Raw genomic sequence first — 57,671 nt, forward strand, 5'->3', positions numbered from 1 at the left:
TATAATTTCCAGGAGGTAATAGTTCACGATTTGGAATAGAAACATCATAAGTACCGTTACCAGTGAAATTCACCGGAATTCTTCTTTGCTCGTTATTTGTACTATGTGTAGCAGCTGAAAAGCGAATAAGACTAAACTGTGTAATTCCTGTACTTGCAATAACAGTAATATTTGAATTGTAATTTGCAGTCTGCGGTGCATTTGAAATAATTGGTCTTGTTGCTAAATTACCAGAAGAATTAAATAAATATGGTGGACTGTAAATTTCAGCACTAAAGTGATTATTGCATCCATTTAAAAGATTATCACAAAGTCCACCCCCACCAACAAAAACACGCCCATCGGTCATTAAAATAGCAACACTATGGTAAGTTCTGGCCTCTTGCATTTGCGCAACAGTTTCCCATGTTCCAGCGCCTCCATCAGTAGCAGGAGTATACAATTCCGCTACATGACGTGCGCCAACATCTGTAAATACCGCACCGCGGTCGAGTCCGCCAGTAACAAGCACTTGACCATTAGGGAGTACCGTACTATTATGCATTGTTCTACTCTCTGATAAATGACCTGCACTAACAACTGTTGGCGAATTAGGATAATCTACATTAATATCAATAACAAAAGCATTATTTTTAGCTGGTGTGGTACTATTAAAACTTTCTCCATAAGAGGTAGCGCCACTTACTTTTAAAATTTTACCAATATCAAACATTACCGTGGTACCTTTCATTGAATAGGTATCATTAGATCTAAATCCTGCCGAAGTTATAGAACCACCAGGCTCATCTAAATTAATCCAATGCATTTCTTCACTAGGTCCAGCATGAAAAAGTTTTCCGTTTGGTGCAGGCCATAACCAGACATGATTATCAACCCTATATAAGGGATTTTGTTGACTTTCAAGATTAAGATCATTCGCTGTATAAATGTCCTCACCTGTTATACCTGGCAAGTTCACCCATCCAGATTCAGGGGTCCATAATTCTGCTGCTTTTCCGCCATTATTACCTGCACCACCACTCCAAGACCCACCAACTGTAAAAACGGCACCACTAGAAAGGGTGACATTACCTTGATAGCCACGAGGAATGTTCATATCCGAAGCACGAGTCCAAACATTAGTTACTGGGTCATAAATACTGGTTCGTTCGCTCGTAGTTCCACCAGCTGAAAGTATACGACCATCTGCAAGGTTGTTAATACCAGGGCAAAACATATCATGATCAGTATCTGTTAAGGTCATACCTAAAGCAGACCCCAATCCTCCATTACCTGATGGATCAAAAAGTTCTGTATACGTGTACCCATCACCTATTTCGTTAAATGTATTTGGAAATTGAGATGACCAGGTCAACAATCGACCATCGGGTAGGTTAGCAACGGCTACTGGCACGATACCAAAAGGTATTGGAAGCCCCCATTCACCATCTTGATGTAAAGCTTGTGAAAAACTTGAAGAAGAAATAAATAAAAAGATGGAGGTAATAAAAAATAGTCCCCAATTTGAATTGAATTTATACATATTGATCTTTTATAATCGGGGAATTACAAAAGAAAGCATAGTATTTAACTAAAGTATTTTTTTAGTATAAAATATCGATGAACTACAACATTACCCGATAAACATAAAAATCCCCGTAGTACAACTACGAGGATTTTATAAATTATAAAATAAAGCTTAATTATAGATTAAATAATCATATTAAACCTAAAACTTCCACCACTTTTTAACTGATTTACCATAGCCATAGCCATATTTACCACCATAACCAAGATTAGATTCTTTAACATCGTTAACAACAAATGCCAACCCTTTCAATTTTCCTTGATCCCAAAGATTAATTGGATATTCTAAAACTTTTGTTTCGGTAACTCCTGCTCTTGTTACATATATAATGTGATCTGCAAGTTCTGTTATTAGCATTGTATCCGTTACTACCATAATAGGCGCCGTATCTACAATAACATAATCATAAATTTCAGATACTTCAGATAACAACGTTTCCATTCTATCACTCATCAATAACTCCGCAGGGTTAGGCGGTATCTTACCAGAGTAAATAACATCAAATGTAGTAGAGTGTACTAACATGGAATTAATAATGTCTTTTGATTGTACTTTAGGATCATGTAGATATTCAGACAGTCCCAAGTCGACATTACCTCTTGAACGACTCCCTATTTTATCTACATCTTTTTGTGCAAAATACGTATACAATTTAGGGTTTCTAACATCACCACCTATTAATAAAACTTTCTTATTTGTATTGGCAAAAATCATGGAAAGGTTAGATGAAATGAATGTTTTTCCTTCGCCCGGCACACTAGAGGTAACAAAAATTATGTTATTCTTTTTATCACTCTTTGATTTTATCAAATAATCTAGATTCGTTCTTAAAATTCTAAGTGATTCGCTTAAAACCGAACGGTCATCAGTTTTAATTAGCATTTCCTCTTTACGACCCATTTTAGGAAGTTCAGCTAAAATAGGCACCTCATTAATTAATTTCTCAAGAGAAACTTTGTTATAAATCTTATTATCCATCAATTGATTTGCATAAATAACCGAAAACGGCAAAAGCAATCCAATAAGTACAAATGCCAAATAAACTTTAGGTCTCTGCGGTGTCACTGGAGAATCCCCTACTTGGTAGGCACTATCAATAATTTTAGACTTAGGCGTACTAGACGCAAATGTAATTTGTGACTCTTCCCTCTTTTGTAATAAATACAAGTAAAGAGATTCGGTAGTTTGTTGCTGCCTAGTTATATCACGAAATTCTCTTTCATTTTTAGGAGCTGAATATATTTTAGAATTTATTCTTGACATTTGACTAGATAAACTATTTACCTGCAGCCCTAAATTCCGCTCCATACCGTTCAAACTAGACTTCATGCTTTGCTTTAAACCATCAAGTTGCTGGTCTAAATTAACAATCATAGGGTTTTGTTCATCAGCACTTTTAAGTAATCTGTTTCTTTCTGAAACCAACTCATTATACTTTGCTGTTGTATTTGCTATTGTAGGATCAGAAAGACCAACATTTGAAGGTAGCACTTCATAGCCTGTTTCAGAATTTACATAATCTTTCATGCCACTAGCAATATTCAGCTGAGTCTTTGCATTCTCCAACTCTTGCCTATTAGCAGCTCCTACATTTAAAGCTATGTTTGCTTCTCCTTGTATATCAGTAACTCCTTTAGAAGTTTTAAAATCTTGTGCTGTTTGATCAACCGATGTTAAATTGGTAGAAATCTCTTTAATTCTGTCATTGATAAACGTCGAAGTTTTATCTGCAATAGCCTTTTTATCAATTATAGCATTTGTGTTATACGTGTAAATTAAATTATTTAAAATATCCTTGGCTTTTTCTTGATTTGCATCTTCCAGAGATATGTTGAGAATATTAGAAAATTCCGTTGCCGGATTCATAACAATCTTTTCTTGATACCCTTCTGCAACAATAAATAATGGATTTACCGATACTTTTATCTGACTGCCTTTGTAGTTTTGAAAATAAGGCAAATTAGGAGTGATTACAATATCACCTAATTCAGTTGGTATGTTTTTACCAAAAGAATATATTTTAGAAGGTGTATCTCTATCCAAACTAAAACCAAATGTGGTTTCATTAGATATTTCAACAAAAAACTCCAACTTAGAATTATTTACAATAGAATCATTTTCTAAAAAATTAACTTTGAAAGGCTTGTTAGAATACACTTCTGTACTCTTTACATTACCTATCTCTGTCAAAACAACATTTAAATCTAAATTATCAACAACCTCAACTAAATTTGACCGAGATCCTAAAATCTCTAATTCGTCTTCAACATTATTTTGACCTTTACCTAAAAAGTCCAAATCAGAGAAAACCGATAATTCAGATGAAGAAGATTTATCTTCTAAAATTTGAATTTTAGCAGCTGCTTTATATTTAGGTGTAGCATAACGTAAATATAAAACCCCAAGCATTAGAAAGAAAATGGCTGATAATAAAAACCATTTCCAATGTTTAGAATATCCTTTAACTAGATCCGATAAATCAGAGCTATCCCCTAGAGAAATTCTTTTTTTATTTTCCATAAAATTAAATAGTAATATTATTATCTAGTAAGTATCAAAACTGTAGATGTAATCAGTACAGATGCTATAGAAACCCAAATTGTTGCACGATTATCTAAGGCTGATGAAGTTATAGCAGATTTATTTGGCTCAACGTAAACAACATCATTTTGTGTTAAATAATAAACAGGTGAGTTTAAAGACTCTTTTTGGGTTAAATCAATTCTTGTATATACCTTGGTTCCATTAAAATCTCTAATTACCATAACGTTTTGGCGTATACCCTTAATGGTCAAATCTCCTGCCAAACCAATGGCTTCAAGTACCGTAATTTGCTCTCCATTTACAGGGTATGTACCTGGTCTTGCAACTTCACCTAACACAGACACCGTAAAGTTTTTTAATCTAATATTAATAATTGGATCCTTTAAAAAATTACTAAGTTTTTCTTTTAATAATTCTTTCGTTTCTTCTGGAGAAAGACCTACAACTTTTATCGTACCTAGAACAGGAAAATCAATATCTCCATTCTTATCAATAATATAATCTAATTGTTCTGGACGAAAACCACCTTCTTCTGCTCCTTTAAAAAGATTAAAAGGCATACTAGCTTGAGGATCCAAAGTAGAAACGTTAATGCTAACAACATCATCAATCTTAAACTTGTTGGTATGAGAATTATCTGAAACTATAGTTTCATAATCGCCTGCATTTTGAAAATATACTACATCTGTTTTTGATGCGCAAGAAACTAAAAGTAACGAACTAATAATAAATAAACTGCAAAGCTTAACTACTGATTTTCTGATCATATCTAAAATTTAAAATAATAAGGTTGATTAACTATTTAGGATTTAACGATTTTTAAGGCCGGAGCAAGTTCTTCATTTGATTTTTTTGCGTCATCATGCTTACATAATTCTGAATTATTGGACACAAATTCCGGTACTATTTTTTTCATAAGAATTACTGGATCACCTGCAAAGAACATATTGGTAATACATAATTCATCTATTCTTGTTCTAATTAGTGGATAATCCAAAGGTCTTACCTTACTAATTTTTATCTTTTTATGATACGTCGGCATAGTACTCTCTCCGTTTGCCAAAAGCTCTTCATATAACTTTTCACCAGGTCTTAAGCCCGTAATTTTAATATCAATATCATCAGGATAATTTAGTCCAGAAAGTTTAATCATGTTTTTAGCCAAATCAAAAATCTTAACTGATTCACCCATATCAAAGATAAAAATCTCTCCACCTTGCCCCATTGATCCTGCTTCCAAAACCAATTGAGAAGCTTCTGGTATCGTCATAAAATACCTAGTAACATCTTTATGAGTCAAAGTAATTGGACCACCTTTTTCAATTTGTTTTCTAAAAAGAGGAATAACAGATCCATTAGAACCTAAAACATTACCAAATCTAGTTGTTATAAATTTAGTTTTACCTTCTTGCTGCATACAGCTAATGTACATTTCGGCTATCCTTTTACTAGCCCCCATTACATTCGTTGGGTTAACTGCCTTATCAGTTGAGACAAAAACAAATTTCTCTACCCCATGCATTATAGATAAGTCAGAAATATTTTTAGTACCTGCAATGTTTATTTTAATTGCTTCATACGAATTATATTCCATTAATGGAACATGCTTATAAGCTGCTGCATGAAACACCATATCAGGCTTATGCTCTTCGAAAATTGAATTTAATCTATTTTTATCCCTTACATCACCAACAATAGGAACAAAATTATGAAAACCATTCTGCTTAAGTTCTTGTTGCAAATCATACAAGGCAGATTCTGCTTGATCAATTACTATTAATGATTTATAATTATATGTACAAATCTGTCTTACCAACTCGCTACCGATAGATCCAGCACCACCTGTCACAAGAACAGTTTTACCATTAAGTTCGTTAGCAATTTTACTATTATCAATATTAATCTGCGCTCTGTCTAATAAATCTTCAATTTGAACTTGCTTAATTTGTGACACTTTAAGTTCACCATTTATCCAATCTTCAACAGGAGGTACTATTTTAACTTCAACAGGATAATCTACCAATCTTTCTACCAAAATTCTTAATTTCTTTGGAGAGATTCCTTTATTGATTGAGAAAATGATTTCAGTAATGTTATTTTTTAGAATGAATTCCTCGGTAAGAATCCTTCTACTAAAAACGTCTATACCATTAATTTGCTTACCAACTTTTTTATTATCATTATCAATATAACCTAACACTCTAACCTTATTTACGGTATTCTGAGTTAAGGCATTGTGCGTTAAAATACCAGATTCGCCTGCACCATATATAATAACATTCTTGTGTGATTTTATATCCTTCGTCAGTATTGCACTATAAATAGATTTAAATACAAAACGCGAAGCTGTCAATCCAATAAAAGAAAGTAAACTGTAAATAATTATAATTGAAAGTGGTATCGTAAAGTTTTCAAAAATATTTAATTCTTTATTAATTAAAACCATGGTTATCAGCAAAATACTTGACAAACAAATAGAATTAAATATATTATACACATCACGAACTCCCGTGTGCCTGATTACTCCTTTATAAGAGCCGATTATCAAAAATGAAATTGCCGTAATCAAACAAACTACTGGTAATTGAACCAATAATTGATTAACATCAAAATTAAAAGTCAAATTAAATCTTATACAATAAGATAATATGAAGCAAATACCAACCATAAATACATCGATAGCCAAAACTATCCATTTAGATGCAAAGCGGTTTATATTATTAGGTAAGTTAAAGTAGGTCATTTTGTTTTGTTTTGGACATTACGAATCACGAATATAAAATGGGTTTATTTCTAAATAAAATTATCCAATTTATATTCGTTCATTTCGCAAATATCATCGTCTAAAAGGTTTTAAATTAGAAAATAACATTTCATTTCCATTAATAACTTTGCTTTATTTACTGACAATCAGGCAAATTTACTAAATCCATTCTATAAACGAATATTCTACAACTATATTTCACTAAAAGCCAAAGCAAGTTTTTTCTATACAATTAGACTAAAAAAAGCCTGACGTATTTAATCGACAATTTAATGGATTTCAGCGTTTTGTTCATTCATTTCGCATATACAAAAGTATCTTTGTTATAAGAAAAGTGTCCCCGGAATGTAACTATTTAGATTCTAACAAAAAATGAAGCGCATACAATTTAACAATTTATATATTTTCCTTTTTGTTTTGCTTTGCTATAATACAATGCAATCACAAACACCAGCACAAGATGGTGAATGGGGAGACCCTATTCCATTTGGCATTGTTCCTGTTGCCGTAGCAAACTTACCAGATGGCCGACTAATTACTTGGTCATCGCAATTCCGCAATACTTTTATAGAAATTGGTGATGGCATGACCTACACTGAAATTTTCGACCCTACTTTAAATGGCGGTCTTGGTCAAGCATTGGGGGAGACTGTTACACAAACAGATCATGACATGTTCTGCCCCGGCATTAATAACTTGGCGGATGGCCGTATACTTTCCGCAGGTGGCTCAACCAGTGAACGTACTAGTATTTATGATCCTATTACAGGTGTTTGGTCTCGTGCTTCAGACATGAATATACCAAGAGGCTATCAAGGAAATACCACTCTTTCAAATGGAGCTGTTTTTACAGTTGGTGGATCTTGGAGTGGTGGTGCAGGAAATAATGGTGGTAAAGCTGCCGAATTATGGACTCCTGAATCAGGGTGGGTAAATTTATCTAATATTACTGGAAATGCCATTTATACATCAAACGATCTTTCGAAAGAAGACCAAGGCGACTACAGGGTAGATAATCATGTTTGGCTTTGGCCGGCACCAAATGGAAAGCTTTTTCATGCTGGTCCAAGTGAAATGATGCACTGGATCGACCCAGATGTTTCTGGAGGAGCGATAGAGGATGCTGGAATTAGAGGAGATGACACCTACTCTATGAAAGGTACAACTGTCATGTTTGATATTGGTAAAATATTAAAAGTTGGAGGAGCAGAATCATATGGGGCTAGCTCAATGACCACTACCCCTGCAAAAGACAATTCTTATGTAATCGATATAAATGTGCCTTATGGGGATACCCCAAGTGTCATCAGTGCCGGCAATTTAGCTTTTAGTAGAACAATGCATAATAGTACGGTACTACCAAATGGTCAAGTATTGGTTACTGGCGGTCTAGATCATGGAGCAGTATTTAGTGATGTAGGTGCTCGTTATGAAGCAGAATTGTACACTCCTTCCCCAGGTAGTGGTCCTGGAACCTGGGAAACCGTTGCAACAATGGAAAAGGCTAGAACTTATCATAGTGTAGCAATATTATTAACCGACGGTCGTGTTTTTGTCGGTGGCGGAGGTCTTTGTGATGGCACTTTAGATTGTGTAAATCATTTCAATGCCGAAATTTATAGTCCTCCATATTTATTTAATCCCTCAGGAGATTTAGCAGTGAGACCTGATATTTTTAATGCTCCCGATACCGCAGATTATGATACCGATATTACCGTTAATGCTACGGCAGGTATTACAGAATTTAGTTTAATTCGCTTTTCAGCAGCTACACATAGCACAAACAATGAGCAAAGAAGAATACCTGTTAATTTTACTGGAAATGGGACTTATAATATTTCCATTCCTAACCGTGAACTTCTACCTCCCGGATATTACATGCTTTTTGCATTAGATACAGATGGAGTACCTAGTGAAGCGGCAACAATAAAAATAGGTAGTGCGCTTCCCTTGCAAATAGAAAATGAAAATTTAATTGTAGATATGAGGTTCGAAGATGGCAGTGGTAACACGGCCTCGGACAGTAGCACATATAATAACGACGGTTTTATCGTAGAACATGACGATAACGGAAACACGATAACCGGCGGAGGGAATTATAATTGGACCACTGGAATCATTGGGGGTGCCATAGAATTTGACGGACTGGAACATAACAGTAATGCGCTTATAGACATGCAGAGCTCTGAATCGCTGCAGACACTTGATAACGAAATCACGGTGATGTCCTGGGCATACAGGAACTCCAATGGGAGCACCATACCGGATACCGGCAAAGTGGCCAACGTAGGTCTACTAAGCCACGATTATACGAGCACCCTTTTCTTCGGCTTTCACAACACCCTGTACAAATGGGCCTTCGTGACCGATAACGGACCTGTGGACCTTTACGCGGGCTTTGCCCCTATGGATACCTGGGTGCATATGGCAGCCACCTACGACGGGGTTACCGCAAAACTCTATGCCAACGGAGAACTGATTTCATGGAAGGCATTGAGCGGAACTATACCGTTCAAGGACGATAGCAGCTTGAGGTCTCATTTCACAACTTCGGGATTTTTCGACGACAGATCGGCGACCAATTTACCGAGCTATGCCAACGGTAGCGGTATTACAGACGAGATCAACGGAAAGATAGACGAGCTAAAAATATTCAACAAAGTATTGGGAGAATCCGAGATATACGAATATTATAAACAGGGTATAGATACAGGAAATACGGAAGTAGTGAATTGTGCACCTGGCACTATAGAAGTAGAATATCGAATAGGAACTGGCGGAACATGGTTATCCGGAAATTCTCTAACTATACAGGAAGGCGGCGACATATACATTAGAGCGGTAACAACGGGAAATCAATATTACGTGACCACTCCTCAAGAAAACGGAACTACCTTCGATTCCGGTGCAAATGCAAATTATGCTTATCAGATAGATACCGATGTGTTTCCATTTGATAACCCTGAAAGAAACAATGGTCTTGTTGACGCATCGAACGCGGGACAGTTCGTACTAACTACTCCAGAAGGTTGTGCAGTGGTATTTGACCTTAAGGTAACTGTAATTGACGAAACTGATGGTTGTCCGAATCAATTGATAAATGAAGATAATGCAATAACATTACCAAAAGGAACATCTAACCAAGTTGAAATAGCGGTTGGCTCACCAGATAATACAAATGGTTCGGACTGCGCGCTTAGATTGGTCAACGCTGATGATAATGAACTTTATGCCAGACATGAAATTGAGCTAGATTTGACCACTTTGGGAATAAATGTAGGAGATGAAATTTTGATTTCTTTAGATGCAGATGGCACAGACGGTGTACCTAGAATTGAGGTAAATCAAGACAACCAAGCGAATAGCGCACTTATCGATTATACCTATGGTACTGGCTGGACAAATTTCGAGGACACATTTATTGTTCCTAGCGGTATTTCTTCATTGAATATTTGGCTTTATACCAATTATGCATCCAATAATGCTGGTACTGTATTTTATGACAACCTGACTATTGTAAATTTATCTCAAAATGGAGGAAACACCCCACCGGTTGCAGCTATTACTGCTGTTCCAACCAACGGAAGCGCTCCATTAGAAGTAAATTTTGATGGTTCTGATTCAACTGATGATTCAGACATTGCCTCATACAGTTGGGACTTTGGAGATGGAACAACTGCCACAGGCATAAATGTTGACAAAACATTCATCTATTCTGGAACTTATAATGTTGTTTTAACCGTTACAGCTAATGACGGTGGCACTGATACCGAGGCAATTGAAATCACTTCTAGTGGCGCTCCTATTGCTAATATTGTTGCGACACCTCAAATAGGAGATACACCATTAGATGTATCATTCGACGCATCTGGTTCCTCTGGAGACAATGCTATCGTCTCTTATGCCTGGGATTATGGAGATGGAACAATGGGTTCTGGAATAACTTCTACCCATACTTATACATTGGTTGGTAATTTTACTGCAAAACTGACTATAACAGATTCCGCTGATTTAACGAATACAGAAAATATTTTAATTACAGTGAGTGCTCCAGACAATACTGCACCAACTGCAGTTGCTGCTGCAACCCCATTAAGTGGTGAAACTCCGTTGTTAATAGATTTTGATGCTTCTGCATCAACAGATGATAACGGAATCTTTTCTTATTCATGGGATTTTGGTGATGGTACTGCAAATGAAACAGGTTCACTTATATCACACACCTATACCGATGAAGGTACTTATAATGCAATATTAACGGTTACAGACGCTGAGGGATTAATGGATACTGAAACAATAGAAATTGTAGTTTCACCAACTACTGTTACTAATTTAGCTCCAACCGCCTTGGCAATCGCAAGCCCATTAACGGGTAGCTCTCCTCTATTGGTAGATTTTGATGCAACGGGGTCTTCTGATGATAACGGTATTTTATCTTATTCATGGGATTTTGGTGACGGTTCTGCAATTGCAACCGGAATATTAATATCACATACCTATACCTCTGAAGGCACTTTTGATGCAGTTCTAACGGTTATTGATAACGAAGGATTAACCGACACCTCTATTATTGAAATTATAGTAACTCCATCTGAATCAGGTAATATAGCTCCTGTAGCTTTGGCTACGGCTACTCCTTTAAGTGGTGAAGCTCCTCTAGTGGTAGAATTTGATGCCATAGGTTCATCAGATGATAATGAAATTATATCATATTCGTGGAATTTTGATGATGGTTCGGCAAGCACTACAGGTATCAATACAACACACACATTTGGTGCCGTTGGTACTTACAATACAATTTTAACAGTAACCGATGCAGAAGGGTTGACTGATACTTTTACTGTAGAAATTACAGTATCCCCATCTACGACTGGTAATCTAGCACCAATTGCAGTTGCAAATGCGACACCTTTAACCGGAGAAGCTCCATTGTTAGTGAATTTCGATGCATCGGATTCTTCGGATGATAATGAAATTGTGACCTATTCATGGAATTTCGATGATGGTTCAACAACTGGCTCGGGCATTGTAGCTTCCCATACGTATACTGAAGAAGGAATATATGAGGTTATACTTACGGTAACCGATGAAGAAGGCTTATCAGACATTACAACATTAGAGATTAATGTTATTGCCGCAGCAGCTGAAAATCAAGCTCCAGTAGCCATAGCTACAGCGGATTTAATTAATGGACAATCTCCATTAGCCGTTAATTTTGATGCTTCTGCTTCTTCAGATGATATTGCAATTACCTCCTATTCATGGAATTTTGGTGATGGATCTTCCATAAGTACTGGTATCGAAACATCGCATACATTTGAAACAGAGGGTATTTATAATGTAGTTTTAACCGTAATCGATGCCGAAGGTCTAACAGATACTGTTGTCATAGAAATTACCGTATCTACAAATGAAACTGCCAATTTAGCACCAGTAGCTTTGGCAACTGCTGACCCATTAAATGGCGAAACACCTTTACTTGTAACTTTTGATGCATCAGGATCTTCAGATGACAAGGGTATTAGCTCATATGCATGGGATTATGGTGATGGTATAAAAGGTAACGGTATAACTACCACACACACCTTCAATGCAATAGGCACGTATGAAGTAACATTAACAGTTACAGATGAAGAAGGGGTAACAGCCACAACTAATCTAACAATAACTGTTATAACAACAAATACAACCCTTAATAATGCTGATTTAAAAGATATTTTAGTGTACCCTAATCCTGTAGGTAATGAAAATCTAAATATTAATCTTTCTGATTTTATGAATGAATCTATAGCGTTAGGGTTTTATGATTCTTATGGAAAGTTAGTATTTCAAAATATTGTGAATGAAGACCATCCTGAAGAAATTGCAATTGATGTATCATTTTTGTCCAATGGTTTATATTTAATAGAAATTACCAGAGTAGAGACAAATGAATTCACGTATAAAAAAATCATAAAAGCTAACTAGAACATTTAACTTCTATTAATCTTGCGGTAACAAAGCATTTTGTTACCGCAATAGTTACATTTGTATCTCTTAAAATTTAAAGGTTTTGAAAATACTTGTAACTGGCGCTGCTGGCTTTATTGGCTATCACTTATCGCTTTCTTTACTAAAATCTGGGCATCATATCACTGGCTTGGACAACATTAATAATTATTATGATGTTGGCTTTAAATTTTCCAGGTTAGCGGAACTAGGTATTCCAAAAGACAATATAAAAGACGACAATAATTATATTCAAAGTACCGCTTACAAAAACTTCAAATTTATCAAATGTAATTTGGAAGATGCGGTTACGATAAGTGATGTATTTAAAGAAAACAAATTTGATATTATTTGTAATCTCGCAGCCCAAGCTGGTGTACGGTATAGTCTAGAACATCCTGATAAATACATAAACAGCAACATTGTAGGTTTCTTCAATATTCTAGAGGGTTGCAAGACTACTAAGGTTCCTCATTTAATATATGCAAGTAGCTCAAGTGTATATGGTAATAGCACCACTACTCCATTTAAAACATCCGATTTTACTGATAGTCCCGTCAGTTTATATGCTGCCACAAAAAAGAGCAATGAACTAATGGCACATACTTATAGTCATTTATACAACTTTAAGACAACCGGATTAAGGTTTTTTACCGTATATGGACCATGGGGTAGACCAGACATGGCCTATTTTAAGTTTACGGAGGCTATTTTGAAAAATGAGAGTATTCCTGTTTTTAATAATGGAAAGCTTGAAAGAGATTTCACCTACATAGATGATGTAATTGGCGGAATCAATAAAATAGTTGAGAAAGGTTTTATAAGCAATTCAGAAAATAACAACAATGCCATCTATAATATAGGAAATGGCAAACCGGTAAAATTGATGAAGTTCATCGATATTTTAGAAAAAGAGTTGCATAAAAAAGCAACTTATACCATGTTGCCGATGCAAGATGGTGATGTGTATAAAACTTGGACAGATATTGAGGAATTAAAAAAGAATTACAATTACCAACCTACAATAGATATTGAATTTGGAATTCATCAGTTTGTAAAGTGGTATACTAATTTTTATAAATAAAAACTTATAAAGTCCGATAAAAATAAAATTCCCCGATTTCAATTGCCGTTATAAATAAAGGATAGAACAGAACATTTATATAAAATTAAGGAATGAAAATAGGAATTATAGGATTAGGATATGTCGGACTTCCCTTAGCTGCACTTTTTGCAAGAAAGTATAAGGTTGTAGGTTTTGATATCAGTCAGAAGAGAGTCGATGAAATAAAGTCAGGAAAAGACACTACTCTTGAACTTTCAGACTTGGACCTTGAAGAAGTTTTAACAACCAACTTTGATAAAAAAGAAAAGGGGTTAATTTGTAGCACATCAATTAATGACTTAGCAGATTGTACCTATTATATCATCACTGTCCCTACCCCTGTAGACGACACTAAGAGACCTGTCTTCACACCTTTAATTAAAGCGAGTGAAACTGTGGGTAAAATTCTTAAAAAAGGTGATATCGTTATCTATGAGTCAACCGTATACCCTGGTGCTACCGAAGAAGTTTGTATTCCTGTAATAGAAAAGACCAGCAATATGGTTTTTAATAAAGATTTCTACGCTGGGTATTCTCCAGAGCGTATAAATCCGGGAGACAAAAAACATACAGTAGAAAAAATATTAAAAGTCACTTCTGGATCTACACCAGAAATTGGTATAAAGGTCGATGAATTATATAAATCTGTAATTACGGCAGGTACCCATCTCGCCCCTACTATTAAAGTTGCAGAAGCATCAAAGGTGATTGAAAACACACAGCGAGATATCAATATCGCTTTCATGAACGAATTGGCTAAAATTTTTGGGTTATTAGATATTGATACTAATGATGTTTTAGCAGCAGCAGGTACGAAATGGAATTTTTTACCGTTTAAACCAGGGCTTGTTGGTGGTCATTGTATTGGAGTTGACCCATATTATTTAGCGCAGAAAGCTCAAGAAAATGGTTATAATCCAGATTTAATTTTGGCTGGTAGAAGAATCAATGACGGTATGGGCGAATATGTTAGCCTTCAAATCATTAAGTTGATGTTGAAACATGACCTACAAGTTAAAGATGCTAAAGTATTAATTCTTGGAGTTACGTTTAAAGAAGATTGTCCTGATGTTAGAAATACAAAAGTTGTTGATTTGGTTAAAAACTTAAATGATTATAGAGTTAACACCACAATATATGATCCTTGGGCAGACCCAGAAGAAGTAAAGCATGAATATGGATTAGAAACATCACAGCAAAAGCCTACTGACACATATGATGTCATTGTATTGGCTGTTGCACATGACAAATTTTTGAAAGAAGACTTATCTTGCTATAAAAACGAAAACACATTGGTTTACGATATAAAAGGAAAACTAACAAGTGGTTATACAGCACGTTTATAAGCCAATAAAACGATATATTTTTCAATTATAAATAGAGTTATTAACTTTAGTGCCAGAAAATAAAATTACCGAATGAATTTAACAGTTATAGGAACAGGATATGTTGGTCTAGTAAGCGGAACTTGTTTTGCTGAAATGGGAAACACAGTAACCTGTGTTGACATTGACCAGAATAAAATAACAAATCTAGAGAAAGGAATAATTCCAATATATGAGCCAGGTTTAACACAGATGGTTTTAAGGAATTATGAAAATAAAACATTGCGTTTTAGTACTGATTTGGCTAAAACACTTAAAAAGTCAGATATTGCATTCATAGCAGTTGGTACCCCAATGGGTGAAGATGGAGCTGCCGACTTACAATATGTTTTACAGGTTGCCTCAGATATTGGTGATCACATGCAGCAAAAACTTATTATTGTAGATAAATCTACTGTACCTGTAGGTACTGCAGATAAGGTAAAGGCCAAAATTCAAGAACGTTTAGATTTACGTGGTATTGACATCCCTTTTGAAGTAGTATCTAATCCTGAATTTTTAAAAGAAGGAGATGCCATCAGCGATTTCATGAAACCTGACAGAGTTGTTATTGGTGTAGAAACACCTGAGGCTGAAGAGCAAATGAGAACATTGTATGCTCCATTCTTCAGAACACAGAACAGAATGATTTCTATGGATGTGCGTTCTGCAGAAATGACAAAATATGTAGCGAATGCTATGTTAGCAACTAAGATTTCATTTATGAACGAAGTTGCCAATATATGCGAATTAGTAGGTGCAGATGTAAATAAAGTAAGAGTTGGTATAGGTTCTGACAGTAGGATCGGATATAGTTTCATTTATCCTGGTAGCGGTTATGGCGGTTCATGTTTTCCAAAAGATGTGAAAGCATTAAAACGCTCTGCTCAACAACACGGATATACTCCTAGATTAATTGACGCTGTAGAAAAAGTAAACAACGATCAAAAATTCGTAATTGCAAATAAGGTTGTAAAACACTTTGGAGAAGATTTATCTGGCAAAACATTCGCTATATGGGGTCTTGCTTTTAAACCAGAGACAGATGATATGAGAGAAGCTCCAGCAATCTATATCATTAAGGATCTTGTTAAAAGAGGTGCTAAAATAAACACCTATGACCCTAAAGCAATGCACGAAGCAAAAAGTCACTATTTAAAGGATGTAGAAAATGTATCTTATTTTGATTCTAAATATGATACGTTAAAAGATGCGGATGCCATGATACTTTTAACAGAGTGGAAAGAATTTAGATCTCCAGATTTTGAAGAATTAAAAGTGAGACTAAAAGAACCTATAATCTTTGATGGCAGAAACCAATATACATCATTGAATATGCCAGAAAAAGGCTTTACGTATTACCAAATAGGTAAGAAATAACAACTTCTTTGTTAAGAAGTATTTGAAGGTCAAGAACACTGTTCTTGACCTTTTTTGTTGATAATCATTTAAAAATTAATAGTATATATAGGCTCTTATCTAGTAATTTTGCGATTCAGCGATTAATGAAATCATTGGGTAAATTGCTACCTATTTTTACTACGTATCTTTTTCTGACCCCTTAGATTGATACGGTTTTTATAAATAACTACTATGCTACACAGAACATTATATTTAGTATTATTTTTTTTATGTTTCTCAACGATCACATTATTTGCTCAAGATAACGACGGTGATTTAGTTTTGGACAACGTAGATTTAGATGATGATAATGATGGTATTTTAGATGTCAATGATTGTCAAATAGCCATTCCAAATTTTAGTTTTGAGGCCCCTGGATTCACCCCTCCATACCCCGCAGCAGACAATTGGACTATAATTGGTGGCAATGGAACTGGACTTCATAATACTGAAGCTAGTAATTATACAGCTGCACCTGATGGAACTTACTTTTTTTACATGAATACTAACCCTGGGGTTGTTGCTCAAGCTACAACAACCAATTTGGTTGGTATTTTTAGTGAAGGAGGATATCTTCTTACAGTAGCAATTGGTGATGGAATTAACAATACAAATGCTTTTAGAAATGATGCGGAAAGTATTATAGAACTGGGTTATTATGATAATTTAGGAACTTTTATAACTGTAAACTCACGTATTATTGATGGCGCTACAGAAACCATCCCTGGCTCATTTAATGATTTTGAGTTACTAACAGTATTGAATGCAGGTGACCCTGCATTAGGTCAAGGTATTTTTATAAGAATTACGCACACAGGAGCGGTTGGAGCTCAAGCTGGTAATTATGATAATATAAGATTAGAACTTGATTCAAATGGAAATGGTATTTCGAATTGTTTTGAAATCGATTCCGATGGAGATGGAATAAACGACGTATTAGAAGCTGGATATACAGATGCAGATAATAATGGCATTTTAGATGGGGTAATAAACTTAGCGGATGGTACTATAACTGGTATAGACGGATATACTGGCAATAGAGATGATGTTGTTGACGACGCTAAAGATGGATCTATCATTTTAGATTATGATGGCGACACCTATTTAAATAAAGATGATTTAGACGATGACAATGACGGTATTCTTGATGACAATGAATGTAATATTGTTATAACCAATAATAGTTTTGAAAATGGAGGTGCTGGTGACCCTATTACCGGGTGGTCTAACTCTAATAATGCAGGCACAATAGCTTGGGGTATTGAAATACCTACCGCCACAAATTATTATTCAATACCTGATGATAATACTATTGCCTTTATTAACGGTAACGCTGTAATCACCTTAAATCAATCAAGTGCTGCATTTGGAATAGGAAATTATATTACTAGTCTAGAAATTGGAGATGGGATAGAAACTGACAATCCATTTAGTAATGATGGTCAGTCGTTAATTGAAATTGGTTATGACAATGGTAGTGGTTTTCAAACTGTAAATAGCCTAACGGTAGAAAGCTATGAGACACCTAATGGTTTATGGACAGACTTTACATTTTCCACAAATATTCCGGCCGGAAGTCCCGCTATAGGCGAAGGTATTCTAATACAAATTACACACACAGAAAATGTAGCATTACGACAACAAGGTGGAGATTATGATCTTGTGCAAGTTCGTCAAGATAGAAACTCAAATGGCATTCCAGATTGTTTTGAAGATGATATTGATAATGATGGCTGTGCTGATGTTATTGAAGCAGGTCATACCGACGGAGGTGGTGGAATTTTAGCAAATTCCGGTCCAAATGGAGATGGTACAGTCACTCCAATAGGAACAGGTTATACTGGAATAAACCAAGCCGTATTAAGTAATAGCATAAATATTTGTACCGAAGATTTAGATTTTGACAATGATGGCGAAGATGACATTGTAGATTTGGACGATGATAATGACGGTATTTTAGATAGGTATGAATGCGAAATTCCTGTACCAAATTTTAGCTTTGAAACTGATAATTTACCTGCAGACCCTATTCAAAGTTGGCAAGTGGTTACAGGAACAAACTATGGAATAGAAACAATAGACGGAACTAATTTTACAGCTGCCCAGGAAGGTAATTCATTTGGCTTTATAAATGGTGATGGTTCCATACAATTAAACGAGGTTTGGGCTACTTATGATAGAGAAGCAACTTATATTTTAGAATTTTCAATTGGAGACCCAATTCCTTTCGCTCCTCAATTTTCCAATGATAGCCGTACTATTGTTGAACTTGGATATTCTAACGGAACAACCTTCACAGCTTTTGCCGCTGGAGATTATACTGTTGAAAGTTACGAAACACCCAACGGTACTTGGTCTAAGTTTAGTATTTCTGTACCAGTTACGACAGCATCAGCTGGTTTTGGACAAGGAGTTACTATCCGAATAACACATGATGACACTTCATTGAATAACACCTCACAGACTACTTTTGATAATTTCATTTTAAAAATTGACACCGACGGCGATGGTGAGCCAGATTGCACAGATTTAGATAGTGATGATGATGGTTGTTTTGATGTTGTAGAAGCTGGGCATACTGATGCTGGTGGAGGCGTCTTAGGTACTACAGTTGATGGTAACGGATTAGTCACTGGGGCAGCTACGGGTTATACAGGTCCAAGAAACCAAATATGGGATAACACAAATAACATTACATGTAATCCCTTAGATACCGATGGAGATTTAGTCGAAGACGGAAATTACTTTCATTATGATGCTGGCAATACTTTACAGACTAATATTGATGAAGATGATGATAATGACGGTATTTTAGATGTTGATGAGGATTGCGAACTTATAAACACAGCTTTTCTACGTCAACCATGGGATTTTGAAATACCGACAAACAATTTTCTATTAGGTGGAACCGACACTCCTTTTACTTCCGTGGTAGATTACTGGTATACGGAAACAGGAGCAGGTGATGCTTTTGTTCATTTAGCAAATGCTGATAATTTCTTAGGACCTAATCCTGACCCCTATAGTGTTAATTATGCAACCGATGGTACATTATTAGAAGATTTTCCTGAACCAGATGGCGCTTACGATGCATTTTTAGCTCTTCATGGTGATGTAACTATTACTCAAACGGAATCTAGAATTACCTTAGAAGAAGGAACTTATATACTTACTTTAGCTGTTGGTGATGGATTAGATTATGAAGATCAATTTAGAAATGACGGGACTAGTTATATTGAAATTGGTTATGCAGATGGTGGCAACAATTTTAATCCATTAGGTTATGATTTAACTATTCTACCGGAAGAAACACCTAATGGATCATGGACAGATTTTTCAATTAGTTACGAAATACCTGTAGGTTCTCCCGCAATAGGAAATGATATAAGAATTAGAATAACGCATACCATAGATGTAGGTTTAAATCAACAAGCAGGAAATTATGATCATTTTAGAATTAGTCGCGACACCGATGGTGATTTAATTCCTGACTGCTTAGATTCAGATTCAGATGATGATGGTTGCCCAGACAGTATCGAGGCAGGTTACTCTGATGATGATCGGGACGGAGTATTAGGAGTTGGTGTTCCCACAGTAGACAATAATAATGGTCGCGTAACAAGTGTGGCTGGATATACTAATCTCCCATTAAACCCAGGGGTAAGAGTAGTTTCTTTACCAGCAGTAATTGACACACAACTAACAGACCCAACTGTAGTTTGTGAAGGAGAAGACGCTGTATTTACAGTGCTGGCATCAAGACCAGCCCCAAACCCAACCATAGTATATGAATGGTACGAAAGTACCGATGGCGGCACCACCTTTGTATTACTTACAGAAGTGGCTCCATACTCGGGCACAGCTACAACAGAACTTACCATTGCTGGGGTAGCAATAGCACAAGACTCTTATCAATATAGGGTTCGTGTCATGGGAGATGATAATCTTTGTTACGAAGAATCTATAGCAACCCTTAATGTAACTGCTGGACCAACAGCTATTACTCCTGTCGCCACAACAGCCAATATTTGTGAGGGTGAAGATGCAGAGTTTACTATTACAGGTACTCCGGGAGATATCATTACATACTCCCTTGATGGCGGCACAACCAATATACCTGTAACTTTAGATGCAACGGGAATTGAAACTATAACATCTGCTGCAGCTACTGTAGATGTGACTATGGAAATAAGTAGTGTTGAAAGTGGCACATGTACTCTTAACCTAGTACCAGTCACTTCTGCTACGGTTACAGTAAATACAATACCTGAATTAGACTTAGCAACAGAGGGAATATGTTCAGCTGACCTTTTAACTTATGATGTTGATATACTTTTAAATGTTGGAAATATAACCGCAGTTAGTGAAGGTACTCTTTCTGGCACTACAGTTACAGGAATAACCGCAGGAAATGATTTAGTAATCACAGTGGACAATAATGGTTGTATCAGAGATTTTACTGTAACGGCTCCAGATTGCTCTTGTCCTACTATTGATATCCCTATAAATGCAAATAACCCCTCTATCTGCTTTGGAGCTGTTACTCCAGATGTTTCTGTAGATTTAGGAACCAATGGTGATGCCATAAATTGGTATGATGCAAGTACGGCAGGTACACTTTTAGGTAATGGAACGATTTACACAACCGGAGAAACTGTGGTTGGCACATACACGTATTATGCAGAAGCTGTTGAAACTGCTTCAGGATGTACAAGTAATAGAATACCAGTTACGTTGGTTATCAACCCAATGCCTATAGCTGATACCAGTTTAAACATTAATGAATGTGCCTTGTATACGCTGCCTGCATTATCTGCAGATAACTTCTACTATACTGGGGCTGGTGCTACTGGAACCAATCTAACCGAAGGCTCAAATATTACAACTACCCAAACAGTCTATATTTATTCAGAATCGGGAACAACACCTAACTGTTTTGATGAAAACAGTTTCTTAGTGACTATTAGCGAAACCCCCGTAATAAATTTACTTTCAGCCACTTGTAGTGCAGATTTAAACACCTATTCTGTTCAATTTTCAAATAGTAATACGACAGCAGTTATAACAACATCTGCTGGTACAGTCAGTGGTAACAGTGTTATTGACATTCCATCAACTACAGGTTCTATTACCATCACTGCAGACAATAATGGTTGTATTGCTACTTTAACAGTTATTGCACCAGATTGTTCGTGTCCTATTATAGATGATGCCGTTAACCCAATAAACCAAACTATATGTGAAGGTTCACCAAACCCTAACTTAGAAGTTTCTTTAGGAGCTACCGGAGATACGATTAATTGGTATACTACGGCTACAGGAGGCGCAAGTATAGCTAGTGGGCTTAACTTTACACCTACCGATTCAGCTATAGGTACGTATACGTATTATGCTGAAGCAAGTGATAGCATTACAGATTGTATTGGTGATAATAGAATTGTAGTAACCTTAACGATTGAACAAGTACCAGTAGCGGATACATTGAGCGACGTTGAAGGTTGCGAATTTTATATACTACCCAACTTAAACGCTAACAATAGCTATTACACAAGCCCAAATGGTACAGGCCAATTACTAGCTGAAGGGAGCCAAATAAATCAAAGTCAGACCATATATATCTTTGCACAATCACCAAATAACACAGATTGTTTTTCAGAATCTGAATTTGATGTTACTATTTTAGAAAAACCAATAATAGACCTTCCTTTCGAAGTGTCACTTTGTCCCAATTCGAATGGGGTAAGCAGCGCTGTTCCTATAGGTACTGACCTAGGTACTGGTTATATTTATGACTGGACACCGAATAACGATAGCAATGGAGATGGAATAGAAGAGGCTATTTTCAATGTTACCGAACCTGGTGAATATAGCCTTAGAATATTTACTATAGGTAATACTATTAATTGTGGTGGAAGTCTGGAGTATGTTGTTAACGTTACAGATGCCCCTTTAGCACAAAATATAGAGGTTGAAATTACAGCCGAAGGTTATGAATTAAACTCTGGTAATCGGGTTAGGGCTATTATCAATGATGATATTTTCGCTTATACCAATTTCGAGTATAGCTTAGATAATCCCGACGGACCATACCAAGCGGATAATTTCTTTCAAAATGTGGTCGGAGGATTGCACACCATATTTGTTAGATCAAATCAAGGATGCGGTAGTACATTAGAAAGTGAGCCTTTTCTTATTGTAAACTATCCTACATACTTCTCACCTAATGGAGACGGATCTAATGACACTTGGTTTCCATTAGGTTTAGCAGACCCTAATTTAACCAGCAATGTAGTTGCTGAAATATATGATAGACATGGTAAACTGGTACATTACTTAGATCCTTTCGGTGCTGGATGGGATGGAACTTATAATGGAGAATCTTTACCTGAATCTGATTATTGGTTCGTTATAGAATATACCGATGCCATAGATGACAATAGAAACATTCAGTTTAAAGGTCATTTTAGTTTGATTCGCTAGGTTTTGACCTATCATTAATAAAAAAAGCATCAGAATTTATCTAAATTCTGATGCTTTTAATTTTTATACTACATTAATTATTTATTATAGAAAACAGCTAGCATATTCTTGACCGCATCTTTAATCGATTTCGGAAAAAACCATGCAAGTGAATTAATCAACGTATTTCTTTCCTTATAAAATAGCTTATCAAATTCAATTTGTGGCAAAATATATTTTGGATGGCGCAGCGGAAAAGAAAGCTCATCTCGCTTATCATAATTCATAAACGGACTTTTAGAACTATGCGTAGCATCTTCTCCATATCCTATATTACTAATTAGATTGACTTCAGGAAAAATACCCAATTGATTTTGCGCAGCCAAACTATAACACCACTGATAATCCCAAGCGTTAACCAAGCCAGTTTCAATAGCTTTTACCCTTCGCTTCCAATACGTATAATCTTTTCCTAAATAGCCACAGTTAGACAAGATAGAATCTTCATATTTTCCAGATTTCCAAACCATATCATAATCCATATTATTCCATGCTCTGCGCCATGTAGCCCAGCCCCAACATACAGAATATTGAGAAAAACAATAAGAATCATCAACCGGTATATTTCCTACTTGATTATAGCCGGAAATTAAACCTATACGTTCATCATCTTTATATTGTTCTAATAATGTTTCGCAGAATGGAAAAAAACTTTCACTGCCTACACAATCATCTTCTAAAATAATACCTTGTTCTTCATGTTCAAAAAACCAATTAATAGCAGTATAGACTCCTGGTCCACAACCAAGATTTTTTTCTTGAAACAAGGTCTTGACCTCGCAATCCCAATCAATCGCTTTAATAACCGCTTCACGGGTATTTTTTACCTTACTATCATCTGCCTCAACAGTCGACCTTGGACCGTCACCACAGATATACATTCTTTTTGGTTTACTTTTTTTAATAGCCTCCAAAGATTTTAAAGCAACCTCAGTTCTATTGAAAATTATAAAAAGTATGGGTGTATCTAACATTACTTAAATTTTAAACTAATGACTTAGGTAAAAAATTGGTATTATAATCAAGTTCTTGGACACCTTTAATTAAAAAGTGTTTTATATGAGATAATTTCCAATCGGCAATTATTTGATCTCTTCTTAAAAAAACAGTACTCTTATCTAGTTGACCATTACCATTTATATGACAACCTCTTGAGGCCGATATACAGGATTCATATCCATTGTCCATAACAAACTCAAACGCAGGTTTGGTAAAATTCTCAAATCTACCATAAGTATAAGCGAAGTGTTTGATAGCACCACACTTTTGAGTTAAAATAGCATCTGCCTTCAAAAAGTCTTCTTCAAACTGTTCTTGAGTCAATTGAGATACCATATCATGCTTAAACGTATGGTTACCAATTTCATGTCCTTGACTTTGTAATAACTCAACTTCTTTCCAACTCAAAAATGCAACAGGTGGCATTTCTAATTTTTCTTTACAGAAATGTTTTATTTTCTCTACATCGGTCAAACCTATACTTGCAGGGTTTACATAAAAGCAACAACTAGCTCCAAACTTATTTAATGCTTTTGCTGCCAACATGTTATTTTGAATACCATCATCAGAACTCCAAGCTATATAAGGCTTATCTACCCTATCCGTAAGCAATCTTTCAACGGCTTCTGAATGACTAATAAACACATGATCTTTAGAAAGATATTCTAATAAGATTTCAAAATTTTCTAACTCATCTTTAAAAATATGATGAAAGTATAAAAATTGAACCCTTGTTTTTTTTAATTTTTCTTCATCACCAAAAATGATATGTTTTAAACTTAATAAATCTAAGGTCGAAGACCTTACACCTGCCCTAAATTTTCCATTTTGACCTTGTTTAATTTGAGCATAAGTATCAATAAGTATAGTATCTTTCATTTAAGACAATTTCATTCTCCAAAGATAGTTTTAATATTATTTTCTCTAGATCATAATTATAAACTAGTTATCGTTTTTAAAATTGTATTAATCCGATGAAATAACATCTAAATGTTAAAAAGTAAGTAGTTTAACGAAAATGCTTAATTGTAAACATCCAAACGGTCTTTTAGAACGTTTAATCTTAAAAGATATATTTTTTGTGCATTTCATCGAATAAAAGAGTTTTTAATCGGCAAATTCAATAAAAAGTTGAATTTTTGAAATGAGAAAGAAAAAACATTAACCCAATTCACCTACTTTACCTATGAATGTAAACCTTAGATTCCCCAAATTGTCTACGGCCCTTTTAATTTCTATTATTTTAACGTCATGTTCAAAAGATGCTGATTTACTATCGGAGTACGTTATTAATGACGATGATCAATCTATAGAAGTTGGTCTATTAATACAAAATGATTTTGTGACCACGCAACCTAATACCAGTATTGTCATTGATGTACTGTCAAATGACAACTATGCTAATTGGGAAGATGTACAAATCATTAGTATTTCTTCTCCTTTAAATGGTGAAGTGATATTAAACGATAACAAAACGCTAACCTATATTCCTGATGGTTTTATAGACACCACAGATACTTCAGAAGAAACTACTGGTACAGAACCGGAAACAACATCTGAGCCAGAAACAACTCCAGAACCGGAAACAACTCCAGAACCAGAGCCAACACCTGAAACCGAACCGACTCCTGAACCAGAGGCAACACCAGAACCTACTCCTGAGCCTGAAACAAATACTGAAGAGGAGACAGAAACTATTGAAGATACATTTACATATACTACAGAGGTTACAAACCCTGAAGACAATACGGTAACCACAGAAGAAGCTACGGTAACTGTAGTTATAACTAATTCTACTTTTGCCACTTCTGGTGAAAATATATATTACGTAACCCCTTATGGTAATGCAAATAATGATGGTAGAACAGAACAAAACGCATGGAACCTACAATATGCTTTAAGCCAGGCAAGTGCAGGTGATATTGTTCATATTAAAGCTGGTAATTATGGTAGTACCGAACTAATTCAAACTAAAAACGGAAGTGAAAATTCACCTATCATCTTTAATGGGTACCAGAACACACCTGGTGACGTTCAGTCAACAACCAGCTCCAGTTTTTCCGATGGTAGTACTATTAATGGTTCGTTTTTGCCTCTTTTACAAGGTAATGTCTCCAATGGCTTATCAATTGGACAAGCTTTACAAATTGATGGTAACTATGTAGAATTAAATAATATTCAAATTACAAATTTTGAATTTGGAATTCTTTCAAGAGGTGAAGGAGTAAAATTGAATAATATATTCATTTATGAGATGGGTGATTTCAGATCAAACATATCTGGTTTTGGGGATTATAGCGGAATAGGAATTAGATTAGAAGGTAACAATTCAGTAGTAACCAAAAGTTACATTCTAGATTGTGGTGCTGAAGCATTAGTACTAAGTAATTGTAATAGTTGTTATGTAAATGATTCCGAAATTTCTTCGAAAAACAATACAAATCCAACAGATTACTACTTACTTTTAACGGGGGGAACAACGAATAGTACAGTTGATAACGTGGTTATTAGAAGACAAAGCGGTATATCTCATTACGGGCATGGTTTGGTAGCTAAGTCAAATGCATTTAGAAATCAAATCATTAACTCTACCGTAATAAACACTACTATAGAAATGTCCTTCTCGAATGTCTATGAAAATACTGTAAGAAATTGCACTATTACTGGAACGTTCTATGAAAATGGAGATACTTCAGGCTCTCTTGAAGTAGCAAATGGAGCCCATCACAACAATTTTGAAAACATTTCTATACAAGGCGTATGGGGTGCTGTAAAATTTAGAGATTGGGTTGATCAATCCGGACAAGCTAATGATGCACAAGATGCAGGTAATAACAACACATATAATAACGTTCAAGTATCTAACTCCCAAATTGGCATTCATTTTGACGAGTTTGACAAACTGGAAGGTGTAGCTTGGAATAACACATTCAATAATTGTTCTTTTAAAGATTTAGAAAGGCTTTTTCAAGTAAATCGACCAAATTCGAATAACGCATTTAAGAACACAACAGTTCAAAATGTTGGACAGTTATCCGCAACTTCTAACGGTTATAATTATTCGTTAAATTCAAATACTGTTTTTGAAAATATGTCATGGATAAATATTAGTTTTACTCCTCCAAACTAAATGTAAGAGTAATAAAAATTAACGAATCCGTGGTAATTAATTTTACTACGGATTTTTTTTAAACAATAACTATAGCATTACTTCATAATCTACTTATTTCAATCAGAAAAGATTCCTCATATAAAATTAAATTGAAGAGAATCACTACTTTTTAAATATTTTGAATAAGTTTTTTCAACTTAATACGTTATTCTTATCAAGCTTAGAAGTTTAAATAAGAATATCAAGTACAAATAAATAAACATAATGAGTAAAGTTGCATTAATTACAGGGGTTACCGGACAAGATGGAGCCTATTTAAGTGAATTTCTTTTAAAGAAAGGATATATCGTTCATGGTTTAAAAAGAAGATCATCTCTTTTTAATACTGACAGAATAGATCATTTATATCAAGATCCTCATGTAGAACATAGAAACTTCATATTACATTATGGTGATATGACTGATAGTACAAACTTGATTAGAATAATTCAAGAAGTGCAACCAGATGAAATTTATAATTTGGCAGCCATGAGTCATGTTCATGTTTCTTTTGAAGTACCTGAATACACAGCTAATGCAGACGGTATTGGTACGCTACGAATTTTAGATGCAGTTAGAATGTTAGGGCTTTCTGAGAAAACTAGAATATATCAGGCGTCAACATCAGAATTATACGGTAAGGTACAAGAAGTACCACAATCAGAAACCACACCATTTTACCCTAGAAGTCCATATGCCGTTGCCAAAATGTACGCCTATTGGATTACTGTAAATTATAGAGAAGCTTATGGTATGTATGCTTGTAATGGAATCTTATTTAACCATGAATCACCTATTAGAGGAGAAACCTTTGTTACACGAAAAATTACACGAGCAACTGCAAGAATTGCTTTAGGTCTACAAGACAAAATTTACCTTGGTAATCTAGACGCCCAAAGAGATTGGGGCCATGCAAAAGATTATGTACGCATGATGTGGATGATTCTACAAGCAGAAGAAGCCGAGGATTGGGTTATTGCTACCGGTAAAACTACTCCTGTAAGAGAATTTGTCCGTATGAGTTTCCAAGAAGTTGGTATTGAATTAGAATTTAAAGGGGAAGGCGTTAACGAAAAAGGATATGTAAAAGCTTGTAACAACCCAGAATTTCAATTAGAAATTGGGAAGGAAGTTCTAGGTGTTGACCCAAAGTACTTTAGACCTACAGAAGTTGAATTGTTAATTGGTGATCCAACTAAAGCCAAAACTAAACTTGGATGGGATACTGAATATGAATTAAAAGATTTAGTTCAAGACATGATGCAAAGCGATGTTAAGCTTATGCAGAAAGATCAATACCTTAAAGATGGGGGATACCGAATTTTAAATTATTTCGAATAATCTAATCAATTAAGTCATATTAAAATAACATCCCCTAAGTTGATAGTTAATTTTTAACAATTAACCCATCACTTAGGGGATTTTTAAATATTATAATGAATAAATATTTTAAATATACATTTTATAACACTGTAATTTTAAAAGTACCATTGTTAAAAAAAGTAACCCAAAGAGGGTATTCCAATTTAGGTTGAAAAAACGCTATAAATACATAAAAAATATTGAAAATATTTTTACTGCTACAAACTAGGATTATATCTATTACCAAAAAAAATAAAATATGAGTATTGGAAATAAGATGTTCAAAGGTGCTATTTGGAGCACAGTTGAACGCCTTTCAGTTCAATTAGTTTCTTTTGCATTGACCATAGTTCTAGCAAGGTTATTAACCCCTAATGAATATGGTACAGTTGGACTACTAATTGTTTTTATCTCATTTTCTCAAGTTTTTATTGATTCAGGCTTTAGCAAGGCATTAATTCAAAAGCAGAATAGAACAAATGAAGATATTTCAACTGTCTTTTATTTTAACTTATTAGTCGCGTTGATATGCTACTTACTATTGTGGGTATGCTCCCCCTATATTTCAAATTTTTATAATATTCCTAAATTAGACAACCTTTTAAAAGTCTTGTCAATTTCATTATTTTTCAATGCCTTGTTTGCAATTCCAAACACCTTATTAAGCATTGAAATGAACTTTAAATCAATTACCAAGGTTAATTTCACTTCTACTGTAATTAGTGGAGTAATAGCAATTTATTTAGCATATAAAGATTTTGGAGAATGGGCATTAGTTTACCAAACGTTAATAAAATCAATGCTAATGGCTTTGTTCTTTTGGTTTGCAACTAAATGGAAACCTATTTTAATTTTCTCTAAAGAATCATTTAAAAGCTTATTCGGGTTTGGATCAAAACTATTAGTTAATAGTATAATGAATAATCTTGTTAATAATTTTGCTTCCTTATTTATAGCAAAAATTATTAATGCTCAACAATTAGGTTTTTATACAAGGGGAACACAAAACGCCGACACTGCTTTTAGTACAATTAATTCTATTATAGACAACGTATTATTACCTGGCTTAGCTCCTTTACAACATCAAATAGAGCAACTTATTGATGGTACAAAAAAAATTATAAAAACTGCCGCATTGTTAGTTATACCAATATTTTTTGGACTTACTATCATATCAAAACCTCTTGTATTATTATTATTGACTGAGAAATGGGCTCCAGCAATTCCAATAATGCAACTAATTTGTCTTTCAAGATTAATAACTATAATATCAGGTATTAATATCAACCTTCTTTATGTTCTTGGGCGAAGTGACCTTGCTTTAAAACAACAATATTTTAAAATAGCAATTAGAATTGTTCTTTTATTTGTAGCATTAAAATATGGCATCGTATGGATTGCAGCAGCAGAATTATTTTCTACAATTATTCATTTTTTCATAAACACTTATTATCCTGGAAAAATGATGAAATATGGCGCAAAGGACCAGATAAAAGACATTTTTCCAATTTTAATAAGTGGTCTTGTAATGGCCATACCCGGGTTATTGATTGTATATTTTACCACTTTCTCTGAAATCATAAAAATTATTTGTACCATAACAGCATGTTTAATAACCTACTATTTCATGATACGAATATTAAAAATTGAAGAATACAAAATGTTAATCAATAGAATTTCATCCTTAATTAAAAAACAGTAAATAACAGACTATCCAGTTATTTAAAATATTGATCATTATGTCTAATAAATTCAAACAGTTCATATTATCAAGTGAAATACTTAAAAGCTTAAGTTTTTATGGCATACGACTATATTTGAAATATGTTAAAAAACATATCATAGGTGAAAATGCTAAAGTGGGATACTCCTCTAAATTAATTGGCAATAATATTATTGGTGAAAACTGCAGTTTTATAGGAAGTAAATTAGGCTTCGCTTCTTACATCTCTAAAGACACTCATCTTCAAGATGTAAAAATTGGCAACTATTGTTCTATAGGTCCGAACGTTCTATCAATTCATGGTACACATCCCACTAAAAAATATGTTAGTACACATCCCGCTTTTTTTTCTACAGATTTTGCATACTCATATACCAAAGAACAATTGTTTAAAGAAAAGCCAGAGCCTTTAGAAAGTAATGAACCCTATAAAACTTTAATAGGAAATGACGTTTGGGTAGGCGCTTCTGTCAATATAATAGAAGGAGTTAAATTAGGAGATGGGTGTATCGTAGCAGCTGGATCATTAGTGAATAAGGATGTAGAACCATATTCAATTGTTGGCGGAGTACCAGCAAAACATATTCGATATAGATTTGAACCAAATGAAATTGTCTTTTTATTAGACTTTAAGTGGTGGCAAAAATCCGAAGAATGGATTAGAACTAATTCTTTACTTTTTTCTGATATAAAAGAGTTTATAAATAATACCGATAAATAATGACATCAAAATATAAATCCCTTCCAGTTATTGTAATTATAGCATTTAACAGACCAGACTCTTTAAGTAGAATATTGCGTTCAATAAGCGAAGCCAAATATCCTAAGGAGAATGTAAATCTTATTATTAGTATTGATAAATCAGATAATAATCAAGATGTACTTGATGTCGCAAATAAGTTTGACTGGAAAAATGGCGATAAAAAAGTCAAGTATCAATCAAAAAATTTAGGTCTAAGAAAACATATCCTAAAGTGTATGTCATTTGCAAGTGAATATGGAAGTATGATTATGCTAGAAGATGATTTGTATGTATCACCAGATTATTATAACTATTCAAAACAAGCACTAGAGTTCTCTGAAAATAATGAAAATATAGCTGGTATTTCACTTTATAATCATCAGTATAATGTTCATAAACAGGAGAACTTTATATCTATAGAAGATGGTTACGACAATTATTATTTTCAACTTGCCTCGTCTTGGGGTCAAGCATGGAATGCCCAACAAATTAAGTTTTTCTTAAATTGGTATAATCAAAAAATTGACATAAATAAATTAGATGGAATACCAACATATGTTAGCAATTGGCCTGAAAAATCGTGGTTGAAACACTTCATAGCATACACGGTAAGTCAAGATAAATTTTTTATATATCCTAAGATTTCGTTGACTACTAATTTTGGTGATGAAGGTGCAAACATGGATGTTTCTAATACCTATTACCAAGTCCCTATACTCTTAAGTTCTGGTAAAAAATATAATTTTAGCACATTAAATGAATCACGTGCTATTTACGACGTATATTTTGAAAATTTATGTATTAGCAACGAACTAAACTTAGATAAAAAAGATATTACAATTGATCTCTATGGCATTAAACCTTTAGAAGGTGGTAAAAGATATCTTCTTACTTCTTTAAATTATAACTATAAAATAATAAAATCATTTGCCCGAAGTTTTAAACCCCATGACTTAAATATTATTTATAATATACACGGTACTGACTTTTTTCTATATGATACTAATGTTAAATCAACTAATAACATAAAAATTAAGTCATTCGATATAATCGATTACAATAAAAAAACTATATCTCTTACTGAGTCATTTGTTATATTTAGGCATAAATTTATACAGAGGCTTCTAATTTTCTTTGGTAAATAATTTAAGTTTTATAAAAAAAACTTGCTGGATAAAAGTAAAAATTACATTTGCAATCTTTTTTAAATCCATAAAACCATGAAGCACTTCTACTAAGTTAATTTCATTTTATAATCAAACCTTAATCCAAACTAGGTAACACTATTTCAATGTCAAATTCAATTATAAATTCTATAGGATATTTAAGAGTTATACTATTTTTAACTTATTTGATTGATCCATTCAATTATGGATATCTTTTTGGTGCCTTATTAATTATAAGTATTATTACAGATAAATTATTGGTTGAAAAATTAGATTTCAATTTCACTTTATTATTATTATTTTCTATCTGTTATGCTATATTTTACATATTTAACCTAGAACTAGGATCTCAATTCATTTTAATTTACGCGCTTTTTCCGGCAGGATTTTACCTTATAGGTAAAACCTTTAATAATAAGAGTTTAAATAATACTCAACTGTATTATTTATTATTTGCAAGTGGTTTCATTTTCTCTCTGCCAGCAATGGTTTCAGTATTGACTTCAATAATTGACAAAGGTTTTGTTGTTATAGAAAGAGATGTACCCATGATATGGGGAGGTAATGTTATCCCAGCAACTAACATGGCCGCATATTTTGTTTTAAACATGAGTATTCCCGCATTCCTAGTAGCAGGTTTTAAAAAATTCAATTTGTCACTGAAAATTTTGATGATTACTACTTTTATTTTATCCGTAGTATGTGTATTAAGATTAGGTAGTAGAACTCAATTATCTATATTTTTCATCACTTTTATTATATCATTAATATTTTTAATACGCCGTCAGACCGTGAAACAAAACGTTACCTTATTTGGTATCTTGTTTCTAATTTTCAATGTGTTTTTAAGCTATGTTTCTTTTGATAAAGATTCGGATATAATGAGTGCATTTGCTGGAAGGATGGAAAGCAAAAAATATGGTGCCGCTACAGCAGGTGGAAGAACAGAACGTTGGACCAAATCTATAATTAACTTATGGGAAAAACCTTTGGGCTGGGATGTAACTGATTTTGGATTTTCTCATAATCTATGGTTTGATATTGCTAGAGTTGGTGGAACTTTATCTTTTATTTTACTTTTGATATTCACCATTAAAAATGCCGTTAACATTAAAAAAGCAATTTTACTTATTCCACAAAATGCCTTATTGAATACAGCATTTATATGTTATGGTCTTTCATTTTATTTATTGTTTTTTGTTGAACCGATATTTGATGGATATTTTCCGCTATTTGTATTTTATTGCTTTTTCTTAGGAATTATTGCTCAATATAATATAAACAATAGAGCAATAAAGAAGGAACAAAATAGTTAAATCTAAATAACTATTAGTTTATTCCATAAATGAAAATTGCCGTATTACTTACTTGCTTTAATAGAAGAGAAAAAACTCTTAAATCATTAAAGTATTTATTTGAATCATACCAAAATGTACAAGAACAAATTTCTTTAAATATCTATTTAACGGATGATGGTTCTACCGATGGTACAGGTGAAGCCGTAAAATTAAATTACCCAGAAGCAACAATACTGCAAGGTAATGGTAACTTATATTGGGCCGGTGGTATGCGTAATTCTTGGCAAGAAGCCGTTAAAGAAGATTACGATGCCTATTTATTGTTAAATGACGATACATTTGTCTATACTAACATGTTTACACAATTATTAGATACACATAGCTATTCGCTTGATAAATATGGTATGGGAGGTATCTACCTTGGGTCAACTAAAGATTTAGAAACTGGTCTTTTAAGTTATGGCGGGGCTAAATTGACTAATAAGTTTTTGTTTAAATATCAGTTTGTAGAGCCTAATGGAAAAATTCAAAACTGTGAATTAGGTAATGCCAACATTATGATGGTCAGTAAAGACGTAGTTTCTAAAATAGGAATATTATCTGAGGGCTATGTACATGGCGTTGCTGATTATGATTATACCCTAAAAGCGGTAGCAAAAAATATTCCAGTATTAATATGTAAAGAATATTGTGGCACATGTACGGATGATCACTCTGATATTTACTTATCATTCCCAACAAAAAATTTTAAAGAAAGACTTAAGTTACTAAAAAGTCCATTAGCATTAGATTTTGGTTCAAACCTTAACTTAATGAAGAGACACTTTCCTTTAAGAGTTCCGTTTGTTTTAATAAGCGCCGGTTTTAAATTATTGCTTCCTAATCTCTATGTAAAATTATCTAACTTAAGATAATTTTATAAATTCAATTTTTAAGATGTCTCAAAAAAAACCTTTAGTTCTATTTCTAAATAATATTGCGCCTCTATACAGACAAAATGTTTGGACTAAATATTTAGAATCTGAAAAAATGGATTTGCATTTTTTTTTCGGAAAAGAATCTTCAACTGGAATAAAGACCATAAATTTTAATGAAAAAAAATTAAAACCTCATACTGGTAAGATTAACATCTTAAAAAATATTTATATTAAACAGTATTTAGTATGGCAGAATTTTAACATATTTAATTGGATTAAAAAAAAACCACAAACCATTATTCTATTAGGAGAGTTTAACATTCTCAGTAATTGGATCATTACCTTTTTCGCAAAAGTTAACAACATAGAAATTGTGTCGAAAGGTCATGGAATGTATGGCAATGAAAAAGGACTTAAATTATTGGCAAGAAAATCTTTTCTTAAAATATGCAACAAACATATTGTTTACGAAAAACATGGAAAAAGCATTTTAAGTAAAAATGGTATTGACCCTGATAATATTCATATTTTGTTTAATTCATTAGATTACGAAAAGCAAAAAAAATATAGAGAATTAATACCAGAGTTAAATAAATCAAAAATTCTTTACTTTTTTGATAAACCTGAGCTCCCAACCCTAATTTTCATCGGTAGATTAACTAAGGTTAAAAAGTTGGAATTAATTATTGATGCCATCAAACTAATGCAAAAAAACACACCCGTTAACTTTTTAATAGTTGGTGACGGAAATGAAAAAAGTAATCTTGAGAAACTAGCATCAGAAAGCCTGAATAATAATTGTTATCATTTCTATGGTGAAAGCTATGACGAAGCTGTTAACAATAATTTGATTGCAGTAAGTGACTTATGCGTTTCACCTGGCAATGTAGGTTTAACAGCCATCCATTCTTTGAGCTACGGAACGCCCGTTTGTACCCATTCCAATCTAATGGAACAAATGCCAGAGGCAGAAGCGATACTAGATGGTATCAACGGTGTTTTATTTGAACAAAACGATGTAGAAAGTCTTAAGGATGCCATAACATCATGGATAAACAAAATACATGACAGACAAAAAGTAAGAGAGAATTGCTATAAAGTCATTGATGAATATTACAATCCAAATTACCAAAAAAAGGTTATTGAGAATCTAATCGAAGGTAACAAGCCATTTATATGAAAATCTATCGCTGATATTAACAGCAATGTTAGATTTACTTTCTTAACATTTTGTAATAGACTTCTCCCCATTTTTTTTGTGATAACATGAGAATTTGCTATTGTATAATACCTCACTGATATGAAGTTAAAACAGCAAATCTAATTAGTATTAAATAATATATTCATTGTAAGAAAATTAATCAATAGATTCTATAAAAGCTTTACATCTATTATATACTCTATATACCGATTAATAATTATTATTAGTCTTTTTTATCTAAAATTTGCTTCAAAATCAAAACATGACAGAGTATATAGCCACCTGGGTTTATTTAGATTCCTCTTCTGAAAAGTCAAAATATCCAAACAATAAAGGAGATTCTACAACGCCTGAATTTCAAGCCGTTTACTGGCGTTGTATTGTATTATTTTTTAAAACTTCATTACGTTTTAATAAAAATGTTACTCATTTAATATTTACAAATACTACTCATATACCAACTATAGATGGTATGGACTTAAATGTATTTTTTAAAAAAAATAATATTGAAGTAGTCACTTTAGATAACAAATACCCACTACCGAATAACTATTTTGGAAAATTCAGAAATCAATATTTCGAGTTTTCCATTATCGACCACATGGCTACCAGAATGCAAAATGAAGATGGTTTTCTTTTGCTTGACTCTGATTGTATCTTCACCCAACCAATGGATAATGCTTTTAAAGAACTAAAAGCAGAAGAAATGGCAATTACCTATGTTGTTGATCATGAAACCGATTACATGATACATGGCGTTAGCGGAGATAATATGAAAGAGATATTCAATGACTTTGGTGTTGTTTTAGATCAAAACCCATATTACAGTGGAGGTGAACTTTTATTCGCTAAAGGAGCTTTTATAAAAAATGTTTCAAACGATTTTCCTCAATTGTTTGAAGATATGCTTAAACGACATAAAGAAGGAAAAATTAAGTTTAACGAAGAAGCCCACGTACTTAGTTATTACTTTTATAAGCATAACGCACTTATGTCCGGAATGGATAAGTATATAAAACGTTTATGGACTAATAGAAACTATTTTAGAAATGTTCAGCCTGATGATGTTAACCTTGCCATTTGGCATTTACCTAATGAAAAAAATACCGGTTTAGATAAATTATTCAGTATGCTTACAAATGGCAATGATTTTACATTATTACCAGAAAAAGAATATTTAGAAACCGTTCATGATACATTATTAAAAAAGTCAAATTACAAGAAAGACTATATTGCTATGTTTAAAGATTTTGGCTCAAAATTTTTAATGATGGTGGGTTTAAAAACTAAATAATTAATTTGACAAGAAATAAAAAAAACATAGTTCAAATAAATGTAGAATCAAATTTTGGATCTACAGGTAAAATTTGTGTGAACATAAGTGATTATTTAGAATCTCATGAAAACGAGCCGCATATCGCACATGGTCCTATTCATAGAGATACCAATAACAGCACCTACCAAATAGGAACTAAATTTGATTATTACCTACATATACTAAACACCAGAATCTTTGACAAACATGGTCTTGGCTCTAAAAAAGCTACCAAGGAATTTTTAAAAAAACTCAAAGATTCTAAACCAGATTTAATTCACCTTCATAATATTCATGGATATTACATTAATTATGAATTGTTATTTCAATTTGTAAAAGATACTGAAATACCTGTGGTATGGACCTTACATGATTGTTGGTCATTTACTGGGCATTGCACACATTTTGAATATATTGATTGTGAGAAATATAAAACAGCCTGTACAAAGTGTCCATTAACGCATACCTATCCTAAAAGCTGGTTAATTGATCGGTCTTTAAAAAATTTTAATCAGAAGAAAGAATCATTTACAGGAGTAAAAAACTTAACATTGGTACCTGTATCTAAATGGCTTGCTACTAAAGTAGAGCAATCCTTCTTAAGCCCCTACCCTATTCATACTATTACCAACGGCATAGATATTAATATATTTAAACCAGTACAAGATTCAAATTATAAAAAAGAAAAAGGATGGGAAGGTTTAAAAATAATTCTTGGCGTTGCCAGTGTATGGGATAAAACCAAAGGATGGGAAGATTTCATCAAAATTGCTCCAAATCTTAAGGAAGATGAAAGAATTATATTAGTTGGCTTGAGTAAACAACAAATTGAAACACTACCAAAAAATATTATAGGTATTAAAAGAACTGATTCAAAAGAAGAATTGATAGAATTGTATTCTCTTGCAGATGTTTTTATGAATTTAACCTATGCTGACACCTACCCTACTACAAATTTAGAAGCACTTGCTTGTGGCACACCAGTAATTACATATAATACCGGTGGTAGTGTAGAAGAGATTACCGATTATAATGGTGCAATTGTTGAACAAGGAAACTATTTAGATGCTTATAAAACTTTTGACAACATGGGTAATATTTTTAAAAAAATACACTCACAAACCATTAGAAATAATGCAATTAAGAAGTTCGACAAAAATTTTCAGTTAAAAAAGTATGACGAACTATACCAATCTCTTTTAAATTAACGTTAGACAATACATATCAACCATATATTAAAAAACTAACATTTTCAAATCAACGATTGAAAATTGAAAAAGTCCCTTTAATGAATTTAATTTTAGATAACATTATATTTTCTTTACAAGATGCTGGAGGTATATCAAATTATTGGTACCAAATCTTAAAAAGAATTAAAAAAGAAGAGGGCTTACACATATACCTATTTGATGATTCTGAAAAATCTTCTAATATTTTCAGACAAGAGCTAAATCTTTCTAATTTTGAACACTTAGGCAAAAGTCCAGGTTTGGTTGGTAGATATACCAATCCGAAGCTTGCCCAACTGAGTGAAAAAGCAATTTTTCATTCCAGTTACTATCGCTATTCTAGAAACTCTAAACATATAAATATCACTACGGTTCATGATTTTACTTATGAACATTATTTCTCTGGCATACAGTTATATGCACATACAAACCAAAAAAGAAAAGCATTAGTAAATTCTGATGGTATAATATGTGTTTCGGAAAATACAAAACGAGATATGCTCTACTTTTTTCCTGAGTTAGCCGATAAAAAAATTATTGTCATTCCTCATGGTGTAGGTACTAATTTTTACCAAATAGATAAAAAAGAATTAAAGGATAAAGTATATTTTGATGGTAGACCATTTATATTATATGTAGGTGACCGAAAGGCTTTATATAAAAACTTTAATCTTACAGTTAGAGCCAGTAAACTAAGTGGACTGCCCTTAGCAATAATTGGAGGTAGCCCTTTAAGCGAAAAAGAACAGACCTATATCAAAGCTAAATTACAAACTGAAGATTATATCCATTTTAATGGTGTTTCTAATGAAGAGCTTAATGAATTTTATAATCAAGCACTTTGTCTGGTCTACCCTTCATCGTACGAAGGTTTTGGTCTTCCGCTTTTAGAAGCCCAAAGTGCAGGTTGTCCAGTTATAGCGATGAATACATCTTCAATACCAGAAGTTGTAGAAGAAAGTGGTATTCTCTTAGAAGAAGAATCACCGCAACTTATTGCTGAACATATTAAGCAATTACTGGTTGAAGAGTACAGAAATGATCTAGTTCAAAAAGGGTTAGAAAATGTCAAAAGGTTTACTTGGAATAATACATTTCAAAAAACATTAGACTTTTATAAAGAATTAATAAACCAATAAGTTTATACCAATTTTGTAATGAGTATAGAAAAGCAAGATATAAAATCATTGGTAAGCATTATAACCGGTACTTATAACAGTTCTAAATTTATTAGTGATTGTGTTAGCAGTATCGATAATCAAGTCTATGACAACATTGAGCATATTATAATTGATGGTAATTCTAAAGACAATACCGTTTCCATCATTGAAGATATGCCTAACAGAGTATCTAAAATCATATCAGAAAAAGATGATGGTATTTATGATGCTATGAACAAAGGTTTGAAATTAGCAGAAGGAGATATATTAGGTATTCTTAACTCTGATGATTTTTATAACTCCAATGAAGTAATACAAAGTGTCGTAAAAGCTTTTGAAGATCCAAACATTGATTGTGTGTATGGAGATTTAGTTTATGTTGAACAATTAAATACTGATAAAGTAGTTAGAAATTGGGTGACAGGACCGTATAAAGAAAATGCGTTTAAGAAAGGTTGGCATCCTGCACATCCATCATTTTTTGTTAGAAATTCTATTTATAAAAAATTAGGATATTTTGATTTGAATTTTGGTCTTGCCGCTGACTTTGAATTAATGCTACGCTTTTTAGAAAAACATAAAATAAAAGGTACCTACCTACCAACGCCCATGGTTAGAATGAGGCTTGGTGGTGCCACTAATAAAAGTTTAAAAAATATTTTACAAGGAAATAAAGAATGTGTTGAAGCGTTTAAAGCAAACGATTTAAAAGTTTCAGCGGCATACCCCTTATATAGACTACTACCCAAATTAAAACAATTTCTTAAATGAAAGTTCTAATAACAGGTGGCAATGGATTTTTAGGTAGCTATTTCGTAAATCATTGGAAAGCGAAAGGAAACGAGGTTTTCACCTTAGGAAGAGGTGAAAAAAGTGATTTAAAATGTAATATCAAAGATGAAATACCTAAAATTAATCAAGACATTGATTATGTTATTCATATAGCAGGAAAAGCACATAGTATTCCTAAAAGTAAAGCAGATGAAGAGGATTTTTACAATGTAAACGTAAAAGGAACAGCTAATCTACTAAAGGGTTTAAACCAAAAAAACATAAAAGGTTTTATGTTTATTAGTAGCGTTGCTGTTTATGGTGCTAAACATGGATCAAATATTACTGAAAAAAACAACTTAGAAGCCACAGATAGTTACGGAAAAACAAAAATTGAAGCTGAAAAAATAATTACAGAATGGGGATTAAAAGAAAATATTACGATTTCAATTATAAGACCCCCATTGATAATAGGTAAAAATGCACCTGGCAATTTAGGTAAGATGATTACCGGAATTGAAAAGGGACGGTATTTTAATATTGCGGACGGAAAAGCAAAACGATCTGTAGTTTTAGCGGAGGATTTGGCAAATTTTTCAACAGATCTAATATCTATTGGTGGAGTATATAATTTAACAGATGGTTTTGATGCTAGTTTCAATCAACTATCAGATGTTATTTCAAAAGCTAAGAATAAACAAAAAGTAAAGAATATGCCTCTTTGGTTAGCCAAAGGAATTGCGAAAACTGGAGATTTCATTGAACTAATATTAAAAAAAGAAGCTCCTTTTTCAACAAAAAAATTAAAACAAATGACAACTGATTTAACGTTCAGTTCAAATAAAGCTAGTGCAATAGGTTGGAAACCGAATGGAGTAGTTACGAACGTTGACTTATGGATTAATTAAGATAAGACCATTTTAAAACTATAAATAATGATAATTTTAGGATTAAACACACATCACGCAGACTCTTCAGCAGCAATATTTGTTGATGGTAAATTAATTGCCGCTACAGAAGAAGAGCGTTTTACAAGAATAAAACATTGGGCAGGCTTCCCTGCCGAGGCTATTAAGTTTTGTTTAAAAGAGGCTAATACTACTTTAGAAGAAGTAGATTATATCACCTTAGGTAGAGATCCTAAAGCTAAAATTGATAAGAAGGCACTTTATGCACTTACCAATTTAAAGACAGGTACTTCATTATTAAAAAATCGTTGGGAAAATAGAAAAGATATTTCTTCTATGGCCGAACAATTTGAAAATGCGTTTAATATTCCTCAAGATATTATCAATGCCAAATTAATTAATGTAGAACATCATAGAGCTCACTTAGCATCAGCTTTCTTTGCTAGCCCATTTGAAGAATCTGCAATAATATCAATTGACGGATCCGGTGATTTTACGACCACAATGTTTGCTTATGGAAAAGGGAATAAAATAGAAGTTTTAGATTCTATCGACTACCCAGTTTCGTTAGGTTTTCTGTACACGGCATTTACTCACTTTTTAGGTTTCCCACATTATGGTGATGAATATAAAGTAATGGGTTTAGCCCCTTATGGAGAACCTAAATATGTAGATAAAGTAAAGAAGTTATTAAAATTTAAGGACAAAGGTCTTTGGACTTGGAAGAAGCAATATTTCGGTGAAATAAAAGCTTTGTATGAGAACAATCAACCTATTGTTGAACCTTTCTTTACTAAAAAGTTCGAAGAGCTTTTTGGTACACCTAGAGATCCAAAAGGAGAGTTAACACAATACCATAAAGATTTAGCAAAATCTGTACAGGTAGCTACAGAAGATGTCATTTTCCATATGGCAAATCATTTACAAAAAGCTACAGGAAGTAAGAATATCTGCATTGCCGGTGGGGTTGCACAAAACTCTGTTGCAAACGGAAAAATAATTGCAAATACAGACTTTGATAATCTTTATATACCATCTGCTGGTCATGATGCTGGTATTTCTATGGGGTCTGCGTTATACCACTATAATCAAACGTTAGACTTCCCAAGGGCAGGTGAACAAAAATCTGCATCAACAGGTTCACATTTCAGTAATGATGAAATTGAGGCTTATTTAAAGAGCAAAGGTGTTTCTTATAAAAAAATGGAAGATGCCGAACTTTACGACTATATTTCAGATAAGTTAATTGTTCCTTCGGTTGTAGGGTGGTATCAAGGTAGAGCTGAATTTGGACCAAGAGCACTTGGTAACAGATCTATTATTGCAGATCCACGTAACGAACAGGCAAAAGAACTCTTAAACTTAAAAATTAAGCGAAGAGAGAGCTTTAGACCTTTTGCACCTTCTATATTGAAAGAATATGTAGGTGAGTATTTTGAATACGACCAAAATGTTCCTTTTATGGAAAAAGTATTTCCTATTAAAAAAGAAAAGCATGCAGAGATACCTGCAGTTACACACGTTGATGGTACTGGAAGATTACAGAGCGTTGATAAAGATGTATCACCTAGGTATTACAACTTAATAGAGGCATTTAGAAAAAAGACAGGGGTACCTATCCTTCTAAATACTTCATTTAACGAAAATGAACCTATAGTAAATACTCCGGCTGAAGCCTATTCTTGTTTTGAAAGAACAGCTATGGATGTTTTAGTAATGGAGAATATCGTTGTTGAACGCTAATCATTGATTTTTAGAAATATACGTTTCTAACTAAAAGAACTTTTAAAAAAGTTAAAATAAATGAGTTCAATTACTCTTTTTGTAATCACATTTTTAATTCTAATTTTTTGTGCCTATTTGTACATACAACTAGCACAGAAATTTGGAATTGAAGATGTGCCTAATCATAGAAGTTCACACACGCTAAAAACTATTAGAGGAGGTGGTATTCTATTTGTTATATCAATATTTATATATTTTTTCAGCCAGTCTTTACCTCTACCCTACCTATTTACTGCTATATTCTTAGTTGCTCTTATTAGTTTTATTGATGATTTAAAAACACTGGGCACGTTGAGTAGATTTGGAACACAAATCATTGCGGTAGCATTGGTTTTTTATCAATTAAACCTTTTTGGGAATTCTATTTTTATAATTATTCCTTTATTAATATTCTGCCTAGGCATTGTAAACATTTACAATTTCATGGATGGCATTAATGGTATAACCGGTTTTTATTCGTTAAGCGTATTATTGACCGTTTTATATTTAAATTACTCAACTAACATTATCGATTATCAAATTTTAGTTTTTGGTATATTAGGTATAGTAGTTTTTGGTTTCTTTAATTTTAGAAAAAAAGCAATTTTCTTTGCAGGTGACATTGGTAGTATATCTATTGGTGTATTCGTTACATTCTTACTCTTGTTGTTTTCGTTTAAAATGAATTCACCACTTCCATTCATGTTTGTCTCGGTTTATTTGGTTGATGGTGGAGTTACTATCATTTCAAGATTATTAAAAAAAGAAAATATTCTTAAACCACATAAGAGTCATCTATATCAAAATCTTGTACATCTAAAATCGGTAAAGCACTTAACTGTTGCAGGCGGCTACGCTATAGTTCAGCTTTTAGTAAATATTATCGTATTAATGGTAATACATGAAAATCTATCACTTCAATTGCTAACTACCATACCTCTTGTTTTAGTACTAATTGTCTTGCATATATTTATTAATAGAAAAATGAAACCTAATCTTATTAAGCAGAGCTCATAAGTTGCTATTCTAAAAGAGTATAATTTTAATTTTTATATGAATTATTAAGATAGGATATTACTAGTAACCTCTTTCAATTTTATTTTAACCGCTTCGAGTAAATTTATTATTTAAATCGCTTTATTTATTACTTTCGCGTAGTTTACTGTTAACCATAGACTAAACCGCAGTAATATTTAATGATTTTAATATCAATTCCCCCGAATATTTCATGGTTAATCACAAGCATTTTTTATTAATATTATTCTTTTGGATATTTTCATACGCCCATAGTCAAGAACTATCATATGAAAATGCCTTTCCTAATCTCTCATTTAATTTTTCGACTGAAATACAAGGTAGCGTTGATGGCACTAACCGAATGTTCGTCGTAGAACAGCAAGGGCTTATAAAAGTATTTCCAAATAAAGCCAATGTTACCCTAGAAGAACAAACTACATTTTTAGATATTTCTTCAATAGTATCCTATAGCGCAGGTCAAGAAATTGGACTTTTAGGTCTTGCCTTTCACCCTAACTATACTACCAACGGTTATGTTTTCGTCTACTATATAGATCAGCCAAGCAATTACAGAATTAATATTGCCCGCTATAAAGTGGATAATTCCAATCCAAACTTGATTGATCCTAATTCAGAAACCATAATTGCACAATTCACCAAAAATCAATCAGACTCCAATCACAATGGTGGTAAAATTGCTTTTGGTCCAGATGGCTATTTATACATCTCTATTGGTGATGGCGGTGGTGGTGGTGACCCACAGGGTAATGGTCAAAACTTGAATACAGTTTTCGGAAGTTTACTTCGAATCGACATTGATCTTGATGGTAATAACCCTACTGAGACAAACCCAGAATTACCAAATGGTAATTATGAAATACCTTCAGATAATCCAAGAGTTGGCCAATCGGGATTAGATGAGTTGTATGCCTGGGGTATTAGAAACACCTGGAAATTTTCTTTTGACCTTACAGGTAATCTATGGGGATCAGATGTGGGTCAAAATTCATACGAAGAAATAAATATTATTACCAGAGGTGGTAACTATGGATGGAACAGATTTGAGGCAAATACAGAACCTAGCTATGGCAGCGAAACAATACTTGCTACCTCACCCGATATTAAGCCCATATTCTTATATGATCACAGTGCATCAGATGTTTCAATTACTGGTGGCTACACCTATAAAGGCTCATTGACCAATAATAATTTAAAGAACAAATATATTTATGGCGATTATGTTTCTGGTCGTGTGTGGGCTTTAGATTATAACACCAGTACAGGAAATACTACTAACGAATTTCTCTTTAAGACCAACGGAGAATTCATTTCCTCATTTGGCGAAGATGAAGCTGGCGAACTTTATTTTTCAGATTATGGTACTGACGCTAAATTATATAAATTAACAGAAAACATTTCAGGTCCGGTTACCACGCCTGTTGACGGTATTGGAGAATGGAAATCACTATCTTCTGGCACCAACGGAATAATACAATCAATTTCAAGCTCAATAGATGGTCTAAATTATATTGCCGGTTCTTTTACTTCTGCAGGTAATATCAATCTATCAGATTTAGCGACTTTAAATACAACCGAAGAGTGGGCTTCACTTGGTGTTGATATTGATGGTACAATATTGGCAACTGCAATAGCTAATAATGGTTCTCTCTACATTGCAGGCGATTTTGCTACCATCAACGGAATTGAGGTAAATAATATCGCTCAATGGAACGGCAGTTCTTGGTCAGCTTTAAGTTCTGGTACCAATGGACCAGTATCTACATTAGCCCTTAATGAAAACGGCGTTTTATTTATAGGTGGTGTGTTTACCTCTGCCGGTGGGTTAAATGCAAATAATATTTCAAAATGGGAAAATAACGCCTGGGGTTTACTTACCGACAATTCCACTAATATTTCTGGAACAAATAATGAGGTACGATCCATACACATAGACGATAATAATACAGTCTATGTAGGTGGAAATTTTGATACTGCAGGTGGCATGTCGGCCTCAAGAATTGCTCAGTGGAACGGCTCTAATTGGTCTGCACTTGGTTCTGGCACTAGTGGATTTGTAGAAGCCATGAATTCTGCAGGTGACTATTTATATGTTGGAGGTAATTTTGCCATTGCCGGAGATAAAACTGTTAATAGAATAGCCCGGTACCATAAAAACAATAACACTTGGGAAGCATTAGGAACTGGAGTAAGTGGAAATGTAAACGCAATTACCAGCAGTGGAACTTATATATATGTTGGTGGTACATTTGATACTGCAAGTGATAACGGTACAGTTGACAAAGTAGTGAACAATATTGCTCGCTGGAGTACGGAAAATGGTTGGCAGGCTTTAGGCACAGCTACAAATGTAGGGGTAAATACTAGAGTTAATGCTATACAGTTTATTAAGAATGAAACCGAGCTATTGGTTGGTGGTAATTTTAGTACTGCAGGAAATATCAATGCGAATAACATTGGAATATGGGGAGAAGTTTTTTGCACTGACGAAAGTGTAACACCCGAATATTTGATTGATGACACATGGGATAGTAAAAGCAACAACGTAACTATAGCTGAAGGAGATGCCATAACCTTAAGCATTTTACCTAATGACATTTCTTTTACCATCACTTTACCTGGAGGTTCCGTCGTAAATAATGATTATGTAATAGAGAACACAAATACTTCACAATCTGGGACATATATTTTTACAACGTCAGAAGGTTGCACTACAGATTTCATATTAACAATAACAGCTGATAACAATGATGATGATTATGATGGCGACGGTATATTAAACGTAGACGATATTTGCTCGAATACTCCTATTGGTGAAATAGTGAATGAAAATGGATGTACGGTAACATCATATCCTGCAAATCAATTTAAAATTACTTCAACTGGTACTTCTTGTATTAGTTCCAATAACGGATCTATATTCATTGAATCATTAAACGATGAAGAATTTAATGCTTCTATTACTGGTGAAGGTGAAAATAGAGCTATTGGCTTCACAGAAACGCTAACTATTTTAGACTTAGCAAAAGGGGAATATAATCTATGTATCTCTTCTACGACATCAACAAATTATCAAAATTGTTCTAAAATAATTATTACCGAGCCTTTACCCTTAAGTGTATTGTTAGAACTCGATGCTTTGACCAATAGTGTAAACTTAAAAATGAGTGGCGCCAATGAATACACCGTTGAAGTAAACGGTAAAATTTTTCAAACTGAAAAAGAACAAATCAACCTACCGTTATTAGATGAAACTAATACTATTAGCGTTAGTACAAATCAACTTTGCCAAGGGAAATTTGAAGAAACGATATATTTAGGAACTACTGCAATAATTTATCCTAATCCGGTAGGTAATAGTCTATCAATAGATTTAAAAACTCTTACAATAGATAAGATTGAAATAGCTATTTTTACAGAAGCAGGAGTTTTAGTACATTCTAACGACTATAAAGTTGAACAATCAATCATTGAAATCAATACTAGCTCACTAGGCTCTGGTATTTATTTTTTAAGATTGAAGAATGATAACTTCAATAAATCCTTCAAATTTTTAAAACAGTGAAAAAAAGCGCATTTTTAGTTTTCCTAATATTAACAATACAATCGTGCGGTGTAGATTCAGATGTTTTGGAATACTCCAAAGATCAAATAAATATCACGCTTATTTTTCCTGAAGATGACTCAGAATGTACAGAAGGTATTATTGTTTCAGATACACAAAGCGAGCTCGTATTTGAATGGTCAGATGAAAATGATAATAGTCCATACACTGTCTATTTAACAAATCTCTTAAGCTCTCGAACAGAATTAATTGCAAGTGATGATACCGATGTTGCTATAACACTAGACCGAGGTGTAGCTTATTCGTGGTATGTAACCGGAAAAATAAATAGCAGCAGTGAAATTTGGAGTTTCTACAACGAAGGTCCAGGCTTAGAATCTACTATTCCATATCCTGCGACGGCTATTTCACCCGTTTCCGGTGCATCAATCTCGCAAACAAGTACATTGGTTAATCTAATCTGGAAATCAGAGGATCCTGACAACGATATCGTGTCTTATGATTTATATTTTGGAGAAGTAAAGGACCCAGAACTTTATGGAATTGATGTGACAGAAACGAGATTTAATGATATACCTGTTGAGGCTGGCAAAATCTATTATTGGAAAATTGTAACCAAAGATAGTATTGGTAATGAATCTACCTCTGAGGTATTCACATTTTCTGTTGGTTAAACTATCTTACCATTTAATTCTGCACTTTTAAATGTTTAAAATAAAAAAGCCCCTATAGTAAAGTAATTACTAAAGGGGCTTTATATAAAATATATTCCTTATTAGAATTCTTGTATAACAAATTCAGATCGTCTATTTACCGCATGCTTCTCTTCTGGACAATAGGTATTGTCATCACATTCATTTAATAACATAGATTCCCCATATGCCTCTGTAGTTAATTTATCTTCAGAAACACCTTTAGAAATCATGTAAGCCTTAGTTTTATCTACTCTTCGTTGAGATAGCCAGTCATTATATTTAGATGTTCCTCGAGAATCGGTATGAGAAGTAATCTTTAATTTTAATGTTGGAATTTTCTTTAATACTTGGGCCAAAGAATCCAAAACTATTTTTGATGAAGAATTTACGTATGATGAATTCAAGTCAAAGTAAACATTACCTAAATTTTCAATTTTAGATTTTATTTCTGCTTTACGTTTATTGATAGCATCAACTTTGGCTTTCTCAGCAGCAGCTAGTGCATCTGCTTCTTGTTGTTTCTTTAGTCTTTCTGCCAGTAAGGCTTCGTCTTTTAAACGATTAACCTCATTAATAGAATCTGTTTGACGTTGTTTCTCTTTTGCAATTGCGGCTAACAATTCTAAATTCTCTTCACCTCTTTTAGAGAGTCCTTTTTCAATACCGAATTGATAAACAGCTCCTGCCCCATACTGTATGTGATTAGAAACACCTTCTGCTTCACTCATAGCCCATTTACCAGTTGCATTAAGGTCTAACCCCCATCTGTCAGAAAACCATGTTCTAAAACCTACTACAGCATTATATGTACCTCTTCCTCGATTGTTTGCATCTGTATAACCAGCGCCTATGCCAACATAAGGATCAAACCAAGCAGTTTCACCAATAATTTTATTTAAATCATACGTTATTCTACCATCTAAGCCAAAATAACTGATGTTTTCCGCTATTATTTCTCCATCAACATTTTTCCCTTCTTTATATTTATTATAAGTTCCAATAGCTTCTAGACCCAAACCACTTTTAAAATACCTTCCAATACTTACTCTCGATGGATAAGGAACAAAATTCCATTCATCTCCAAAATTAAAAAGTCCGTCAAAAACGTTACCCGAATCATCGACAGCATTTAAACCTACACCGAAAATCCATGAACTCTGCACAATACTATCTTTTGCCGTTATTTGAAATTCATCTTGAGCAAAAGTGACAGAAGTAATCAGAAATAGTAATAAAAAACTAAAAACAGTAGTAGTTTTCATAATTATAAATTTGGGGTTATAAAATGTAAAATTAGTTGTAGATGAGGAGGTTGACAAATAATTACCGTGTACAGCAATTAAAATCGTTTGATAGTCGAATGTAGAATTATTATCGACTAATTACTTTATAATTTTGAGATTTTTTGTACTTAAAGGCAACTTATATATGCTGAATGGACTTACAATAAAACTATTTTCTTCTTTAGATGCTGTAGTTTTAAGCTTATGAACTTGTAAATAATCAGCCTTCTCGTTCAATTCTAAATCAGCATAATTAGAAGCTGTACTGTCGCCACACCAAATGAGAATCATTTCGGTACTAAAATCTATTGAAGGCGGAGTCAATCCTGGTTTTCTTGTACGGTTTATTTTACCATAAAAAGCATTTAATTCTTTTTGATTCTTTATTAAAAGATACTCTTCTTGTTCAAATCCGCTATAATTTTCATTTAAGATAAGTTCCATACCTGTATGATTAGTTTCTTGTAAACTACTTTGGGCAGTACCCTTACAAGAATTCAGCTGAATTAAAGCCAATAGAAAAAAACAAGGAAAATATTTAAACATTTTTAAATCTACCTTTATAAGCCCTTTCATATACTTCTTCATAAAGCGGAACCACTTTCTGAATATCAAAACGTTGTGCTTCTTTTAAGGCATTCAGTTTAAACCGTTCTAAAACGTTATCATTCTTTAAAATAGTAATTGCTTTCGCGGCCATATCATTAATATCACCTACATCACTTAAAAATCCGCTAACGCCTTCTGTATTCACTTCTGGTATACCACCCGCGTTACTAGAAATAACAGGAACCTTGTTTATCATAGCTTCTAAAGCTGCTAGTCCGAAACTTTCTGTCTCTGACGGTAATAAGAATAAATCTGAAAAGCATAAAATCTTATCTATCTCATTACTATTACCTAAAAATATAACCTTATCTGCTATACCTAATTCTTCACACAAGCGTTCTGCACCTTCTTTCTCAGGACCTTCGCCGACCATAATTAATTTAGAAGGAATTTGAAGTTGAATTTTACTGAATATCTTGACGACATCAGGTATACGTTTTACTTTTCTAAAATTACTTATGTGCGTAACTATTCGTTCACCTTCAGTTGCCATGTTAGACCTTTGACAATCTGTAAAAGATGTACTATATTTTTTAGCATCTATAAAGTTAGGGATAACTTCTATTTCGCCTTTTATGTCAAAAGTATCTAAAGTACCTTGTTTTAAACTTTCAGAAACCGAAGTAACAACATCAGATTGATTGATACTAAAAGTAACAGCTGGTTTATAAAAAGGATGTTTACCTACTAAAGTAATATCGGTACCATGCAATGTGGTAATCATAGGTACATAAATACCCTCTTCTTCTAGCATTTTCTTTGCCATGTACCCAGCATATGCATGCGGAATAGCATAATGCACATGTAGTAAATCTATTTTATGAAGCTTAATAGTATCAACTAACTTGCTAGATAATGCAAGTTCATAAGGCTGATAGTGAAACAGTGGATATTCTGGCACATGAACTTCATGAAAGAATATTTTATTACTCAACAACTCTAAACGAACAGGTTGCTTATAGGTAATAAAATGAATTTCATGACCTCTGTTAGCCAGTGCAATTCCTAATTCTGTTGCGACAACACCACTACCACCAAAGGTAGGGTAACATACTATTGCTATTTTCATTACAACAAAACTAACTTTTTTAATTCAGAATTGAATCGTAAATAGCCTGTTGAATTCTAGTTCTTAACCCAGATTTAACTAAAAGTGTGTTAGATGCAGATGGATATGTTCTGTTGGATAAAAATACGTAGACAATTTCTTCTTCTGGATCAGCCCAAGTATACGTTCCTGTAAAACCACTGTGCCCAAAACTTTTTCTAGAAACACAACCACAGGTCGGACCACTGTGCTGTAACTGTGGTTTATCAAACCCTACTCCCCTACGCACATTGTTATCACAAAAATAACAGGTATTGAATTTTTTAACCGTTCTAGAATCGAAAAACTTAGTACCTCCATAATATCCATCTTGAAGGTACATTTGCATAATCTTGGCAATGTCATTAGAGTTACTAAAGAGTCCGGCATGCCCACCGACGCCTGCTTGCATTGCAGCACCCATATCATGAACGTAACCTTGTACGGTACCATATCTATAATAGTTATCTTCCTCAGAAGGAACAATCATATTTTTATCAAATTTCTCTAAAGGATTATATGAGGTGTGGTTTGCCCCTATTCTATTATAAAGAAAATTATTTGTTAATCCGTCTAGCCTTTGACCATAACTTTCTTCAACAACCTTTTTCATTACATAATACGGTACGTCACTGTAACGGTATCTATTAGACTTTAAATCTTGTCTACCAATTCTATTATAAATTGAGTCTTTGTACGCATCTGCTAAATACAGGTTATCATATACTTTAGTTGAAAAACCGGGTAATGGCGAATTTCTATAAAATTCACCTGAAGGCTTTTTATTTTCGTCCAATGTATTAATGTAAAAAGGAATCCATGCAGGCAAACGCCCATAATGCGAAAGTGCTTTTAAAACGGTAACATTTTTAATTTCGGTGTTAGAATAATTCGGCACCAATTCTTCAAAAGTATTGTTCAAACCTATTCTGCCTTCTTCCTCCATTTTCATTACCATTGGTAATGTGGCTAATATTTTTGTCAAAGAAGCCAAATCATATATATAATCATTGGTAATCTTTTCTTTGCTGTCGAATGTGGGTTTACCAAAGCTTTTCTGATAGATTACTTTTCCCTTTCGAGCAACTAAAACTTGAGCACCAGGAAACATTAAACTATCTAAACCATGACTCATTAACTCATCTATTTCTCTAAGTCCTTTTGAGCTCATACCAACACGCTCTGGAATACTATATCCCAATCTACTTAAAGATTTAACTTGCACTCCTGTATTTACAGGAAATTCTTGATGGGCACTAACAGGCAATTTACCGGTAGCACTTACCGCTCCAAATAATACTTCTGCAGTTTTTTCTTGTGCTATATCACTATTCTGATAAGACATTACCACAGCATCGATTGTATCATATGATTTGATATCTGATAAAGCATATGGCTTGGCAAAAACACAAAGTATAAGATTAGAAGTACGTTCGCTGCCAATTGCTTGCAGCCAGTTTAATTCTTTAGTAGAAAGTTTATATGATTTCCAGGGACTTTCATTACTCTTATGATGCCCAACAATAATTAAATTGAAATCTTTAAGTTTAGCTTTCAAGGAATTTATATCATTCGCCTCAACCACAGTAACATCGGCATAATTCTTCAATCCTTTTATGAAAGCCTCGTTATCAGAATCGCCTATTTTCACATAAGCAATCTTCTTATTATCTAAATTCTTGATAGATAATATATCTAGCTTATTCTTTACAACGGTAATCGCATTTTCTATAGCTTGCTCATAAATAATATCATCTTCAAGGCTATTTAAATCTTCATATAAGTTTTCTATTTGTACAGGCTTATATTTATTTAAACCAGCCTTATATTTTGCCTGTAATATTTTTTTGACAGAATAAGCCAAACGCTCTTCAGACAACTTACCCTTTTCGAAGGCTTTGGTTAATTTTTCTTTTGCACTTACAATATTCTCTGGCATTAATAACATATCGTTACCTGCCATAAATGCATCTAACTCAACGCTACCGTCTTTTCCTTTTGTAGAAACCCCTTTCATATTTAGGGCATCGGTAAAAATTAATCCCTCGTAACCTAATTCTTCCTTTAAAATTCCGGATATGATTTGCTCCGATAAAGAAGAAGGCATCCCTTTTTTCATTTCAAGTGCAGGAACCTCTAAGTGAGCTACCATTATACTACTTAAACCTGAACTGATTAATTTCTTAAACGGATATAGTTCTAAGCTATCCAGTCTTTTTCTTGAGAAAGGAATTACCGGTAAATTATGATGAGAATCTACTTCTGTATCACCATGACCAGGAAAATGCTTCCCATTTGCCAATACCCCAGCGCTTTCCATACCTCGGACAAAAGCAATTCCCTTATCAACAACATTATCTCTATTCTCACCAAAAGAACGATTTCCAATAATAGGATTTTTCGGATTTGTATTGATATCTAAATCTGGGGCAAAATTAATTTGCACTCCTAAACGTTTAGCATGCTCACCTATTTGATATCCTACTTTTTCTACAATCGAATTATCTTGAATAGCCCCCAAAGTCATATTCCAAGGAAATGCATAGGTAGAATCTAATCTCATAGAAAGTCCCCACTCAGCATCCATTCCAATAAGTAATGGAATTTTTGAAGCAGCTTGATAATCATTTGTAAGTTTTGCTTGTCTAACAGGTCCGCCTTTAGAAAAGATAACACCACCCAGGTTCTCTTTAAGTATTAAATCCTTTATTAGATTCGTAGCTTGCTTACTTTGATTAGAGGCAACACTGACCATAAATAGCTGACCCAACTTTTGATCCAAGCTCATTTGACCATACTGCGCATCTACCCAACGTTGTTGAGCAGTACTGTCTTTGGTTACTAAGGGGTTTTGAGCCAGTAAACTTGAACAGCAAAACAATCCACAAATAAGAATAAAAATATAGCGCATAAAAATATATGTACTGAGATAACTATTATGGATTGAAATTATTGCATTTCATCGATAAAACCCAATAAAATCTGGTACTTAAGAAGAAATTATGTTAAAGGAAACGAGCATGCCAACTCTCTGAAGCAGGTACTTCCCAATGCTCAAGATACTCTCCTTTATTGGTAACCAGATTGTTGAATACAATTGTATTTTTAGAAATCGCCTTTTGTTTCGCCATAGCCTTAAAATCAATTAAACTTTTGTAGGCTACAAACTCACCTTGTTTGTATGAAACGTTCATTTTATCTAATAAAAGGACATCATATTTCTTTTCTAAAGCCTGTATAAAACGCACAGAAGCATCAATAGAGCAACCAGTAGCCCCTTGGGTCGTTTGATCAAGAGCTATTACTATAAATCGTCTATACTTTATTTCATAGCCTGCATTTAAATCATTACCGTGTGCGGTCCATGAAGTTAAAAAAGTATCTAAATCTGAACCAATTTCGGCTATTTCCTTTTCAGAAAATGAACGGTTACATTGATATATCCAAACTCTTGCAGTTTCTGGTAATGTCTTAAATTCTACTAGCAAATTTTAATTTTTTAACTATTATAAATCTTCGGCCGTCGCAATCATCTCTGCAATATCCATTACCTGAACATCACCTTCTTTTTCTTTATTCTTAACCCCATCTGTCATCATCGTGTTACAGAATGGGCAACCTGCCGCAATAATTTCTGGTTTTGTCTCTAATGCTTGCTCTGTACGCTCAATATTTACATCCTTATCACCTTTTTCAGGTTCCTTGAACATTTGTGCGCCACCAGCACCACAACAAAGACCTCTCTGCTTACAGCTTTTCATTTCAATAAGCTCGGCATCTAGTTTTCTAATTAAATCTCTTGGTGCTTCGTATACGCCGTTTGCTCTACCTAAATAACATGGGTCATGAAATGTAATGCGTTTACCCTTAAAGTTACCGCCTTCCATAGAAATTCTGCCATCGTTCAGTAAGTCTTTAAGAAATTGTGTATGGTGTACAACTTCATAATTACCTCCTAAACCAGGGTATTCATTTTTTATCGTATTAAAACAATGCGGGCATGCTGTTACTATTTTTTTTATATCATAAGCGTTCAGCACCTCTATGTTAGTCACTGCTTGCATCTGAAACAAAAACTCATTACCAGCACGTTTTGCAGGGTCACCCGTACAACTTTCTTCTGTACCAAGTACCGCAAAAGACACATTAGCCTTGTTCAAAATCTTTACAAAGGCTTTGGTTATTTTCTTTGCTCTATCATCAAAACTACCAGCACAACCCACCCAAAACAAAACTTCAGGTACGGTTCCCGACGCAAAAAATTCTGCCATTGTAGGCACTTTTAATTCACTTGCCATATCTATCTTTAAGATTCTTTACTCCAATTTAAACGGTCCATTTGGTTAAATGGCCAAGGTGCTCCATTATTCTCTATATTACCCATCATATTATTCAAATCTGTAGGAGCTGCAGATTGTTCCATAACCAAATACTGTCTCATATCCATAATAATAGAAAGAGGATCAATACTAATGGGGCAAGCCTCAACACAGGCATTACAAGATGTACATGCCCATAATTCTTCGGGAGTAATAAAATCGTTCAGTAATTGCTTACCATCATCTTTAAACTCACCATTATTAGCATCTATATTCTTACCCACTTCCTCTAAACGATCACGGGTATCCATCATAATTTTACGCGGAGATAATTTTTTTCCGGTCTGATTTGCAGGGCACTCACTAGTACAACGACCACATTCTGTACATGTGTATGCATTTAGTAATTGTACCCAACTTAAATCCTGTACGTCTGACGCACCAAACTTATCTGGAACAGCAGCATCTTCTGCCGGTTCTGCATAAGGATCTGCATCTGGATCCATCATCATACGAACTTCATCTGTAACAGACTGTAAATTTCTAAACTGACCTTTAGGTGTCAACTTACCGTAATAAGTATTTGGGAAAGCCAAAAGAATATGAAGGTGTTTTGAGTAATATAAATAATTAAGGAAAAATAAAATTCCTGCAATATGTACCCACCAAGCGGTACGTTCTATTAATACTAATGTAGAAATAGACATCCCTTCAAACATAGGAGCAATAAAACTACTAATAGGAAAGGACCCTGCTGCTGCATAATGATCTGCGCCCATCTGTTGCAATTGGTAATCTGCACCGTTCATGGTCAAAAACAAAATCATTAGTACAAGCTCTATATAAAGAATAAGATTCCCGTCTTTTTTAGGCCATCCTTCCATTTCAGGTTTAAAGAATCTCTTTAATTTTATTACATTCCTTCTAATCCAGAAAACTACAACAGCTATTATAACCAACAATGCTAAAACCTCGAATGATCCGATTAAGAAATCATATACAGGTCCTAATACGGCAAACATTCTGTGCGTACCAAAAATACCATCTAAAATAATTTCTAGAACTTCGATGTTTATAATAACAAAACCAACATAAACAATAATATGCAGTGCTCCAGCAATTGGGCGCACCACCATTTTAGATTGCCCGAGAGCAATCTTTGCCATGTTTTTCCAACGTTGTGGTTTATTATCTGTTACCGAAGCATCTTTACCTAAAAAAATATTCCGTTTCAACTTTGAAACATTCTTTACAAAGAAACCAACACCTACTATTAGCAGGATTACAAAAATAATATTAGGGAGATATTGCATATAAATTAATCTTCTTTACTTCTCAATTGAATTTGCCGCTGGATCATCTTCTGGTACTTCGTAATCTTTCTGCTTTTTACCAAAAACAGAAACATTCACATACCTCTTCGGATTTAAACGAAAATCTTGTAATAATAAGTCTAGTTCGCGAGACGCGTTATTTAAGTTACCATACAATTCCTTGTCGTTCATAAGTAATCCAAGTGACCCATCTCCATTCTCAATTCTTTCTGTCACCTTATCTAAACTAGCCATAGTAGATTCTAGACTTGCCAAAGTTCTACCAAGTCCCGCAGAATTTAAAGAATCTGAAAGCTTTGCAAAATTAGCAGTTAACTGTTCAAAGTTTTCGAATGAGCTATTCAGCTTTTCTTTATTACCATCTAAAACAGAATTAATTTGAGTGGCACTAGTATTCAAGTTAGTAATTAAAGTATTTAACCCTCCAATAACCTCTTTCAGTTCTTTCTTAGTTTTTTCATCTAAAACAGAATTTACATTGACCAAAACAGAATCTGCACCAGATATAGCAGATTCTACTTTACGTACTAACGGATTTAGCTTTTGCTGTGCCAAATCTGTAATACCCGGTCTGGTTTCCGTACGTAACGTATCGCCAGATTGTGCCAATGCTTCATCAAAAATTGGTTTAATTTGTAGCCCCTTGCCTCCTATTATACCAGTATCATATAATTCAACGGTACTATTTTTAGAAAATTTAAATTTATTACCAACTGTAAATGTCACTAACAAATTCCCCTTATCATCTAAAAATTTAATATCGTTAACCTTACCGACGCTAAAGCC

The 57,671-nt window shown here is 33.6% G+C and carries 36 protein-coding genes (2 of these 36 cut by a window edge); 22 read left to right on the forward strand and 14 right to left on the reverse strand.

All coding sequences use genetic code 11. The annotated features are described in order from the left end of the window. The 4 genes from Q0871_RS14145 to Q0871_RS14160 all read right to left on the reverse strand — a co-directional run. Nucleotides 1–1,522 carry the 5' portion of a PKD domain-containing protein gene (locus tag Q0871_RS14145; protein ID WP_299325029.1) on the reverse strand. It extends 4,937 nt beyond the left edge of the window, so the window shows 1,522 of its 6,459 coding nt (coding positions 1–1,522); it begins with the start codon at nt 1,520–1,522; its stop codon lies beyond the left edge, outside the window. Between the two features lie 186 nt (nt 1,523–1,708). Then, a complete protein-coding gene (locus Q0871_RS14150) occupies nt 1,709–4,087 on the reverse strand; it encodes a tyrosine-protein kinase (protein ID WP_299325030.1) in 2,379 nt (792 codons plus the stop codon). Nucleotides 4,088–4,107: 20 nt separating this feature from the next. Continuing rightward, entirely contained in the window at nt 4,108–4,878 is a 771-nt protein-coding gene (locus Q0871_RS14155; protein ID WP_299325031.1) for a polysaccharide biosynthesis/export family protein, read from the reverse strand. Between the two features lie 35 nt (nt 4,879–4,913). Further along, nucleotides 4,914–6,854, reverse strand: a complete 1,941-nt coding sequence (locus Q0871_RS14160) for a nucleoside-diphosphate sugar epimerase/dehydratase (protein WP_299325032.1) — start codon at nt 6,852–6,854, stop codon at nt 4,914–4,916. Nucleotides 6,855–7,310: 456 nt separating this feature from the next. On the opposite strand from Q0871_RS14160, the gene Q0871_RS14165 reads away from it, so the two are divergent. The 5 genes from Q0871_RS14165 (at nt 7,311) to Q0871_RS14185 (ending at nt 23,213) form a co-directional block, all read left to right on the forward strand. Further along, the gene (locus tag Q0871_RS14165; protein WP_299325033.1) at nt 7,311–12,842 is read left to right on the forward strand and encodes a PKD domain-containing protein; all 5,532 of its coding nucleotides are present in this window, start codon (nt 7,311–7,313) and stop codon (nt 12,840–12,842) included. 85 nt (nt 12,843–12,927) lie between these two features. Further along, a complete protein-coding gene (locus tag Q0871_RS14170) occupies nt 12,928–13,947 on the forward strand; it encodes an NAD-dependent epimerase/dehydratase family protein (RefSeq protein ID WP_299325034.1) in 1,020 nt (339 codons plus the stop codon). Nucleotides 13,948–14,039: 92 nt separating this feature from the next. Further along, the gene (locus tag Q0871_RS14175) at nt 14,040–15,314 is read left to right on the forward strand and encodes a nucleotide sugar dehydrogenase (RefSeq protein ID WP_299325035.1); all 1,275 of its coding nucleotides are present in this window, start codon (nt 14,040–14,042) and stop codon (nt 15,312–15,314) included. Between the two features lie 72 nt (nt 15,315–15,386). Then, entirely contained in the window at nt 15,387–16,712 is a 1,326-nt protein-coding gene (locus Q0871_RS14180) for a UDP-glucose/GDP-mannose dehydrogenase family protein (RefSeq protein ID WP_299325036.1), read from the forward strand. A 213-nt stretch (nt 16,713–16,925) separates the two neighbouring features. Next, the gene (locus tag Q0871_RS14185; protein ID WP_299325037.1) at nt 16,926–23,213 is read left to right on the forward strand and encodes a T9SS type B sorting domain-containing protein; all 6,288 of its coding nucleotides are present in this window, start codon (nt 16,926–16,928) and stop codon (nt 23,211–23,213) included. A gap of 77 nt (nt 23,214–23,290) precedes the next feature. On the opposite strand, the gene Q0871_RS14190 is transcribed toward Q0871_RS14185, so the two are convergent. Next, complete coding sequence (locus Q0871_RS14190; RefSeq protein ID WP_299325038.1) at nt 23,291–24,226, reverse strand: nucleotide-diphospho-sugar transferase; 936 nt, start codon at nt 24,224–24,226, stop codon at nt 23,291–23,293. 10 nt (nt 24,227–24,236) lie between these two features. Next, nucleotides 24,237–25,130 carry a polysaccharide deacetylase family protein gene (locus Q0871_RS14195; RefSeq protein ID WP_299325039.1) on the reverse strand — a complete coding sequence of 298 codons (894 nt, stop codon included), beginning with the start codon at nt 25,128–25,130 and terminating at the stop codon, nt 24,237–24,239. 334 nt (nt 25,131–25,464) lie between these two features. On the opposite strand from Q0871_RS14195, the gene Q0871_RS14200 reads away from it, so the two are divergent. The 17 genes from Q0871_RS14200 to Q0871_RS14280 all read left to right on the forward strand — a co-directional run bounded on the left by Q0871_RS14200 (nt 25,465) and on the right by Q0871_RS14280 (nt 48,232). Beyond that, a complete protein-coding gene (locus tag Q0871_RS14200) occupies nt 25,465–27,381 on the forward strand; it encodes an Ig-like domain-containing protein (protein ID WP_299325040.1) in 1,917 nt (638 codons plus the stop codon). A 246-nt stretch (nt 27,382–27,627) separates the two neighbouring features. Next, nucleotides 27,628–28,743, forward strand: a complete 1,116-nt coding sequence (gmd, locus tag Q0871_RS14205) for a GDP-mannose 4,6-dehydratase (RefSeq protein WP_299325042.1) — start codon at nt 27,628–27,630, stop codon at nt 28,741–28,743. Nucleotides 28,744–29,023: 280 nt separating this feature from the next. Continuing rightward, a complete protein-coding gene (locus Q0871_RS14210) occupies nt 29,024–30,466 on the forward strand; it encodes a lipopolysaccharide biosynthesis protein (protein WP_299325043.1) in 1,443 nt (480 codons plus the stop codon). Between the two features lie 37 nt (nt 30,467–30,503). Then, nucleotides 30,504–31,208: a DapH/DapD/GlmU-related protein gene (locus Q0871_RS14215; RefSeq protein ID WP_299325045.1), complete on the forward strand. Its 705-nt coding sequence runs from the start codon at nt 30,504–30,506 to the stop codon at nt 31,206–31,208. Beyond that, nucleotides 31,208–32,374, forward strand: coding sequence for a glycosyltransferase (locus Q0871_RS14220; RefSeq protein ID WP_299325048.1), 1,167 nt, complete (start codon nt 31,208–31,210; stop codon nt 32,372–32,374). The genes Q0871_RS14215 and Q0871_RS14220 overlap by 1 nt, the downstream gene beginning before the upstream one ends. Nucleotides 32,375–32,520: 146 nt before the next feature. Next, nucleotides 32,521–33,711 carry a hypothetical protein gene (locus tag Q0871_RS14225; protein ID WP_299325051.1) on the forward strand — a complete coding sequence of 397 codons (1,191 nt, stop codon included), beginning with the start codon at nt 32,521–32,523 and terminating at the stop codon, nt 33,709–33,711. Nucleotides 33,712–33,740: 29 nt separating this feature from the next. Continuing rightward, on the forward strand, nt 33,741–34,607 hold the full coding sequence (locus Q0871_RS14230) for a glycosyltransferase (RefSeq protein ID WP_299325053.1): 867 nt from the start codon (nt 33,741–33,743) through the stop codon (nt 34,605–34,607). A gap of 22 nt (nt 34,608–34,629) precedes the next feature. Continuing rightward, entirely contained in the window at nt 34,630–35,790 is a 1,161-nt protein-coding gene (locus Q0871_RS14235) for a glycosyltransferase (protein WP_299325056.1), read from the forward strand. 283 nt (nt 35,791–36,073) lie between these two features. After that, the gene (locus tag Q0871_RS14240; RefSeq protein ID WP_299325057.1) at nt 36,074–37,105 is read left to right on the forward strand and encodes a hypothetical protein; all 1,032 of its coding nucleotides are present in this window, start codon (nt 36,074–36,076) and stop codon (nt 37,103–37,105) included. A 5-nt stretch (nt 37,106–37,110) separates the two neighbouring features. Then, nucleotides 37,111–38,334 (forward strand): glycosyltransferase, encoded by a 1,224-nt coding sequence (locus tag Q0871_RS14245; protein ID WP_299325058.1) that lies wholly within the window; start codon nt 37,111–37,113, stop codon nt 38,332–38,334. Between the two features lie 80 nt (nt 38,335–38,414). Then, on the forward strand, nt 38,415–39,494 hold the full coding sequence (locus Q0871_RS14250; RefSeq protein ID WP_299325060.1) for a glycosyltransferase family 1 protein: 1,080 nt from the start codon (nt 38,415–38,417) through the stop codon (nt 39,492–39,494). 18 nt (nt 39,495–39,512) lie between these two features. Next, nucleotides 39,513–40,286 carry a glycosyltransferase family 2 protein gene (locus Q0871_RS14255; RefSeq protein WP_299325063.1) on the forward strand — a complete coding sequence of 258 codons (774 nt, stop codon included), beginning with the start codon at nt 39,513–39,515 and terminating at the stop codon, nt 40,284–40,286. After that, nucleotides 40,283–41,194: an NAD(P)-dependent oxidoreductase gene (locus Q0871_RS14260; protein ID WP_299325065.1), complete on the forward strand. Its 912-nt coding sequence runs from the start codon at nt 40,283–40,285 to the stop codon at nt 41,192–41,194. The genes Q0871_RS14255 and Q0871_RS14260 overlap by 4 nt, the downstream gene beginning before the upstream one ends. A gap of 27 nt (nt 41,195–41,221) precedes the next feature. Beyond that, nucleotides 41,222–42,937 (forward strand): carbamoyltransferase C-terminal domain-containing protein, encoded by a 1,716-nt coding sequence (locus Q0871_RS14265; RefSeq protein WP_299325068.1) that lies wholly within the window; start codon nt 41,222–41,224, stop codon nt 42,935–42,937. Nucleotides 42,938–42,997: 60 nt separating this feature from the next. Then, nucleotides 42,998–43,975 (forward strand): UDP-GlcNAc--UDP-phosphate GlcNAc-1-phosphate transferase, encoded by a 978-nt coding sequence (locus tag Q0871_RS14270; RefSeq protein WP_299325070.1) that lies wholly within the window; start codon nt 42,998–43,000, stop codon nt 43,973–43,975. A gap of 211 nt (nt 43,976–44,186) precedes the next feature. Beyond that, nucleotides 44,187–47,558, forward strand: a complete 3,372-nt coding sequence (locus tag Q0871_RS14275; RefSeq protein ID WP_299325073.1) for a PQQ-dependent sugar dehydrogenase — start codon at nt 44,187–44,189, stop codon at nt 47,556–47,558. Beyond that, nucleotides 47,555–48,232 carry a hypothetical protein gene (locus Q0871_RS14280; protein ID WP_299325076.1) on the forward strand — a complete coding sequence of 226 codons (678 nt, stop codon included), beginning with the start codon at nt 47,555–47,557 and terminating at the stop codon, nt 48,230–48,232. The genes Q0871_RS14275 and Q0871_RS14280 overlap by 4 nt, the downstream gene beginning before the upstream one ends. 101 nt (nt 48,233–48,333) lie before the next feature. Here Q0871_RS14280 and Q0871_RS14285 read toward each other — a convergent pair whose 3' ends face one another. The 8 genes from Q0871_RS14285 to Q0871_RS14320 all read right to left on the reverse strand — a co-directional run. Next, nucleotides 48,334–49,515 carry an OmpA family protein gene (locus tag Q0871_RS14285; protein ID WP_299325078.1) on the reverse strand — a complete coding sequence of 394 codons (1,182 nt, stop codon included), beginning with the start codon at nt 49,513–49,515 and terminating at the stop codon, nt 48,334–48,336. 120 nt (nt 49,516–49,635) lie between these two features. Beyond that, nucleotides 49,636–50,082, reverse strand: a complete 447-nt coding sequence (locus tag Q0871_RS14290; RefSeq protein ID WP_299325081.1) for a hypothetical protein — start codon at nt 50,080–50,082, stop codon at nt 49,636–49,638. Next, entirely contained in the window at nt 50,075–51,214 is a 1,140-nt protein-coding gene (gene bshA / locus Q0871_RS14295) for an N-acetyl-alpha-D-glucosaminyl L-malate synthase BshA (RefSeq protein WP_299325083.1), read from the reverse strand. The genes Q0871_RS14290 and bshA overlap by 8 nt, the downstream gene beginning before the upstream one ends. A 19-nt stretch (nt 51,215–51,233) precedes the next feature. Continuing rightward, nucleotides 51,234–54,143, reverse strand: a complete 2,910-nt coding sequence (locus tag Q0871_RS14300; RefSeq protein ID WP_299325086.1) for a glycoside hydrolase family 3 N-terminal domain-containing protein — start codon at nt 54,141–54,143, stop codon at nt 51,234–51,236. 94 nt (nt 54,144–54,237) lie between these two features. After that, nucleotides 54,238–54,720, reverse strand: a complete 483-nt coding sequence (locus Q0871_RS14305; RefSeq protein ID WP_299325089.1) for an ABC transporter ATPase — start codon at nt 54,718–54,720, stop codon at nt 54,238–54,240. Nucleotides 54,721–54,738: 18 nt separating this feature from the next. Further along, nucleotides 54,739–55,530 (reverse strand): (Fe-S)-binding protein, encoded by a 792-nt coding sequence (locus Q0871_RS14310; protein WP_299325090.1) that lies wholly within the window; start codon nt 55,528–55,530, stop codon nt 54,739–54,741. A gap of 8 nt (nt 55,531–55,538) precedes the next feature. Beyond that, nucleotides 55,539–56,864 carry a (Fe-S)-binding protein gene (locus Q0871_RS14315; protein ID WP_299325092.1) on the reverse strand — a complete coding sequence of 442 codons (1,326 nt, stop codon included), beginning with the start codon at nt 56,862–56,864 and terminating at the stop codon, nt 55,539–55,541. 15 nt (nt 56,865–56,879) lie between these two features. After that, nucleotides 56,880–57,671 carry the 3' portion of an MlaD family protein gene (locus tag Q0871_RS14320; protein ID WP_299325095.1) on the reverse strand. It continues 174 nt past the right edge of the window, so only the last 792 of its 966 coding nucleotides appear in the window; its start codon lies off the right edge, out of view; the stop codon is at nt 56,880–56,882.

Origin of the sequence: uncultured Maribacter sp. (assembly GCF_947500985.1) — a bacterium.
Classification (GTDB): Bacteria; Bacteroidota; Bacteroidia; order Flavobacteriales; family Flavobacteriaceae; genus Maribacter.

Bases quoted from the DNA above. Each gene is read 5' to 3' on its own strand.
- Q0871_RS14190 (WP_299325038.1), bottom strand. From the start codon at position 24,226: ATGTTAGATACACCCATACTTTTTATAATTTTCAATAGAACTGAGGTT.
- Q0871_RS14230 (WP_299325053.1), top strand. From the start codon at position 33,741: ATGAAAATTGCCGTATTACTTACTTGCTTTAATAGAAGAGAAAAAACT.
- Q0871_RS14315 (WP_299325092.1), bottom strand. From the start codon at position 56,864: ATGCAATATCTCCCTAATATTATTTTTGTAATCCTGCTAATAGTAGGT.
- Q0871_RS14285 (WP_299325078.1), bottom strand. From the start codon at position 49,515: ATGAAAACTACTACTGTTTTTAGTTTTTTATTACTATTTCTGATTACT.
- Q0871_RS14235 (WP_299325056.1), top strand. From the start codon at position 34,630: ATGTCTCAAAAAAAACCTTTAGTTCTATTTCTAAATAATATTGCGCCT.
- Q0871_RS14300 (WP_299325086.1), bottom strand. From the start codon at position 54,143: ATGCGCTATATTTTTATTCTTATTTGTGGATTGTTTTGCTGTTCAAGT.
- Q0871_RS14260 (WP_299325065.1), top strand. From the start codon at position 40,283: ATGAAAGTTCTAATAACAGGTGGCAATGGATTTTTAGGTAGCTATTTC.
- Q0871_RS14255 (WP_299325063.1), top strand. From the start codon at position 39,513: ATGAGTATAGAAAAGCAAGATATAAAATCATTGGTAAGCATTATAACC.
- Q0871_RS14165 (WP_299325033.1), top strand. From the start codon at position 7,311: ATGCAATCACAAACACCAGCACAAGATGGTGAATGGGGAGACCCTATT.
- Q0871_RS14210 (WP_299325043.1), top strand. From the start codon at position 29,024: ATGAGTATTGGAAATAAGATGTTCAAAGGTGCTATTTGGAGCACAGTT.
- gmd (WP_299325042.1), top strand. From the start codon at position 27,628: ATGAGTAAAGTTGCATTAATTACAGGGGTTACCGGACAAGATGGAGCC.
- Q0871_RS14265 (WP_299325068.1), top strand. From the start codon at position 41,222: ATGATAATTTTAGGATTAAACACACATCACGCAGACTCTTCAGCAGCA.
- Q0871_RS14195 (WP_299325039.1), bottom strand. From the start codon at position 25,130: ATGAAAGATACTATACTTATTGATACTTATGCTCAAATTAAACAAGGT.
- Q0871_RS14215 (WP_299325045.1), top strand. From the start codon at position 30,504: ATGTCTAATAAATTCAAACAGTTCATATTATCAAGTGAAATACTTAAA.
- Q0871_RS14240 (WP_299325057.1), top strand. From the start codon at position 36,074: ATGACAGAGTATATAGCCACCTGGGTTTATTTAGATTCCTCTTCTGAA.
- Q0871_RS14225 (WP_299325051.1), top strand. From the start codon at position 32,521: ATGTCAAATTCAATTATAAATTCTATAGGATATTTAAGAGTTATACTA.
- bshA (WP_299325083.1), bottom strand. From the start codon at position 51,214: ATGAAAATAGCAATAGTATGTTACCCTACCTTTGGTGGTAGTGGTGTT.
- Q0871_RS14310 (WP_299325090.1), bottom strand. From the start codon at position 55,530: ATGGCAAGTGAATTAAAAGTGCCTACAATGGCAGAATTTTTTGCGTCG.
- Q0871_RS14175 (WP_299325035.1), top strand. From the start codon at position 14,040: ATGAAAATAGGAATTATAGGATTAGGATATGTCGGACTTCCCTTAGCT.
- Q0871_RS14160 (WP_299325032.1), bottom strand. From the start codon at position 6,854: ATGACCTACTTTAACTTACCTAATAATATAAACCGCTTTGCATCTAAA.
- Q0871_RS14290 (WP_299325081.1), bottom strand. From the start codon at position 50,082: ATGTTTAAATATTTTCCTTGTTTTTTTCTATTGGCTTTAATTCAGCTG.
- Q0871_RS14275 (WP_299325073.1), top strand. From the start codon at position 44,187: ATGGTTAATCACAAGCATTTTTTATTAATATTATTCTTTTGGATATTT.
- Q0871_RS14150 (WP_299325030.1), bottom strand. From the start codon at position 4,087: ATGGAAAATAAAAAAAGAATTTCTCTAGGGGATAGCTCTGATTTATCG.
- Q0871_RS14185 (WP_299325037.1), top strand. From the start codon at position 16,926: ATGCTACACAGAACATTATATTTAGTATTATTTTTTTTATGTTTCTCA.
- Q0871_RS14220 (WP_299325048.1), top strand. From the start codon at position 31,208: ATGACATCAAAATATAAATCCCTTCCAGTTATTGTAATTATAGCATTT.
- Q0871_RS14180 (WP_299325036.1), top strand. From the start codon at position 15,387: ATGAATTTAACAGTTATAGGAACAGGATATGTTGGTCTAGTAAGCGGA.
- Q0871_RS14155 (WP_299325031.1), bottom strand. From the start codon at position 4,878: ATGATCAGAAAATCAGTAGTTAAGCTTTGCAGTTTATTTATTATTAGT.
- Q0871_RS14270 (WP_299325070.1), top strand. From the start codon at position 42,998: ATGAGTTCAATTACTCTTTTTGTAATCACATTTTTAATTCTAATTTTT.
- Q0871_RS14250 (WP_299325060.1), top strand. From the start codon at position 38,415: ATGAATTTAATTTTAGATAACATTATATTTTCTTTACAAGATGCTGGA.